43 protein-coding genes (2 of these 43 only partly in view) are annotated in these 57,671 nt (G+C 63.9%); 17 read left to right on the top strand and 26 right to left on the bottom strand.

What is annotated here, in order from left to right:
* The 7 genes from lpdA to L2Y97_RS14280 all read right to left on the bottom strand — a co-directional run.
* Positions 1-1,252, bottom strand: partial view of a dihydrolipoyl dehydrogenase gene (gene lpdA / locus L2Y97_RS14310; protein ID WP_247427783.1) — the 5' portion only. Its footprint begins 176 nt before the window's first position; only the first 1,252 of its 1,428 coding nucleotides appear in the window; it begins with the start codon at positions 1,250-1,252; the stop codon falls past the left edge of the window.
* Between the two features lie 113 nt (positions 1,253-1,365).
* Positions 1,366-2,583: a 2-oxoglutarate dehydrogenase complex dihydrolipoyllysine-residue succinyltransferase gene (gene odhB, locus L2Y97_RS14305; RefSeq protein WP_247427780.1), complete on the bottom strand. Its 1,218-nt coding sequence runs from the start codon at positions 2,581-2,583 to the stop codon at positions 1,366-1,368.
* Positions 2,584-2,590: 7 nt separating this feature from the next.
* Positions 2,591-5,443 (bottom strand): 2-oxoglutarate dehydrogenase E1 component, encoded by a 2,853-nt coding sequence (locus L2Y97_RS14300; RefSeq protein WP_247427778.1) that lies wholly within the window; start codon positions 5,441-5,443, stop codon positions 2,591-2,593.
* 132 nt (positions 5,444-5,575) lie between these two features.
* A complete protein-coding gene (locus L2Y97_RS14295) occupies positions 5,576-6,052 on the bottom strand; it encodes a DUF7931 domain-containing protein (RefSeq protein ID WP_247427776.1) in 477 nt (158 codons plus the stop codon).
* 14 nt (positions 6,053-6,066) lie between these two features.
* On the bottom strand, positions 6,067-7,269 hold the full coding sequence (locus tag L2Y97_RS14290) for a cupin domain-containing protein (RefSeq protein WP_247427774.1): 1,203 nt from the start codon (positions 7,267-7,269) through the stop codon (positions 6,067-6,069).
* A 219-nt stretch (positions 7,270-7,488) separates the two neighbouring features.
* A complete protein-coding gene (gene purB, locus L2Y97_RS14285) occupies positions 7,489-8,856 on the bottom strand; it encodes an adenylosuccinate lyase (protein ID WP_247427773.1) in 1,368 nt (455 codons plus the stop codon).
* Between the two features lie 90 nt (positions 8,857-8,946).
* Positions 8,947-9,867: an IS110 family transposase gene (locus L2Y97_RS14280; protein ID WP_247427771.1), complete on the bottom strand. Its 921-nt coding sequence runs from the start codon at positions 9,865-9,867 to the stop codon at positions 8,947-8,949.
* 374 nt (positions 9,868-10,241) lie between these two features.
* Here L2Y97_RS14280 and L2Y97_RS14275 point away from each other — a divergent pair, with 374 nt between their 5' ends.
* Positions 10,242-11,639: a class II fumarate hydratase gene (locus L2Y97_RS14275; RefSeq protein WP_247427769.1), complete on the top strand. Its 1,398-nt coding sequence runs from the start codon at positions 10,242-10,244 to the stop codon at positions 11,637-11,639.
* On the opposite strand, the gene L2Y97_RS14270 is transcribed toward L2Y97_RS14275, so the two are convergent.
* From L2Y97_RS14270 to L2Y97_RS14235, 8 genes are all read right to left on the bottom strand, one after another.
* Complete coding sequence (locus L2Y97_RS14270; RefSeq protein ID WP_247427767.1) at positions 11,636-15,157, bottom strand: patatin-like phospholipase family protein; 3,522 nt, start codon at positions 15,155-15,157, stop codon at positions 11,636-11,638. The genes L2Y97_RS14275 and L2Y97_RS14270 overlap by 4 nt on opposite strands.
* A gap of 118 nt (positions 15,158-15,275) precedes the next feature.
* Positions 15,276-16,457: a serine hydrolase domain-containing protein gene (locus tag L2Y97_RS14265; RefSeq protein ID WP_247427765.1), complete on the bottom strand. Its 1,182-nt coding sequence runs from the start codon at positions 16,455-16,457 to the stop codon at positions 15,276-15,278.
* 63 nt (positions 16,458-16,520) lie between these two features.
* Positions 16,521-17,483 carry a hypothetical protein gene (locus L2Y97_RS14260; RefSeq protein WP_247427763.1) on the bottom strand — a complete coding sequence of 321 codons (963 nt, stop codon included), beginning with the start codon at positions 17,481-17,483 and terminating at the stop codon, positions 16,521-16,523.
* Positions 17,480-18,337 carry an ABC transporter ATP-binding protein gene (locus L2Y97_RS14255; RefSeq protein WP_247427761.1) on the bottom strand — a complete coding sequence of 286 codons (858 nt, stop codon included), beginning with the start codon at positions 18,335-18,337 and terminating at the stop codon, positions 17,480-17,482. Before L2Y97_RS14255 ends, L2Y97_RS14260 begins: the two co-directional genes overlap by 4 nt.
* Positions 18,334-18,708 (bottom strand): GntR family transcriptional regulator, encoded by a 375-nt coding sequence (locus tag L2Y97_RS14250; protein ID WP_247327251.1) that lies wholly within the window; start codon positions 18,706-18,708, stop codon positions 18,334-18,336. The genes L2Y97_RS14255 and L2Y97_RS14250 overlap by 4 nt, the downstream gene beginning before the upstream one ends.
* 5 nt (positions 18,709-18,713) lie before the next feature.
* Entirely contained in the window at positions 18,714-19,049 is a 336-nt protein-coding gene (locus L2Y97_RS14245) for a hypothetical protein (RefSeq protein WP_247427758.1), read from the bottom strand.
* 44 nt (positions 19,050-19,093) lie between these two features.
* Positions 19,094-19,288 (bottom strand): hypothetical protein, encoded by a 195-nt coding sequence (locus L2Y97_RS14240; protein ID WP_247427755.1) that lies wholly within the window; start codon positions 19,286-19,288, stop codon positions 19,094-19,096.
* A gap of 1,235 nt (positions 19,289-20,523) precedes the next feature.
* Positions 20,524-22,791 (bottom strand): TonB-dependent receptor, encoded by a 2,268-nt coding sequence (locus L2Y97_RS14235; protein WP_247427753.1) that lies wholly within the window; start codon positions 22,789-22,791, stop codon positions 20,524-20,526.
* A gap of 309 nt (positions 22,792-23,100) precedes the next feature.
* Here L2Y97_RS14235 and L2Y97_RS14230 point away from each other — a divergent pair, with 309 nt between their 5' ends.
* Positions 23,101-24,579 carry a porin gene (locus tag L2Y97_RS14230; protein WP_247427750.1) on the top strand — a complete coding sequence of 493 codons (1,479 nt, stop codon included), beginning with the start codon at positions 23,101-23,103 and terminating at the stop codon, positions 24,577-24,579.
* 43 nt (positions 24,580-24,622) lie between these two features.
* Here the strand turns inward: L2Y97_RS14230 and L2Y97_RS14225 are convergent, their stop codons facing one another.
* Positions 24,623-26,353 carry a M28 family metallopeptidase gene (locus tag L2Y97_RS14225; protein ID WP_247427748.1) on the bottom strand — a complete coding sequence of 577 codons (1,731 nt, stop codon included), beginning with the start codon at positions 26,351-26,353 and terminating at the stop codon, positions 24,623-24,625.
* A gap of 123 nt (positions 26,354-26,476) precedes the next feature.
* Between L2Y97_RS14225 and L2Y97_RS14220 the strand changes: the two genes are divergently transcribed.
* From L2Y97_RS14220 to L2Y97_RS14210, 3 genes are all read left to right on the top strand, one after another.
* Positions 26,477-27,868 carry an Hsp70 family protein gene (locus tag L2Y97_RS14220; protein WP_247427745.1) on the top strand — a complete coding sequence of 464 codons (1,392 nt, stop codon included), beginning with the start codon at positions 26,477-26,479 and terminating at the stop codon, positions 27,866-27,868.
* A gap of 232 nt (positions 27,869-28,100) precedes the next feature.
* Positions 28,101-29,075 (top strand): helix-turn-helix domain-containing protein, encoded by a 975-nt coding sequence (locus L2Y97_RS14215; RefSeq protein WP_247427742.1) that lies wholly within the window; start codon positions 28,101-28,103, stop codon positions 29,073-29,075.
* Between the two features lie 330 nt (positions 29,076-29,405).
* The gene (locus L2Y97_RS14210) at positions 29,406-30,350 is read left to right on the top strand and encodes an LD-carboxypeptidase (RefSeq protein WP_247427739.1); all 945 of its coding nucleotides are present in this window, start codon (positions 29,406-29,408) and stop codon (positions 30,348-30,350) included.
* A gap of 16 nt (positions 30,351-30,366) precedes the next feature.
* On the opposite strand, the gene L2Y97_RS14205 is transcribed toward L2Y97_RS14210, so the two are convergent.
* Positions 30,367-30,699, bottom strand: a complete 333-nt coding sequence (locus tag L2Y97_RS14205; protein ID WP_247427736.1) for a hypothetical protein — start codon at positions 30,697-30,699, stop codon at positions 30,367-30,369.
* A gap of 215 nt (positions 30,700-30,914) precedes the next feature.
* Here L2Y97_RS14205 and L2Y97_RS14200 point away from each other — a divergent pair, with 215 nt between their 5' ends.
* Together L2Y97_RS14200 and L2Y97_RS14195 are read left to right on the top strand one after the other, a co-directional pair.
* Positions 30,915-32,162: a sensor histidine kinase gene (locus tag L2Y97_RS14200; RefSeq protein WP_247427733.1), complete on the top strand. Its 1,248-nt coding sequence runs from the start codon at positions 30,915-30,917 to the stop codon at positions 32,160-32,162.
* Positions 32,155-32,922: a LytR/AlgR family response regulator transcription factor gene (locus tag L2Y97_RS14195; RefSeq protein WP_247427730.1), complete on the top strand. Its 768-nt coding sequence runs from the start codon at positions 32,155-32,157 to the stop codon at positions 32,920-32,922. Before L2Y97_RS14200 ends, L2Y97_RS14195 begins: the two co-directional genes overlap by 8 nt.
* Before the next feature lie 166 nt (positions 32,923-33,088).
* On the opposite strand, the gene L2Y97_RS14190 is transcribed toward L2Y97_RS14195, so the two are convergent.
* From L2Y97_RS14190 to L2Y97_RS14180, 3 genes are all read right to left on the bottom strand, one after another.
* Positions 33,089-35,074: a CocE/NonD family hydrolase gene (locus L2Y97_RS14190; protein WP_247427728.1), complete on the bottom strand. Its 1,986-nt coding sequence runs from the start codon at positions 35,072-35,074 to the stop codon at positions 33,089-33,091.
* Between the two features lie 81 nt (positions 35,075-35,155).
* The gene (locus tag L2Y97_RS14185) at positions 35,156-35,374 is read right to left on the bottom strand and encodes a hypothetical protein (RefSeq protein WP_247427725.1); all 219 of its coding nucleotides are present in this window, start codon (positions 35,372-35,374) and stop codon (positions 35,156-35,158) included.
* 71 nt (positions 35,375-35,445) lie between these two features.
* Positions 35,446-35,904 carry a heme-degrading domain-containing protein gene (locus L2Y97_RS14180; protein WP_247427722.1) on the bottom strand — a complete coding sequence of 153 codons (459 nt, stop codon included), beginning with the start codon at positions 35,902-35,904 and terminating at the stop codon, positions 35,446-35,448.
* 51 nt (positions 35,905-35,955) lie between these two features.
* Between L2Y97_RS14180 and L2Y97_RS14175 the strand changes: the two genes are divergently transcribed.
* A complete protein-coding gene (locus L2Y97_RS14175; RefSeq protein ID WP_247427719.1) occupies positions 35,956-37,554 on the top strand; it encodes a Na+/H+ antiporter in 1,599 nt (532 codons plus the stop codon).
* A 4-nt stretch (positions 37,555-37,558) separates the two neighbouring features.
* Here the strand turns inward: L2Y97_RS14175 and L2Y97_RS14170 are convergent, their stop codons facing one another.
* Complete coding sequence (locus tag L2Y97_RS14170) at positions 37,559-37,915, bottom strand: hypothetical protein (protein WP_247427716.1); 357 nt, start codon at positions 37,913-37,915, stop codon at positions 37,559-37,561.
* Between the two features lie 215 nt (positions 37,916-38,130).
* Here L2Y97_RS14170 and L2Y97_RS14165 point away from each other — a divergent pair, with 215 nt between their 5' ends.
* Both L2Y97_RS14165 and yjjJ read left to right on the top strand, forming a co-directional pair.
* Positions 38,131-38,787, top strand: a complete 657-nt coding sequence (locus L2Y97_RS14165) for a hypothetical protein (protein ID WP_247427713.1) — start codon at positions 38,131-38,133, stop codon at positions 38,785-38,787.
* 206 nt (positions 38,788-38,993) lie between these two features.
* Complete coding sequence (gene yjjJ / locus L2Y97_RS14160) at positions 38,994-40,367, top strand: type II toxin-antitoxin system HipA family toxin YjjJ (RefSeq protein WP_247427710.1); 1,374 nt, start codon at positions 38,994-38,996, stop codon at positions 40,365-40,367.
* Between the two features lie 63 nt (positions 40,368-40,430).
* Here the strand turns inward: yjjJ and L2Y97_RS14155 are convergent, their stop codons facing one another.
* The 3 genes from L2Y97_RS14155 to L2Y97_RS14145 form a co-directional block, all read right to left on the bottom strand.
* The gene (locus L2Y97_RS14155) at positions 40,431-43,283 is read right to left on the bottom strand and encodes a glycoside hydrolase family 35 protein (protein ID WP_247427707.1); all 2,853 of its coding nucleotides are present in this window, start codon (positions 43,281-43,283) and stop codon (positions 40,431-40,433) included.
* Positions 43,284-43,398: 115 nt separating this feature from the next.
* Entirely contained in the window at positions 43,399-43,800 is a 402-nt protein-coding gene (locus L2Y97_RS14150; protein ID WP_247427705.1) for a hypothetical protein, read from the bottom strand.
* A gap of 70 nt (positions 43,801-43,870) precedes the next feature.
* Positions 43,871-46,018 (bottom strand): TonB-dependent siderophore receptor, encoded by a 2,148-nt coding sequence (locus tag L2Y97_RS14145; protein ID WP_247427702.1) that lies wholly within the window; start codon positions 46,016-46,018, stop codon positions 43,871-43,873.
* Between the two features lie 152 nt (positions 46,019-46,170).
* Between L2Y97_RS14145 and L2Y97_RS14140 the strand changes: the two genes are divergently transcribed.
* Together L2Y97_RS14140 and L2Y97_RS14135 are read left to right on the top strand one after the other, a co-directional pair.
* Positions 46,171-47,133 carry a quinone oxidoreductase family protein gene (locus tag L2Y97_RS14140; protein WP_247427699.1) on the top strand — a complete coding sequence of 321 codons (963 nt, stop codon included), beginning with the start codon at positions 46,171-46,173 and terminating at the stop codon, positions 47,131-47,133.
* Between the two features lie 119 nt (positions 47,134-47,252).
* Positions 47,253-47,759 (top strand): hypothetical protein, encoded by a 507-nt coding sequence (locus L2Y97_RS14135; RefSeq protein WP_247427696.1) that lies wholly within the window; start codon positions 47,253-47,255, stop codon positions 47,757-47,759.
* Positions 47,760-47,838: 79 nt separating this feature from the next.
* On the opposite strand, the gene kdsA is transcribed toward L2Y97_RS14135, so the two are convergent.
* Positions 47,839-48,684 (bottom strand): 3-deoxy-8-phosphooctulonate synthase, encoded by an 846-nt coding sequence (kdsA, locus tag L2Y97_RS14130; RefSeq protein ID WP_247427693.1) that lies wholly within the window; start codon positions 48,682-48,684, stop codon positions 47,839-47,841.
* 149 nt (positions 48,685-48,833) lie between these two features.
* Between kdsA and L2Y97_RS14125 the strand changes: the two genes are divergently transcribed.
* From L2Y97_RS14125 to L2Y97_RS14115, 3 genes are all read left to right on the top strand, one after another.
* Complete coding sequence (locus tag L2Y97_RS14125; RefSeq protein WP_247427690.1) at positions 48,834-49,208, top strand: nuclear transport factor 2 family protein; 375 nt, start codon at positions 48,834-48,836, stop codon at positions 49,206-49,208.
* Between the two features lie 108 nt (positions 49,209-49,316).
* A complete protein-coding gene (locus tag L2Y97_RS14120; protein WP_247427687.1) occupies positions 49,317-49,481 on the top strand; it encodes a hypothetical protein in 165 nt (54 codons plus the stop codon).
* Between the two features lie 83 nt (positions 49,482-49,564).
* Positions 49,565-51,142 (top strand): asparagine synthase-related protein, encoded by a 1,578-nt coding sequence (locus tag L2Y97_RS14115; protein ID WP_247427684.1) that lies wholly within the window; start codon positions 49,565-49,567, stop codon positions 51,140-51,142.
* A 54-nt stretch (positions 51,143-51,196) separates the two neighbouring features.
* On the opposite strand, the gene L2Y97_RS14110 is transcribed toward L2Y97_RS14115, so the two are convergent.
* Positions 51,197-53,644: a glycosyl hydrolase family 95 catalytic domain-containing protein gene (locus L2Y97_RS14110; RefSeq protein WP_247427682.1), complete on the bottom strand. Its 2,448-nt coding sequence runs from the start codon at positions 53,642-53,644 to the stop codon at positions 51,197-51,199.
* 285 nt (positions 53,645-53,929) lie between these two features.
* Between L2Y97_RS14110 and L2Y97_RS14105 the strand changes: the two genes are divergently transcribed.
* On the top strand, positions 53,930-56,842 hold the full coding sequence (locus L2Y97_RS14105) for a TonB-dependent receptor (RefSeq protein WP_247427679.1): 2,913 nt from the start codon (positions 53,930-53,932) through the stop codon (positions 56,840-56,842).
* A gap of 42 nt (positions 56,843-56,884) precedes the next feature.
* Positions 56,885-57,671 carry the 5' portion of a glycoside hydrolase family 27 protein gene (locus tag L2Y97_RS14100; protein ID WP_247427677.1) on the top strand. 416 nt of this gene lie beyond the right edge of the window, so the window shows 787 of its 1,203 coding nt (coding positions 1-787); the start codon lies at positions 56,885-56,887; its stop codon lies beyond the right edge, outside the window.

The following is a 57,671-nucleotide window of genomic DNA, read 5'->3' as shown; positions in this document are numbered from 1 at the left end:
CGCCGAGGATGCGATCGGTCTCGGCGTGGGCGATCATCTTCACCTGGCCGATGCCTTCGTTCATGGCGACAGCGCGGCCGTTGGCGGCGAAGGGGAAGGCGCCCGTCTTATAGGGGATGCCTTCTTCCTTCAGCTGCTCTTCGGTCTTGCCGACCCAGGCGATTTCCGGCTCGGTGTAGATGACCCACGGCACGGTATCCAGGTTGACGTGGCCCGGCTTGCCGGCGATGAGCTCGGCCACCATGACGCCTTCCTCGGAACCCTTGTGCGCGAGCATCGGGCCGCGCACGGCATCGCCGATCGCCCACACGCCATCGACGCCGGTGTGGTTGTGCTCATCGACCACGATGCGGCCGCGCTCATCCAGCTTCACGCCGGTATCGTCGGCCAGCAGGCCGGCGGTGTAGGCGCGGCGGCCCACGGCCACCAGCAGCTTGTCGACCACGAGCGACTGCGCGTTGCCATCCTTGTCGGTGTAGCCGACATGGACTTCATCGCCCTTCACTTCGGCCGAGGTGACCTTGGCGTTGACCTTGATATCCAGGCCCTGCTTGGCGAACTCGCGCGCGGCCATCTTGGCGATGTCCTGGTCGGCGACCTGCAGGAACTTCGGCAGGGCTTCCAGCACCGTGACCTCGGCGCCAAGGCGCTTCCACACGCTGCCCAGCTCCAGGCCAATCACGCCGGCGCCGATGACGCCCATGCGCTTCGGGACGGCGGTGAGATCCAGCGCGCCCGCGTTATCGATGATGTGCTTGCCATCGAACTTGGCGAACGGCAGCTCGATGGGCACCGAGCCCGAGGCCAGGATGACGTTGGTAGCCGAGATCTTCGACACCGTGCCGTCGTTGCCGGTCACTTCGACTTCGTTGCCCTTCAGCAGCTTGCCCTTGCCGAAGAACGAGGTGATCTTGTTCGCCTTGAACAGCATCGTCACGCCGCCGGTGAACTGCTTGACGATCTTGTCCTTGCGGCCGATGAACGTGTCGATGTCGATCTTCGGGTTATCGACGGTGATGCCGTGATCCTTGAAGTTGTGCGTCAGGTTGTGGAACTGCTTGGACGAATCCAGCAGCGCCTTCGACGGGATGCAACCGACGTTGAGGCAGGTGCCGCCAAGGGCGGCCTTGCCGTCCTTGCCGACGAAGGCGTCGACCACGGCGGTCTTCAGGCCCAGCTGCGCGGCGCGGATCGCGGCCACATAGCCCGCGGGGCCGGCACCGATGACGATGACGTCGAACTTGTCGCTCATAGCTCTTGCTCCGGATGTTGCTGGCGGTAGTTGGCTACCACCCAATATGGGGTCGGAACATGAAAACGGGAGCCTCTCGACTCCCGCCTTCACATCTGGCGTTTAACCGACCATTAGAGGCCGAGCAGCATCCGCTGCGGGTTTTCCAGCTGGTTCTTGATATCGACCAGGAACAGCACGGCGTCGCGGCCATCGATGATGCGGTGATCGTACGAGAGTGCGATGTACATCATCGGTGCGGCGACCACCTGGCCGTTCTCGACGACCGGGCGCTCCTTGATCGTGTGCATGCCCAGGATGGCGCTCTGCGGCGGGTTCACGATCGGGGTGGAGAGCAGCGAACCGAAGGTGCCGCCGTTGGTGATGGTGAAGGTGCCGCCCTGGAGGTCATCCAGGCCGAGCTTGCCGTCACGCGCCTTCTTGGCGTAACCGATGATGCCCTTCTCGACATCGGCGAACGACATGTCCTGCACGTCGCGCAGCACCGGGGTCACGAGGCCCTTGTCGGTGGAGACGGCGATCGAGATGTCCTGGTAGCCGTGGTAGATGATGTCCGAACCATCGACCGAGGCGTTGATCACCGGGTAGCGCTTCAGCGCTTCGGTGGCGGCCTTCACGAAGAAGCTCATGAAGCCCAGCTTCACGCCGTTGGCCTTTTCGAACTGCTCGCCCAGGGCCTTGCGCAGCTTCACCACCTCGGCGAGGTTCACTTCGTTGAACGAGGTGAGCATCGCGATCGAGTTCTTCGACTGCATCAGGCGCTCGGCGATGCGGGTGCGGATGCGGGTCATCGGCACGCGCTCTTCCGGACGCGAACCCGGGGTCGGCTTGGCGGCCGGGGCAGCCGCAGCGGCTGCCGGGGCAGGGGCGCTACCGCCCTTGCTGGCGTTGACCAGGTCTTCCTTGGTCACGCGGCCATCGCGGCCGGTGCCGGCGACCTTGGACGGGTCGATGTTGTCTTCCACGGCCACGCGGCGGCCGGCCGGCGAGAGCTCGTCCACGCCCTTCGGCGCTTCAGTCTTCTCAGCCTTGGGGGCTTCGGCGGCGGCCGGAGCCGGAGCCGCAGCGGCCGGGGCGGGCGCGGCAGCGGCGGCGCCTTCCTCGATCACGGCGATCACCTGGCTCGAGGTAACGGTGGAACCTTCCTCGAATTTGATTTCCTTCAGCACGCCGTCGACCGGTGCCGGGACTTCGAGCACGACCTTGTCGGTTTCGAGGTCCAGCAGGTTTTCGTCGCGCTTGACCGCGTCGCCGGCCTTCTTGTGCCAGGTGGCGATGAGCGCGTCGGAGACCGACTCGGGCAGGACCGGGACTTTGACTTCAATGGACATGCTTGCCTTACTCCGCTGCGTGATCGGTGCCGACGGGCGCGACGAGCGCCTGCTCGACGAGGGCCGCCTGTTCGGCGAGGTAGGTATTGAGATGGCCCGGGGCCGGCGACGGCGAGCGCGAGCGTCCGGCGTAGGACAGGCTCTGCTTCGACCCGATGCAGGCCTGCAGGTGGTGACGGATCTGGAACCACGCACCCTGGTTCATCGGCTCTTCCTGGCACCAGACCACTTCCTTGGCGGAGGGGTACTTTTCCAGTTCGACCGAGACTTCCGGACGCGGGAACGGGTACAGCTGCTCGACGCGCACGATGGCGACGTCGGTGATGCCCTTCTTGTCGGCTTCTTCAAGCAGGTCGTAGTAGACCTTGCCCGAGCACAGCACGACGCGCTTGACCTTCTTGGCCTGCAGGTCGCGGTGCTCGCCGATCACGAGCTGGAACTTGCCATTGGCCAGCTCATCGAGCGAGGACACGGCCAGCTTGTGGCGCAGCAGGGACTTCGGCGTCATCACGATCAGCGGCTTGCGCACCGGGCGCACCTGCTGGCGGCGGATCATGTGGAACGCCTGGGCCGGCGTGGTCGGTACGCAGACCTGCATGTTGTCCAGCGCGCACAGCTGAAGGAAGCGCTCGAGGCGTGCGGAGGAGTGCTCCGGGCCGGCGCCTTCCTGGCCGTGCGGGAGCAGCAGGGTAAGGCCGCACAGGCGGTCCCACTTCGCCTCACCCGAGCTGATGAACTGGTCGATCACGACCTGGGCGCCGTTGGCGAAATCGCCGAACTGGCCTTCCCAGATGGTGAGCTGGTCCGGCGAGGTCGTGGCTTCGCCGTACTCGAAGGCCATGACGGCTTCTTCGGAGAGCAGCGAATCGATCACGTCGACGCGGGCGTCGTCGCGCACCTTGGCCAGCGGCATGTAGGTGTTGTCGCTGTTCTGGTCGTGCAGCACCGCGTGGCGGTGGAAGAACGTGCCGCGGCCGGCATCCTGGCCCACGATGCGCAGGTCGTTGCCTTCGGCGATGAGCGTGCCGTAGGCGAGGTTCTCGGCGAAGCCCCAGTCACCCGGGAGTTCACCGGCGGCCATCTTGCGGCGGTCTTCGTAGATCTTGGCGACACGCGCGTGCAGGGTGACATCGGCCGGCACGTTGAGGATCGTGTCGAGCACCTTGGCCAGCTTGTCGCGGGGCACGCCGGTATCCACGTCCATCGACAGCGAATTGCCGATGAAGCGGGTCCAGTCGACCGGGATATCGCGCTGCGGATTTTCATCGATCGAGATCAGCGAGGCACCCTTCTCGAGGCGGCCGCGGTAATCGTCGAGCATCTTCTGGCCGTCATCCGCAGCGATGGCGTTAGCCTTGACCAGCGACTGCGCATACAGGTCGCGCGTGGTCGGGCGCTTGCGGATGATCTGGTACATGAGCGGCTGGGTGGCTGCCGGCTCGTCGGCCTCGTTGTGGCCGTGGCGGCGGTAGCAGACGAGGTCGATCACCACGTCCTTCTTGAACTGCTTGCGGAACTCGTACGCCAGGCGGGTGACCTGGATGACGGCTTCCGGGTCGTCGCCATTCACGTGGAACACCGGCGCGTTGACCATCTTGGCCAGGTCGGTGCAGTACAGGGTGGAGCGGGAGTCTTCACGCTTGGACGTGGTGAAGCCGACCTGGTTGTTCACCACCATGTGCAGCGTGCCGCCGATGGCGAAGCCACGGGCCTGCGACATCTGCATGAGTTCCATGTTGACGCCCTGGCCTGCGAAGGCGGCATCGCCGTGGATCAGCAGGGCCAGCGATTTCTCCAGCGCGGTATCGCGGCGGCGGCCCTGGCGGGCATGCACGGAGCCGGCGACCACCGGGTTGACGATTTCCAGGTGCGACGGGTTGAAGGCCAGCGCGACGTGCACGCCACCCTTCGGGGTTTTGACATCGGCCGAGAAGCCCATGTGGTACTTCACGTCGCCGGTGTGCATCGGGCTGTCGTCGTGCTCGAACTTGCCTTCGAACTCGTTGAACAGCTGCGACGGGGCCTTGCCCAGGATGTTGACCAGGACGTTCAGGCGGCCGCGGTGGGCCATGCCGATGATGACTTCCTTGACGCCGTTGTCGCCGGCGGCGCGGACCACGTCATCCACCATGGGGATGAGGCTGTCGCCGCCTTCCAGCGAGAAGCGCTTCTGACCGACATACTTGGTGTGCAGGTAGCGCTCCAGGCCTTCGGCCGCGGTGAGCGCCTCGAGCACGCGCACCTTCTCGCCCTTGTCGAGGCCCGGGTTACCGGCGGCCTTTTCCAGGCGCGAGTAGATCCAGCTGCGCTGGTCGTAGTCGGCGATGTACATGAACTCGGCGCCGACGGTGCCGGTGTAGATCGCCTTCAGCTTGGCCAGCAGGTCGCGTAGGAGCATGCGCTGGCCGCCACCGGCGAAGGTGCCGCAATCGAATTCGGTGTTGAGGTCGGCATCGGAGAGGCCGTGGAAGGCGAGGCCGAGGTCCGGCGCGTCGACATCGGGGGCGGTCAGGCCGAGGGGATCGAGCTTGGCGGCCAGGTGGCCACGCGAGCGGTAGGCCGTGAGCAGGCGCAGCACGCCGGCCTGTTTCTGGGCGTAGGCGTTGTCGGCCGGGGCGGCGACAGTGACGGCACCATTGCCGCGGCGCTGTTTCTGCGCGGCTTCGATACGGGCAATGGCACCGGAATGGGCGACATCACCGGCCTCGCGGCCCTTGAACGATTTGAAATACGCATCCCATTCCGCCGGGACGCTGCCCGAATCGGAAAGCCAGGCTTCGTAGATTTGCTCTACGTAATCGGCGTTACCGCCGGCGAGTTGGGAAGTTTCGGAAAACTCGCGAATCAGATTTGCGCTCACGTCACCACCGGCACACACGGAAAGGGCGGGCTGTCGCGGGTTGTGGGGATTACTCGCCCGCGGCAAAGAATTCGTTAAGTATAGCCCCGTGACATTGCGCCGCGCCAAGCTTTTTGCCGTATGTCTGAGATATCAAATACCCAATGGTCTGATTTCCCAGGCCGGCTCCGCGCGCTCCCATACTTCATCGAAATAGGCGGTCAAACGGCCGGTTTCACCCAGGGAATCGAGGGACCCCTCGGCGTCGAAACGCAGGGCCACCGGCCTGAACAGATACGCACTGGTCTCGTCGGTGGTGAAGGCCGAGCCATAGCGCAGGTGGGTCTCGTCGGTGGGGACGCGGATGCTGACCGCTGTCGGCAGGCGCTGGGCGAGGGTGACCAGCCGGTGACCTTCGCGATGGGCCCGGTTCGCGTCGTGCGTGAGGATGCGCACGCGGGCCTGGCGGCCACTGGTGGCCAGCCGGCGCAGTTCCGTGTGCACCAGGTCACTTTCCAGGACGCCGGCATCCATGACCGGCAGATAGATCGAGACCCGGTAGCGGGCCGCCGAAAGCAGGCGGACATGGGCGACGTCCAGACCAGCCCGGTCCTGCGCCACGAGCGCCATGTCCGCCGGGCCGGTCACCGGCGGCGGCCCTTGCGGATGCCGAGGTGGCCGTCGTTGACCAGGGCCAGCAGCACGGCCTTCGCAGCTGTGGGCGGCGCCTTGTCGAAGGTCAGCTCGCGCTGACCGGAGAGGGCTTCGGCCAGGTCGGTCGGGCACTCGTAGGCTCCGCCGCTGACATAAAGCGTGGCCTCCTTCTTTCCGCGGACCCAGGCCACGCGGGCGAACGGATGGCGGACCAAGGTCGAGCCGCCCTCGATCGCCTTATCCAGCGCCGCGGCCGTGGTCGCCTTCGGCGGCGGGGCCGCGTCCTGGGCATTGCGGTAGCGGGTGATGAAGCGGCCGAACCAGTCGGCCAGCAGGTCACGATCCAGGGCGGCGGCGAAGGGCAGGGCCTGGCGCAGGCGGTTCAGTGCGGCCGAGTCGATCTCGCCCGCGCGCTTGGCCGGTGCAAGGTCGGGGTCGGTGTAGCGCAGCTCTTCCGGCATGCGCTCGGCCAGGAAATCGGCCAGGTCGCCGGTAAGCTCGGCCTGCGAGGGGGCGCGCATGCCGACCGAAATGGTCATGCAATCACCCAGGGCCACGCCGTCATGGGGCACGCCGGGCGGCAGGTAAAGCATATCGCCCGGATCGAGCAGCCACTCATGGGTGGGCTCGAAGGTCTTCAGTTGCTTGAGCTCCACGTCATCGCGGAAATCCAGCGGGGCATCCGGATCGGTGCTGATCGCCCAGTGGCGCTGGCCCAGGCCCTGAAGGAGGAACACGTCGTACTGGTCGACATGGGCACCCACGCCGCCGCCGTCCTCGGCGTACGAGATCATGATGTCGTCCAGGCGCCAACTGGGCAGGAAGTTGAAGGTGTCGAGCAGACCCGCCACATCGGCGTCCCATTTGTCGACATCCTGCACCAGCAGGGTCCAGTCGCGCTTCGGGGTTTTGCCGAATTCGGCCTCGGTGAGCGGGCCGTTCTTCACGGTCCACTTGTCGCGTTTTTCGTCGTGAATGATCAGGCGGGCGAGTACACCTTCTTCGCAGGCCAGGCCGGCCAGGTCATTGGGCTCGATCGGCGCCTCGAAATCAGGGAAGGCATTGCGGATAAGTAGCGGACGCTTCTGCCAGTAATCGCGCAGGAACTGCGTGGCACTCATGCCGAGCGGCTGCGAGGCGCTGCCGCGGACTTCAATGGGGAGGGGCTTCTGGGTGGGGGTCTTGATGGCCATGGGCGGGATTGTAATCGGGCCGGGCCCCGCTGCGCTTGCCCATATAACGCCGCATGCCGCTGCCCGGATGCTCCTGTAGGAGCGCGTTTGCGCGCGATGCTTTTCTTATTCCGCTGAAACGAATGAAGCCATGCACGGGGATGTGCATGGCTTCATTCGTTGGATCGTTGCATTGGGGTTCGCGCGCAAGCGCGCTCCCACAGGGCCCGGGCGTTCGGGTCAGATCGACTTGGCGAGCTTGTCGGCCAGGCCGATATACGATGCCGGGGTCAGTTCGGCCAGCGCCTTCTTCGCATCGGCCGGCAGATCCAGGTCGTCGATGAAGGTGCGCATGGAATCCTTCGTGATGCCCTGGCCGCGGGTGAGGGCCTTGAGCTGCTCGTACGGTTCCGGCAGGCCATAGCGGCGCATCACGGTCTGCACGGCTTCTGCCAGCACTTCCCAGCTGTTGTCGAGGTCGGCAGCGATGCGCTCGGCGTTGACGTTGAGCTTGCCCAGGCCCTTCATCAGCGATTCCAGCGCGACCAGCGAATGGCCAAAGGCGGTGCCCAGGGCACGCAGCACGGTGGAATCGGTGAGGTCACGCTGCCAGCGGCTGATCGGCAGCTTTTCGGCAAAGTGGCCGAGCAGGGCGTTGGCGAGGCCGAAGTTGCCTTCGGCGTTTTCAAAGTCGATCGGGTTGACCTTGTGCGGCATGGTCGAGGAGCCGACTTCGCCCGCCTTCAGTGCCTGGCGGAAATAGCCGAGCGAGATGTAGCCCCAGATATCACGAGCCAGGTCGATCAGGATGATGTTGATACGGCGCAGCACATCGGCGAACTCGGCGATGCCGTCGTGCGGTTCGATCTGCGTGGTGTACGGGTTGAAGGTAAGGCCGAGGCCTTCGACAAAGCCCGAGGCCAGCACCGGCCAGTCGACCGCGGGGTACGAGATGACGTGCGCGTTGTAGTTGCCGACGGCACCGTTGATCTTGCCCGGGATCTCGATGGCGACCAGCTGCTTGCGCTGGCGCTCCAGGCGCGCGACGACGTTAGCCAGCTCCTTGCCCATGGTGCTGGGCGAGGCGGTCTGGCCGTGCGTGCGCGAGAGCAGCGACAGGCCGGCGAATTCATGCGACATGCCGCGCAGCTTGGCGATCACCTGGTCGAGCGACGGCAGCAGCACGGTTTCGCGCGCATCGCGCAGCATCAGCGAGTAGGCCAGGTTGTTGATGTCTTCGCTGGTGCAGGCGAAGTGCACGAACTCCTTGGCCTGGGCCAGGGCCGGATCGTTGCCGATCTTTTCCTTGATGAAGTACTCGACGGCCTTTACATCGTGGTTCGTCGTGGCTTCGATCGCCTTGATCCGCTCGCCGTCATCGACCGAGAAGTCGTTGGCGATGGCTTCCAGCCGAGCCACCGAATCGGCCGGGAACGCCGGCAGCTCCACGATGCCCGGGTGGCGGGCCAGGGCCAGCAGCCAGTGGATCTCCACGTGGACGCGGCGGTGCATCAGGCCGAACTCGCTGAAGATGGGGCGCAGCGAGCCCGACTTGGAGGCGTAGCGGCCATCCAGCGGCGAAAGGGCGGTCAGCGTGGCGTGGGACATGGGTGGGGTCCTGGAAGCGAGAAACGGGGCAGCCGCCGATTATACCCGCAAGGGACCAGCGGACCGCCCTGGGTGTAGGAGCAACTGTCTTTAGGCAGTCCTCCACTCGGCCTGATCACGGACCATCGCATTGATGGCCGTGATTAGCTGTCGCATGCAGGCCACGACCGCCACTTTTGCGACTTTCCCACGCGCTCGTAGCGCGTCGTAGCGGAGCTTAAGAGGGCTGTTCGTGGCGTTGATAGCCGCCCAGGTGGCCATGTAGAGCACTCGCCTGACGATCCAGCGGCCGGCGCGTACGCGTCGGGGGCCGTTGCGATGGCCACTTTGATCAACGTACGGCGCGACGCCGACCAGAGCAGCGACCTGCTTGCGGTCCAGCTGGCCCAGCTCCGGTAGGTATGCGATGAGCGTGGCCGCGGTCACCGGTCCGATGCCCGGGACGCTGCACAGGCGGGAGTGCGGATCGACCGCCTGCATGGCTGGCTTGATCGCCTGATCCATGGCCGCGATCTGCGCCTTCGCCGCCTCGATCATCGCTTGGAGAGCGCGTTGCGCGGCGGGTAACGTCGCCTGAGCCAGCCGGCGGCGATTGTCATCGCGCTGGCTCACCAACTGCTGGCGGCAACGTACCAGATCGGCCAGTTGCGCCCGTTCGGGCGGTGTCGGCTGGTAGGGCTCCGGATCGATGGTCTTGGCCATGCGGGCCAACGTTAAGGCATCGATCTTATCGTTCTTGGCGAGGTTTCCAAGCGCTGCGGCATATGCCCTGGACCGGTGCGACGCCAGGCGCGTCACCTGGTAGCCGGCTGCCGCCAAGGCTTCCACGATGGCCCGTTCGTAGCCTCCTGTCGCCTCCAGCACGATGTGCTCAACGGCACTGGGAGACAACACCTTCAGCAGCCTTTCCCGGCCCACCGGCGTATTGGCGAAGCGCTCGTGACGCCTGGTCGATAACCAGACCACATCCAGTGTGGCCTTTCCCACATCAACACCGATATGCATGCCCATGGCGTCTCTCCGGAGTAGGATCGGGAGTGAGAGCACCTCCACCAGCCCCGGCTTGTGAATTCGAGGTAGGACTCGAGCAACTGTTCGGGCTTGGTGAAGGGAGTGCGGCAGCCCTTGCTCCTACACGTGCTCCTGGCACCGGCCATCATCGGCTTGCCGCACTCCGCTCTCACCCATCAGCCTACGCCGCGGCAAAGACACAAGCCCACCCTGTGGGCGACATCTCTCGCGATACCGCGGCAGGGCCTGTGGAATGGTCGCGAGCGGCGTCACCCACCGGGTGGGCGCTTACAGGTGCCGGCTCAGGACGCGATGACGGATTAACGGGAAAAGGTCTATCGTGATTGGGCTCCCACAACCCGGATTCCACCGCAATGACCAAGTTTCGTACCGAACGCGACAGCATGGGCGAGTTGAAGGTGCCCGCCAAAGCCCTCTACGGGGCCCAGACCCAGCGGGCCGTGGATAATTTCCCGGTCTCGGGGCTCACCATGCCGCGTGAGTTCATCCGGGCCCTGGGCCTGGTCAAGGCTGCGGCCGCCGAGGCCAACGTGAAGCTCGGTCAACTCGACAAGGCCACCGCCAAGGCCATCCGCGCCGCCGCCGACAAGGTCGCCGCGGGCGAGGTCGATGAGCACTTCCCGATCGATGTGTTCCAGACCGGCTCAGGCACCAGTTCCAACATGAACGCCAACGAGGTGATCGCTCACCTTGCCGAGGCCGCGGGCGCCAAGGTGCACCCCAACGATCACGTCAACGCGGGGCAGAGCTCGAACGACGTGATCCCCACGGCCATCCTGGTCAGCGCGACCCTCGCCACCAGCGAAAAGCTGCTGCCGGCCTTGAAGCACCTGCGTAAGACCATTGATACGCGGGCCAAGGAGCTCAAGAAGGTCGTAAAGACCGGCCGCACCCATCTGATGGATGCCATGCCGATCACCTTTGGCCAGGAGCTCTCCGGCTGGTCGGCGCAGATCCGCGATGCGGAGGAGCGCATTGGCGACACGCTCAAGCGCACCCGCCGCCTGCCACAAGGCGGCAGTGCCGTTGGCACCGGCATCAACGCGGATCCGAAGTTCGGCCCGGCCGTCGCCACCGAGCTGGGCAAGCTCACCGGTGTGAAGTTCGAATCCTCAGACAACTATTTCTCGGGCATGGCCGCCCAGGATGCGCCGGTCGAGCTCTCCGGCCAGCTCCGCGCGCTCGCCGTGGCGGTGATGAAGATCGCCAACGACCTGCGCTGGATGAACTCCGGCCCGCTAGCGGGCCTTGGTGAAATCGAACTGCCGGCGTTGCAGCCGGGCTCGTCGATCATGCCGGGCAAGGTCAACCCCGTGATCCCGGAAGCCGCCGCCATGGTCGCCGCGCAGGTGATCGGCAACGACGCCACCATTGCCATCGCCGGCCAGTCGGGCAATTTCCAGCTCAACGTCATGCTGCCGGTCATCGCATTCAACCTGCTGCAGTCGATCGAGATTCTCGCCAACGTCACCACCCTGTTGGCGGATAAGGCGATTGCTGGCTTCAAGGTCAACGAAGAGCACGTGCGCGAGGCGCTCGACAAGAACCCGATCCTCGTCACCGCGCTCAACCCGGTGATTGGTTACGAGAAGGGCGCGGCCACCGCCAAGCAGGCCTACAAGGAGAAACGCCCGATCTTGGAGGTGGCACTGGAGACGACCGGTCTTTCGAAGGCGGAGCTGGCGAAGTTGCTGGATCCCGCCGCGCTGACGAAGGGCGGGATCCATGGGGGCGGTGGCGGCGGCGGTTAACGCCGTCGCGGTAGCCACAGTTCCAATGTCGTGGCTTTGCCCGTGCCAGGGGGCAGGGCCACGGCATTGGCCTTGATGTGTTCAAGCTGGGGCAGGGTGTTGTTGGCCCAGGTCACGAGGGCATTCGCACATGCTGCCCCGCCCGATGCGTAAAGCACGGTGGGCGCGCGCCATTCGAACGGGGCGCGTGCGCCGTTTCGTGATGCGGTGGCGCTCACGTTTTCAATGCCGGGAACCACGAGACCCAACGTCTGGACCTGCGCTAGCACGTCGCTCGCCCGGGCACGACTACCTTCGTCATAGATCTGCGTGTAAAGGGTGAACGGTTGTGCGGGCTGGCCACACACGCGCCTTACCTGATCTTCGAGTTCACGGAGCGATGGCATCGCGGGTGCGGTCGTGGCGGTTGGTTCCGCCGATGTCGGGGCTGGGGCCGGCGGCGGTGCTGCCGTCGTCATCGGCTCCTGTGCGCCTGTCGATGGGGGCGTGACTGGCGCACCGGCGGCGACGTCCGGTGGTGGGGGTACGGGTGCGGCTTCGGGCGGCGGCGGTGGAGGCGCCACGGCAGATACATCCGCCATGGGTGGAGGCGGTGCGGGAGCCGGTGATGCGTCGCCCGTGGCGGCGACGCTTTCGCTGAGTACCTGCTTTGGGTCGCGCCAGCGATCGTAATCACGCATGGCAAGGTCCCACGGTGTTTGTGGTACGCGGGTTTGCCATGAAAGCACGTTCGCCGCCTCCTGGCAGTCAGCCTGCAACGGCGGGTCGACCGTTGCGTCACATGCATTGGATAACGGGCCGACAAGTGCGGCGAGGCGGTCGCGCAGGCGGTCCGGCAGTTCGATGGCCGCGAGATCGTCGGTCAGGCTCTTCACCTCATCACCCACGTTCTTCGTGAACGTGGCGCCAGGCTGCAACAAGGTAGTGAGGTGGATGGCCTGTTTGGCAATCTCCTGTGTCTTCTGCTGGGTTACCGCCTGTGCGGCAGCTTCTTGTTTGCGCGCGGCATCGATCGCCTGCCAGCCAGCAATTGCCGCGGTGAAAATGGCGCCCAGGCCGATCGAGGTGCCCACGGTCGTGGCCATCTGCCGGAAGCGGCTCGGCGGTGCCGCCGTGGGCGTCAGTGCCGTCGCCTGGGTACCGACGACATCGCTTTGCCACGCCCATGTCGGCGCGCTGTCGAGCAAATCGGCGGTCAGGGAGCTGCCCAGGCAGACGCCCAGCTGGCAATAGCTTTCCCACTGCGATTCGCTGAAGAACTGTTGTGATGTGCTCTGCTGCGGAAACGTGGATTCACGGTCGGCATATCCCGCGACATCCAGTGGCAGCCCTTCGGGTAGCCGCGGTTTGACGATCAGTAGCGTGCCCTGGCTGCGGTCCGCATAGGTGATGCGAGCCAACAGGAGGTGCGCCGGGCCCGGGTCGGCGGTCATCGTATCGGGCGTGCCAAACAAGGATGATGCCGGGCCCGCCAGGTTGGCCAGCGTGAGCGGATCGACGAACGCGATGCCTGCGTCGTAATCGATGCGCGCCTTGCGTACGAGGTTTTCGACATCGGCGAAGCGGTAATCCGGATCGGCACCGCAATCCACCAGTACGATCAAATTCAGCTGGCGCTTGAGCAGCGCGTAGACACCGGTATTGTCGAAATGGCCGCCATCACTCAAGTACCAGTCGGCATCGCGCAGGCCCGGAAAACGGGCCAGCATTTCGCGGAGCAGTGCCTGGTACTTCGCGACCACGCCACGTCGCGGCGGTGGCTCGCTGGCCAGGTTGCGCTGCCAGTAACCCAGGCGCAACCCGCTAAGGAATAGCAGCGCGGCCGTGCCGGATTGGGTGAGCGACCCCATGCCCGAGCCGACCGCGGCGCCAGAGATGGCCACCCATTCGGCGAGCGTCGTTTTGGCAAGCGTCGACATCGCGGCCGCATTGGGTGAGTGCGTGCCGGTTTCCACGCCGAGCGAGCTCACCGAGAGGCTGACGCCCTTGCGGTCCGCGTTGTATGTGCCGGTCCGGTCATCGACCGTCTGGTTGATGCAGCAATTCACCAGGTGGATGGGGCCGCCAAATCGGTGGGGTGCGTAGTCGGTAAGGGGTACGTCATCACCCGGCAGCAACTCGGTGACTTTGACGACGTTTTCGGTCGTGTCGCGCGTCGTCGCGGCCAGGATGGGCGAAGGAAAGCGCGTACGTGCATCGACGCCAGTCACCGGGGCATTGCCCACGGCAACATACGTGCGGGCCAGGCGTGAGCGATAAAACAGGTGTAGCGAAGATTGGTTGAGCTGGGCCATCGAGCGCCCGTTCATCAAAAGGTATACGGCGACGACCAGCGCGGCGGCGCACCAGCGCAGCCATGCGTGCTGGAACAGGCCGTAGCCTGCCTGGTTGGGTGGGAACACGAGAAACTGGAAGATCGTGGTCCAGAACACCACGATCAGCGCGAGCGTGATGATGCCGAGCACCTGCGCGATGGTGCCTGCGGGTAGCTTGGTTCCCGCTTTGCCGCCGTTGCCGGCAAGGGGCATCACGGCGCGCACGACGGCCAGCAGTACAGTGGCGATACCCGCGCTGGTGAAAAGCCCCACGCCCGGATGCAGGTTGCCCAGCCGCGAGCGGATGTACCAGCTGAACATGTCGATGCCGCCGAGCAGGGCGAGCAGTGCAAAAAGACCGAGGAACCTTGTGAAGGCATGCGCATAGCGCACCCGGTTGGCTTCTTCCGTGCGCAGCGCGGAACTGACCCGCGCCACGATCCACGCGACGGGCGATGGCCCGAAGAAGATGGCGCAGGCGGTCCACAGCCCCTGTTCCACGGCATCCTGGGCGACCCATGCCCGCTGCGCCAGGGCGAGGCATGCAAACCCCGCCGCTATCGCGGTGATGATGCCGGCGACACTGATTCGCCCGAGGAACCAGTAACCGTAGCAAGCGATAGCCGCCAGCGCAGCGGGAACCGGAAGCAGCCACCACCACAGGCTGACAACCACGGGCAGTGACCAGCCATCCTCGGGCAATGCGGTGTAGATCAGGTGGGGCAACGTGATGAGGCAGGCCAGCACGATGGCCAGCACGGCCACCTCCACCTGCGTCGCGATGAATCCGCGCAGTTGTGTCGCCCATGTCTGGAAAAGGTCGCCTGCGCCCGCCGGCGCAAGGAAGCGCCCGTTGTTGCGCAGCCACCACAGGAAGGAGGTGTCGTCGCGGGCGAGGCCATCTTCCACCGCCTTGGCATCGCCGCCGGGCCCGCCATGGAATAGCCGGCCAAAGGCCGACCCTGCATAACCACCGCCCGACACGGTCGAGAGGTAGTCGAAGCGGCGGACCAGGCCGTGCCTTGCCAGTGCCCGCAGGACGCCGAGGCAAAACGTGGCGCTGCGAATGCCGCCGCCAGAAAACGCCAGCCCGGTGGTTGGCCGGTCGTCCGGCAAGCCCGCCTTCCTGCGCCGCTCGTTCAGCGCATCACGCTCGTGCGGTGCGACCGTGGCTTGCGCCGCCGCCCCTGCTGAATCGGTCATGGTGGATCTCCCCGCCAATGATCACCGGATTCCCCCAGCCGCGGCATCCCGCCACGAAGGTTCCGGTTGTACGGGCGCGGGAAGTGCCCTGCAAGTGGCCAAACGGTCTACGGCTCGATCATCGAGGGCAGGCCGGGTGCGCATTCGGCACAACGGGCTGTCCCTTCAACCCGGGTTGGTCATAGGGGATGTACCCCTCCCAGTACCACGGAAAGCAGGTCTTCCCCAGCGTGGCGTCAAGCAGTGCAGGGAAGATCGACTCCGCATGCGAGGAATTGCTCATGATCAGTACGCAATCCTTCGACCGCTCCAGGCACACGAAGACGTTGTTGGTGCCGTCATCGTGGCCTCCCTTGAAGAACGCTGGGCCGCGCGGTGAATCGAACGTCCCCACGCCCATGGCGTAGCCCAGCGAAATTGAATCGTTGTCGTTGCTATCCGGCGCGCCCATGGTCGGGAACTGCTGCACGGAGTGGATGCGAACGACTGGCTTCAGCCAGGTCGCATAGGCCGCCTTCGAGAGGCCGTCACCGCGAACCATGGCGGCCACGAGGTTGGCGTAGTCGTGGATCGTGGTGTCCATCGAGCCCGCGGCTCGCGTCGAGCCGCGTTGCTTGTGCGGGATGGCCTTGCCATCCATGTCATAGCCGATGGTGTTGTTGTCGGCAAAGTCATCGCGCCAGCTCATGCTGGTGCGGGCCATGCCGAACGGCTTGAACAGGCGATCCTGCATCAGCGTCGCCACGTCGATGCCCTTGCCATTCTCCACGACGAACTGGAGCAGGTTGATGCCTTCGCCGGAGTATCCGTATTTCGTGCCGGGCTCCTGGTAGAACTTCAGCGGCGCCTTGTCATCGAAATCCTTGCCCGGTGGCCAGAAGCGGAAGTTGGGAAAGCCGGAACGGTGGCTCAGAAGCAGGGCGGGGGTCAGCTTCTTCCAGCGTTCATCGCCGGCCAGGTCCGCGTACTTCTCGTAATCGGGCAAGGGCTTCGGCAGGTCGGTTGCGATGCTCGCATTCAGGTCTAGCCGCTTGTCGTCAACCAACCCCATCAGCGCATAGGCGAAGGCGGCCTTGGTCAGCGAGGCGGCGTACATCACCGTATCCGTGGTGAGTGGCAGCTTCTTTTCGACGTCGCGGTAACCGTACGCCTTGACCGAAACGACTTTCCCGTTACGGATAACGGCTATTGCAAGGCCCGGTACATCGGCGGCTTTCATGAGGCCAGGCACGGGGTCATCGGCGGCCATGGCGGGGAAGGCGGTGGCCATCGCGGCCGCAAGCAGCATCGAACGCAGCATCACACCTCTCCTTGTAGAGACGGCCTCCGAAGAGGCCGTCGCGTGGGTCCGATCAGGGTCCGATCAGGAATCGTCGCGCCAGCGGCGGAACCATATCGCACCGGCGATCATCAGCACACCGGCGATAGCGCCCACCCATGTCGAGGGATTGGCCAGGGCGCTGTAGTGGTACGCCAGGTCCAGGCTCTGCAGCACCGAGGCCGGATCGTCGTGGCCGTGCATGATCACCAGCTCGTTGTTCTGGCCAACCCAGCCACCCGGCACCAGGCTGCCCAGCAGGCGGCCCACCACGTTCGACCAGAACCAGCTGCTGCCGCGGTTGAACAAGCCCATCAGGCCGAACCAGCTGACGACGATGCCAGCGCCAATCGGGAGGGCAATGGCCCAGAGGAACGGCTTGCTGCGGGCCCAGGCGGAGCAGAGCATCAGCCAGCCCAGGGTGGGCAGGGCCCAGATCGCATACAGCGGGAGCAGGGCGAGCAGGGTGAAGACGACGCGGAACGGATGGGCTTCCATCAGCAGGCGCCAGGCCGGCACGCCGTGGAACGTCGCGAAGATGGAGACCACGATCATCAGGAGCAGGCCGGCGATGACACCGGTGACCACCGCGATGGCCGGAGCCACGACTACCGCGCTCGCCGCCTTGGACAGGACCGTGTTCGTATCCGACAACGGCAGCGACTTCCAGAACAGGATGCTGCGATCGCGGCGGTCGTCATACAGTGCGCCGAGGCAGTAGAAGAACACCACGATCGCCATGACGCCCAGGATCAGGAACGTGACGCCGTACAGGGTCATGTCCAGGACGGCCCCGGCCTGCACCAGGTTGTCGGGCTTGAATGCGCCGTCGAAGTTCGTGTTGAAGTGGTTGTCGGTGCCCGCCCAGCGCTTGCCGAGGACCTCGGCAGTGATCAGGAGCATGACGTTGAGCACCAGGGCGATCAGGCCCGCCACGATGGGTGCGGTGACGAAGCCGCCCTTGTGTTCCCAGAACTCGCGCTTCACCAGCCAGTAGAAGCTTTTCATGCGTAGGTACCCTTCATGGTGGCGACGAACAGGTCGCCGATCGACGGGCGCCGCACCTCGCCCAGGCTTTCAAGCTGCGGGCGGCTGACGTTGTCGAAGAGGAAGATGCTCTTGCCGAACACCTGGCGCTCATCCAGCGGGTTGAGCTGGCGGGCTGCCGCGGCAAGTTCCGCGCTGACCAGTACTTCGGAGAAGCGCTCGCCCAGGCTATCCATGTCGGTATCGAGCACGATCTTGCCGTCGCGTATGAACATCAGGTCGGTGAGGATGTGTTCGATCTCCTCGACCTGGTGGGTGGTGACCAGGATGGTCTTTTCCTCGTCGAAGTAGTCTTCCAGGAGGCTCTGGTAGAACTGCTTGCGATAAAGGATATCCAGGCCCAGCGTCGGCTCATCCAGCACCAGTAGCTTGGCGTCGATCGACATCACCAGTGCCAGGTGCAGCTGCACGATCATGCCCTTGGAAAGCTGCTTCACCTTCTGCTGCGGCTGCAGCTTGGTGCGGGCCAGGAAGGCATCGCACTTGGCGCGGTCGAAGCGGGGGTGGGTGTTGGCGACGAAATCCACGGCATCGCGGACCTTCAGCCAGCGCGGCAGCACCGCCACATCGGCGATGAAGCACACCTGCTCCATCAGCTTATCGCGATCCTTGCGGGGATCCAGGCCCAGTACGCTCAGGTGGCCATCGAAGGTGGTCAGGCCCAGGATCGCCTTCAGTGCGGTGGTCTTGCCGGCGCCGTTCGGGCCGATCAGCCCCACGATGCGGCCGGATTCGATCTGGAACGTGGCGCCATCCAGTGCTACCGAATTCTTGAAGCGCTTGGTCAGGCCATTGGCGGTGACGACCGCTGTCATGACGGATCCTCCGTGGAGCCCGGGGCTTCACGCATTAGGGTTTTCAGGTCGAGGCCCATGCGCTGCAGGCGGGCGAACAAGGCCGGCCACTCTTCGCGCAAAAAGCGCTCCCTTTCACTCTTGAGCAGCGCATCGCGCGCTCCATCGATCACGAACATGCCAAGACCCCTCCGTTTCTCAACCAGTTGTTCGTCGACCAGCTCCTGGTACGCCTTGGAAACGGTCAGCGGGTTGATCTGAAAATCCCCCGCGACCTGGCGCACCGACGGCAGCGGGTCGCCTTCATTCAAGGCGCCGTCCAGGATCATCGCCACCACGCGTTCGCGGAGCTGGCGGTAAATCGGGACGCTGTCGTTCCAGGTGATGGACATGTAATTCATTCCTTCGCCGTGTGGCTCAGTGCATTGCCAAACGAATAGTAGGGCATGGCGAGCTGTGCGCTGATAAGTGCAGCCGCGCGGTCTTCGGCACTACGCCGCAGCGCGGCGGCTGCTGAATCCAGGGTGGCCTCGCTCAGGAGGGCGGCTTCGCGCACATCGGCGTCGGTGGGCCGCACCTCGAGGGCGGGGAGGTCAACAACGCGCACACCGTTGACGAAGTGGGGCGCGGCGACCATATCGGCAGCGCGGTCATCGAAGGAGCGCAGGGCGAACACGCTGGTGCCGGCGATCAGGATAGAAGCGGTCAGTGCGATGAGGTTCGGCGCTTTCATGGGGTTACTCCAACTCCGATGACGTGCTGCGGGGTGCTCGGGGGTTACAGGGAGGCGACGGTGTTGTCGGCGTCGGCGTAGACGACGACCGGGGCCAGGTTGGTGACGTGGGTGCCGTTGATCTCAGTGAGCGGTGCGACCGCGACGGAGGTGCTGTGGAAGCCAGCCAGGGCGGCGACGGCGATGGCGACGGAGGCGGCCAGGGCAACGACGTTCAGGTTGTTGGTTGCGGTTTTCATGGTGCTCTCTCCAGTAGTGGTCTGGGTGACCGGTGTTGTAGTGAACTATAACACCAAATTTTGAGGGGTCAAGGAAAATCTCGTGGATTTCCATATGACTTATGGCCTATGCCGGGCCGAGGGGTGCGCTAGTGCGGTAGCTAGCCGGGCACGTCATCGGATGCACGCATGCGTGAAAAGGTTGCAAGGGGTGGTGATTTAGCGGCGTGCGAGGTTGCCGGAACATTGCCTGGCTGGAGGCTCGCCTTCGGCCTCGCGCTGGTTAACCGGTTCATTCGCTGGCGCGAATGCATGTAGCCAGCGGCTTCGCCGCCTCGTGCTTGAGGGCTTGAGGCCGAGAGCCGCCGGTGCCCACCCTCGCTGCTCAGACAGGTCCTCCGCGTTCGGTGCGGAATGCCGCTGCGCGGCATGTGTACTTATGTGGCCTACGGCCGCTCTCTTGTGCGGAACTCGCCTCGAGGGTGGGCACCGACGGCTCTCTTGACCCATGAGGTTTAGTGGTGGGAGAGCCGCGGCGTTGTCTGCGGGCAGATCGGTGCGTTCGGCATCGGCGGACGGACAGCCGCTTCGTCCGCGCACAGGGGTGATCCGTAGCGTCGGTCGGTGCACGTCGCGTCATGGCAGCGTTTGCCGATCGTCGCGTGGTGATGCGTTATGGCGTCATCGCTGCGTGGGTTGATCGCGTGCAAGCGCGCTCCTACACGAGCCGTGCGTGTTCATTCATTAATTCGTGGCACATCTTGTAGGAGCCCACCCTGTGGGCGACATCTTGTCGCCAGGCGCGCAGGTCCTGCGGCGGTATCGCGAAAGCTGTCGGCCACAGGGTGGCCTCCTACATGGGCATGGCGGCATAAGATGCGAGCTCGCCGGCACGCCACCTCATGGGTGAAGAGAGCCGTCGGTGCCCACCCTCGAGGCGAGTTCCGCACAAGAGAGCGGCCGTAGGCCAGCCTTACATAGGGCTGGCCCATGGCTCGCTAACGGGGCGGCGGTTGTAGGAGCGCACCTTGTGCGCGAATCAAAAGGCACGGCGGCGCAGCCGCAGCATCCGACGCGAGGGTGGGCACCGGCGGCTCTTCGCCTCAAAACCACAAGAGCGAGGCGGCGCAAGCCGCTCAACACACGCATTCGCGAAAGCGGATGAACCGCTTCACTAGCGCGAAGCCGAAGGCGAGCCCGCATAAGAAAAGGCCGCGATTTCTCGCGGCCTTTTCGGGGCGACACAGTGGTTTGAATTACAGCTCGGCGCGGAACTCAACACCAATGATCCGCGGGTCGTTCACGAACGCGGTGCGGTTGTTGAAGTCGATGCCGCCCGTGATCACCTTCTTGTTCGTGATGTTGCGGCCATACAGCGCCACCTCACGCTTGCCGAAGTCCCAGTTGTAGCCCAGGCGCAGGCCGCCTTCCAGGAACGGCTTGCTCTTGAACTCTTCCGAGTCATACAGGAAGAAATTCACTTCGCTGCGGTAGTTCCAGTCCGTGTACACGAAGAACTCGCCGCTCTCGCCGTACGGGATGCCGTAACGAGCCGTCCACGTACCGATCCACTTCGGTGCATTCGGCAGCGGGTTGCCGTTGATCAGCGCGTTGCCCGAAGCATTGAGCGGATCGATCACCGTGCAGCCGCCGCCGCAAGGCGCCACGGCCAGGTTCGCGTCCTTCAGCTCGGTGTGGTTATAGCTGCCGCCGGCCGTCATGTAGAAGTTCGGGGTCAGGTAAGCCTCGAGATCGAATTCGGCGCCGTAGCCTTCCGTCTTCTTCGCGTTGATCAGCTGGGTGACGTTCGTCGCACCGCCCACAGCGGTGAGCTGCTGGTTGTGCATGTTGTACTTGTAGATGTCCGCGTTGAAACGAATCTTGTTGTCATCCGAGGTCGACTTGTAGCCGATTTCGTAGGACGTGATCGTTTCCGGCTTCGCCGTGGAAATGCTGTTGGCGAAATTGATGCGGCCCTGCACGCTCGGTGCGCGGAAGCCATTGGCGATGCGGCCGTACACGTTCGAGTTCTTCGAGAGCTGCCACGTACCGGTCAGGTCGCCGCTCCAGCGCGAGTCGGTCGGGTCGGAGGTGAGCGGGCCCACCGGGCCGGTGAAGCCGAGGAAGCGCTCCGCCTTGAAATCACGCTTGTCGTGCGACCAGCGTGCGCCGGCGCGCACATCGAACGTATCGGTGACGTTGTAGTCGGCCGAACCGAACAGGGCGTACGCCTTCGTGCGCTGGCTCTGATCCACCCAGCCGTTGAGCACGTGGTTGTTCAGCGTGTCGTACGAGAAGTTGGTGATCGCGATGTCTTCGTCGAAGTAGTACGTGCCGACCTGCCACTTCAGGCGCTCCGACGTGTCGTTCGACAGGCGGAATTCCTGAGTGATCTGGCGATCCTTCGGCAGGGCATCGGCCGTTTCCGAATAGAACGGCGTGGTGCGATTGGTGTAGCTCGGCTTGGCCGGCGTCTCGGAGGCATCGTAGCCGCCGTCCACGTCGCCCAGGCTGTACGTGGTCGCGCGCTCCAGGCCCGTGATGGAGGTGAAGTTGAGGTCGCCGAAATGCCAGTTCAGGTGCAGGTTGCTGCCCCAGGTGAACAGGTGCTGCTTGTTATTGCCATCCTGCGAGACCGAGTCACGATCGAAGCCGGGGACGAACTGGTTGCCGCCCAGGGTGATCGAATCCGCGCGGTTCACCATGGCGCTGCCATCGAGCCAGCGCGCGTGTACGTTGATCAGTGCATCAAAATCGTCGGTGGCCTTGTAAAGGGCCTGCAGGCGCACGGCGCGGTCGTTGTAACCGCCCAGGTCATCCTTCTTGCCCTTGTAGTCGTTGTCGATCCAGCCATCGCGGTGCTGGGCGAGTGCCGAGACGCGGCCCGACCAGCTGCTGGAGAGCTTGCCGCCGAGCGCGGCTTCCGCATTGGCGGTGCCGTACGAGCCGTAGGACACGCGGGCGTAGCCCTCGGTCTCCTGGGTCGGCTTGCGCGATTCGAACTTGATCACGCCGGCGGGCGAGTTACGGCCGAACAGGGTGCCCTGCGGGCCGCGCAGCACTTCGACCTGCTCCAGGTCGAAGAGCGGGAAACCCTTCAGGATCGGGTTTTCCTGGACGATGTCGTCGTAGACCATCGAGACCGGCTGCGACGCATTGAGGTCGAAGTCGCTGTTGCCGAGGCCGCGGATGTAGAAGCGCGGGAACTCGCGGCCGTACGAGGTCTCGGCGTAGACGCTGGGCGCGCGCGAGGCGAGCTGCAGGACGCCATCGCCGGCCTGGCCGAAGGATTCGAGCTTCTCGGCCGTCACCACGGTCATCGAGATGGGCACCTTCTGCAGGTCTTCCGTGCGCTTTTCAGCGGTCACGGTGACGGTTTCGAGCGTGGCCGTCTTGGCTTTGTTCGCGGGAGGGGTCGGCTGTGCCGTGTCCTGGGCGAATGCCGAACCGGCCGAAAGGACGGTGGCGATGCTCAGGGCAATGGCGAGGCGACGCGGCATGCGGCGCGTGCTGGCATGGGACATGGGTAGGTTTTCCGCCTGGTGGGGGTACTGGGATGGAAACCGGGCCTCGCCAACGTACGAACCGTTCGTACGGTGCCAAATCCCCTGGCGGGGCCCGAGCTTCGCAAATTATCCCCGTGACGACCTCATGACGGAAGTGTTGCTTGCGCATAACAGCGTCATTCCTTGCGGACTGCGGGGCTGTCATGGAAGTGACATCCAGGCTGGCTAACGTGCCGCTCCGAAACGGCCAATTTGCACGATGCCGGTAGATGACGTCGGTATCGCCGACGTTTGAGTATTTTCTCAAAACATTCGGAGCAGCCTCAGATGAGAAGAATCCCCCTGGCCGCCGCCTTCTGGACGATGTGCGGTACAGCGGCCGCCGAGGGAGCGCCCCAGGCCGCGATCGAGCTGTACGTCGACACGGCAACCCGTCAGATCTTTGCGGAGCCTGGTCCCGGTCGCACCCGGCTCGGCAAGTTTGTGCAGGCCTCGGATGAAGGTCTTGCCGGCGGGCAGGCTCCCGCGAGCGGCAGCGTCGTAGCTACCCGTGCTCCGGTCGGCACCTCCCAGGCTGCCTCGCCTGGCGCGGCGGGTGGGTCGGACGGCGTCACGCCGACGCCTGCTTCCGGTACGGCAGTGGCCGCCACCAAGCCATCGTCATCCTCTTCCAAGGCCTGGTACGACAAGCTTTCCATCCGCGGGTACATCCAGATGCGCTACAACCAGGGCCTGGACGATGGTGCCAAGGACCTGAAGTCGCCGGGCGATCGCTTCATCGGCCGTGACCAGGGTTTTGGTATCCGCCGTGCCCGTGTCGTCATCAGCGGTGATGTCACCGACAAGATGTCGATCTACATCCAGCCCGACCTGGCCAGCACGCCGAGCGGTTCGAGCACCACCAACTTCGCCCAGTTACGCGATGCCTACGCCGACCTGTGGCTGGACAAGGAAAAGACCTGGCGCATTCGCGCGGGTCAGTCGAAGGTGCCATACGGCTGGGAAGACCTGCAATCCAGCCAGAACCGTATCGCCCTGGATCGCGCTGATGCGCTTAACTCAGGCGTTCGCGACGAACGCGACCTTGGCGTGTTCGCTTACTGGTCGCCGGCCGTGGCGAAGGAGCGTTTCAGCTATCTGCAGAAGTCGGGTCTGAAGGGTTCCGGCGACTACGGCATGTTCGGCATCGGTGTGTACAACGGTCAGGGCGCGAACCGGCCCGATCGCAACGACCAGCTGCACACCGTGGTGCACTTCTCGTATCCGTTCAAGTTCGCGAACGGCCAGTACCTGGAAGTGGGTGCCGATGCGTACACCGGCCGCTACGTCGTCACGACCGGCTCCGCGACCATCAACGGGGCAACGTTTACCCCGCGTGTGGATGCGCCGGAGGAGGGCTCAACCGATCGCCGCGTCGCGGCGCATGTCGTGTATTACCCGCAGCCGTTCGGCTTCCAGGCCGAATGGACCGTGGGCAAGGGGCCCGAGCTGGATGTCGCACGCCGCATCATTCGCACCAAGGGCTTGCGTGGCGGTTACGCGCAGGTCATGTACAAGTTCGATGGAGGGTACGGCTCGATGATGCCCTACGCGAAATGGCAGACCTACCGTGGCGCGTCCAAGTTCGATACGAACGCGCCGAAGATGGAGGTAGATGAGCTGGAGGCGGGCGTCGAGTGGCAGCCGAGCAGTGCGGTGGAGCTGGCGGTGGCCTTTGCCAACATGCGCCGCACCGATGTAAGTGCGGCGCCGTACAAGCGGATTGATGGCAAGCTGGTGCGGGCGCAGCTGCAGGTGAATTACTGATTCATCGCCTGCTCGTGTAGGAGCGTGCTTTCGCGCTCCTACATTACTTTTTCAGGGACTTTTCGCGGATGGCCTTGAACTCGCTGCCGTCCTTCCATGTCGGCCATTCATCGCTGTTGGCCAGTTTTTCGCCTACCTTGTAGTAAGCGTTGACGTTCTGCATCACGCCGGTGAAATCCCAGCGCATGTCGTACACGTCGGTCGGCTGGTGGTAACGGTTCTTGTTGTAATCCTCGGCTGCGGCGCGGCCAGCGGCCTTGCCGCCGGTCACCATGTCGATGCCACCGCCAGAGGCCAATGCGGGAACACCCGCCTTCGCAAAGTTGAAGTGATCGGAGCGGAAATAGCCGCCTTTCTCAGGGGTATCGTCACCACTGACCACGCGGCCATCGGCCTTCAATACCTCGGCCAGCGTATCTTCCAACGTGCCCTGGCCCATACCGGTGACCTTCATGTCCCGGGTTGGCCCGATGATCGCAAGCGCATCCATGTTGATGTCGGCGACGGTCTTGTTGAGCGGGAAGGGCGGGTGTGCCACGTAATACTTCGAGCCCAGCAGGCCGGATTCCTCCATGGTCACGGCGGCGAATACGACCGTACGCCTGGGCTTGTCCTGGGCGAATTTGCCGGCGATTTCGAGCAGGGCGGCGATACCTGTGCCGTTGTCGATCGCGCCGTTGTAGATCTGATGGCCTTTAAGGTTAGGGTCGTGACCAAGGTGGTCCCAGTGCGCGGTGTAGACAATGGCCTCGCCGGGCTTTTCGCTGCCCTTGACCATGCCGATCACGTTGTTGCTGAGCGAATGGGTAATGTTGCTATGAAGCTCGATGTTCGCCTTGGCGTCGAGCGGTACGGCCTTGAACCCGCGCACGTCGGCCTGTTTGGCCAGGTCGTCGAAATTCTTGCCGGCCTTCGCGAACAAGCGCTGTGCGGATTCATGGGTAAGCCAGCCGGCGACCGGCAGGCGTGGTGCCGGGTCTTCGCTTTCGGGCAGGTCCAGGCGCGGCGTGGTCCAGCCGCTGCGAACCACGTTCCAGCCGTAGGCGGCCGGCTCGGTCTGGTGCACGATGAAGACGGCGGCCGCGCCCTGGCGGGCGGCTTCTTCGTACTTGTAGGTCCAGCGGCCGTAGTACGTCATCTCGCGGCCTTTGAACAGCTTCGGGTCGTTGCCGCTCCAGCCCGGGTCGTTGACCAGCACGATCAGGGTCTTGCCCTTCACATCCACGCCGTCGAAATCGTTCCACTGAGACTCCGGTGCGTTCACGCCGTAGCCGACGAACACGATGTCGGAATCCTTGAGCGCCACGTCCGCCTTGGCCTGCAGGGTGCCGACGACCATGTCGTTGCCGAAGGCAAACGATTCGGTGCCGCCCCCTTCGGCGACGTCGAGCTTAAGGCTGTCCTGCCCGGTGAGCTCGGTGGAAACCGCCGGTACCGTCTGAACCCATTCGCCCTTGTTGCCCGGCTCCACGCCCATCCGCTTGAACTGCTCGATGATGTAGTTCGTCGTCAGGCGCTCGCCCAACGTGCCTGGCTTGCGGCCGTCGTACTCATCCGAGGAAATGACCCGCAGGTGCGCGGCGAAATCGCCAGCCGTGATCTCGGGGGTGAAATCGTGTTTCTCGTTGGCGACGGCGGGTAGGGGCGGTGGCGGCGCCGTGGAGGGCTTCGCCGGCGCGGTGCTGGCGGCGGCCGGGGCGGTGTTGTCCTGATCGTGGTTCTGGCAGGCGGCCAGGGCCAGGGCGGACAGGCAGGCGAGGGCAATTCGGCGCATCGGTCGGGGATTCCCTATGGCGTTCGTGGCTCGAACCCCGAGTGTAGCCGCAACCGTCCCGCTGTCGCCTGATACGCGGGCAGGTCATAATGGACGGTTTTCCCCGCTCGGAAAGGCCCCGCCATGCGTATCGGCATCGACTTCGGAACCAGCTACTCCGCCGCCGCGGCCGTCGTGGATGGCGAGCTGCAGCTTGTCCGCTTTGGCGAGGAGCGCCAGTTCCGCACCGCCGTGTTCTTCCCCGAGGTGGTGCCCGATTTCGATGACTTCGTGCTGACCCCCGCGCTCGAGGCGCAGGTCGATACCCTCATGCGTGCCACCCGTGCCGATGAGCGCCGCACGGGTCGCTCACCCCGCTCCGACGGCGATGTCCGCCGCGATGCGATCCGCGTGGTGCGCCGCCAGTGGATGGAGGAACGCATTCGCGAAGCGGCCTCGTCCTCGGTCGCGAGCTTCCAGGATGCCTTGTTCGGCGAGGCTGCCGTCGAGGCTTATCTGGAGGAGGGCACCGGCAACCTCATCGAATCGCCCAAGTCCATGTTCGGCTACAAGCTGGATCCGCGGGTCCGCAAGACGATCGTCAGCATCGCTGCGCACATCCTGGAGCACGTGCGCCTGACGGCCACGCGCCAGTTCGGTACGCCGGTGCGCGAGGCGGTGATCGGCCGCCCCGTGGAATTCCGTAGTTCGATGGGGCCTGCGGGCGGTGAGCAGGCCCTGGGCATTCTGCGCGAAGCGGCGGGCATCGCGGGATTCGATGCCGTGTCGTTCCTGGAGGAGCCCGCCGCGGCAGCGATGCATTACCACCTGTCTCTGGCGGATCGGCAGCGTGCGCTCATCGTGGATATTGGCGGTGGCACCACCGACGTTGCGTATGCCGAGCTGGGCGCCGGCGAACGGCCGGTCATGCACCGCAGCTGGGGCCTGCCTCGCGGCGGCACCGACCTGGACGTGGGCATGAGCCTGCATAGCCTCATGCCACACTTCGGCAAGGACATCTCGGGCGTGCCCGTGCACCACTTCGTAGAGGCCGCGAGCGTGCACAACCTGCCCAAGCAGCGCGAGTTCCGCAAGCAGGATTACCGGCGCGTGGATGAGCCCTTTGCGTCGCGCCTGCGTGCGCTACAGGGCACGGGTGCCACCACTCGCCTGAACCAGCAGGCCGAGCGCATGAAAATCGAGCTTTCCAGCACGGACAGGGTCACTGCCGAACTGGATTTCATTGAGCCGGGCCTCGCGATCCACGTGGAGGGTGGCGATTTCCATGCGGCATCGGAGGATTTCCTCGACCGTATGGCGCGACTTCTTGCGGAAGCCCACGGCGATATCGCCGATGCCCCCGCCAGCATCTTCCTCACGGGCGGCACCTCGCGCTCGCCGCAGGTGCGCGACCGGGTGGCATTGAGCTTCCCGGGAATCCCGGTGGTGCACGGCGACCCCTCCCTTGGCGTGGTTTCGGGGCTCGCACAAGCAGCGCTTTTGCCAGTTTCATCAAATGTTTCTGACGACCCCTAAGCGAATTCGGCACTTTCACAAACTGCTGGCATTTTCTCGCATACACAGTTAGTTATAGCGCCGGGGGCTGTCCTTTCGGACGGATAGCCACGGTGCCCAGGGAGTAACGTGCAGGCGCCCGGCCTGCCTGGATCAACGCGGGGGTGCGTATGGGACAGTGGAGTGGATCAACCAATGGCGGCGGCATGAGGGGTGCTGTTCACATCAACCACGCGACGTCGGAGGGGCAGGCATGACGCGGCCGATCGACGTACAAGGACTCGAGGACTTTGATCTCGTCACGCTAGGCGCAGCCATGGGCGTATGCGAGGTTGATCTCTTGACGCTAAGCCCCGCGCGACCGCGCGCTGCGGTCGCGTCGCGAACCCATGACGGTGTTTCGTATTTCACCGCCCACCTGGATTTCGATGTTCGTGGCTCACTCACGGTGCCCGATGACTCCTGCATGCTCATTTACATGCACGAAGCGGGTGAGCGCAGCTGGTGCCAGGGAGTGGGCGTTGAATCGGAAATGGCGGTGACGCTGTTGCGTGGCACGCCCACCGATTTCATGTTTGAACGGGGTACGCGCTTTACGCTGGTCGTCGCACCTTATGCGCGCTTCCGCTCGCGATTCATGGCGTCGGATCACGCCGATGTCGACATGGCGGCACAGCGTCTCCGCCTGTTCGCGGTGAACTCCGAGCCGCTCAAGAGGGCCTGGCGCCAGATCCGCGATCGCGTGCGCGACGGCGAGGACGACGGCTTCGCACCAGTCGAGGATCTGCTCGACGAGCATATCCGCGTCGCGCTGTCTTCCTCATCGGAGGACCGGCCGGTCGCCTCCCGTGGCCGTCGGGCCCACTACCAGGTGATGCGCCGCGCCGAACGCTTCATGCGTGCCAACCTTCGCCGCGATATCTACTCGCAGGAACTCTGCCAGGCGGCAGGGGCCAGCGAGCGTGGCCTGCGTTACGCGTTCGATGACCTGCTGGGTATTCCGCCCAACCGGTACCTTGCCATGTTGCGCCTGTGCACGGCCCACCGCAGTCTCGTTACCGCGGAGGCGGGGCGCCGCTCGGTCAAGTCGGTCGCGCTCAGCTGTGGCATGTGGGATCTGTCGCGTTTTGCTGAGAAATATCGCAGCGTGTTCGGTGAGCAACCGCGCGAGACCTTGACGCGGAGCGTGCCGGACGACCTGGCCATGGAGGAGGTCGACGACATCTGAGGCCGGCAGGGCGTCCATGCCGTTTCAGCGTAGCGTCGTGCCACAATTGAACAGCTAACCGCACGTGTTCCACCTCTAATAAATGCCGAGTGCCGGGATGGGCACGTTGGTCAGGGGTGTAACGGTGAATCGTCAGGTGGTTTCCTCATTTTCACGCGCCGCGCGAGCGGCGCGTTTTTCTTTGCCCAAGCGTGCTGGTGCCTCGTCTGCCACTGGCCTGGGCCGCGGCCGGTGACGGGCGGTGTGGCCGTGAATCGCGGTGCAGCCAACTTACGGTTGCCTTTCTCCGGGCGTAGCGGTATTGGTAATGCAAGTCCAAGCTTGCATCACATGCCGAAACGACTTGATATCCGCCTTATAGCTCCGTCCGGTTACGCCGAGGACCGTGCCGCTTGCCAGCGCGCCATCGAACGATTGCAAGCCGCGGGGCACACCGTGCTCGGCGGGAACGTGGTCGATCGCGTGGCCCTGCGTTTTGCCGGCAGCGATGCCGAGCGGGCCGATGACATCAACCGGCTGGCCGATCCCGATCATCCCCTTCCCGATGTCGCCATGGCGATCTGCGGGGGCTACGGCGCGATCGCGCTCCTGGATCGCCTCGATTACGACGGCCTGAAGGCCCGGTTCGCGGACGGGCAGTGCGTGCTCGTGGGCCACGGCGATTTCACGGTGATCCAGTGCGCCATGTTGGCCCGCTGCGGGGTGGGCAGCCTGCACGGCCCCATGCTGGTCCAGGACTTTGGTGGGGGCTACCTGCGCGAGACGACCTGGCGTGAGTTCTGGCGGGCGCTCGAAGGGCCTGCCATGGATGTTGGCTGGTCGTGCTGCGAGGAGGCGCCGCCGCTGCGTCTTGAAGGCACTTTATGGGGCGGGAACCTGTCCGCCTTGTGTAGCCTGGTGGGCACGCCGTACATGCCGGTCGTCGAAGGCGGGATCCTGTACATCGAGGAAACCGGCGAGCAGGCCTACCGTATCGAGCGCATGCTCTACGAGCTGCTGCTGGGTGGTGTGCTGAAGCATCAGCGAGCCATCCTGCTGGGCGGCCTGGGTGGGCAGCGCGTTAGTGAGTACGACAACGGCTACGATATCGACCACGCGCTGGAGCGCTTTGGCCAGGCGTGCGGCCTGCCGATGTTGCGTGGGCTCGCGTTTGGCCACGGTCCCGACAAGTGGACCCTGCCGTTCGGTGCCCAGGGCGTGCTTGAAATTCGCGATGGGCAGGCCGTGCTATCCGCGCGCGACTACCGCCACCTGTTAGCAGCCGCCGGCGCCTGAGCCGGCGGCTTTCGCATCAAGCCGTGACCTGCGTGGCGCCGATCACGCCAATGAACACGATGGAGAGCATCCAGAAGCGCGCCGGGTCGCGCCAGACGCATACGCCCAGGCAAACGATGCCGAGTGTGCATGAGACGATGCCGGCGGACGTGAGGCCCAGCGTGGCAAGCGACGGATCGCCACCGGAGGCGATGAGCATTGGCCGGAAAATGGCATACCAGGCCAGGACGAGGCAGGCACCACCCACGATGCCCAGTAGCCAGTTGGAAGGATGGTTCTTCGGCAGGAGCTGGATGCCGAGATAGATGGCAAGAACGACGACAGCGAAAACGATGAGCAACAAAGCCATGCATTAACCCCTTGGTCGAGGCTCGCGGTCCCCACCGCTTCGAGCCGTTTCCCGAGCATGGACCATGCGCCGACCTGCGTCATGCTGCGCCGCGCCACCCCTGGGCCGGGCCCGGGCGCCGGTTTCGTCGGCTCTCATGGCGTTTCGTCGGGCTGGGCCCCCTGCGCTGGATGCGCCGTCGTATGCTCGCCGCCATCTTCAAGGGAGTGCCACGCATGGCCAGCATTCGTTTCCTCGCCCGCCTGATCGCCGCATGGATCGCTGCGCTGTGCGTCATGCTGGTGTGCTGGCAGGCCATGGATGTCAGCCGGGATTTCCCAACCATCTTCACACTCATCTGGTTCGCAGGCCTGTTGCTGGCGTTGGGGCGGGGCGTAAGCCATCTCTACCGCGTGCGTACCATTGCCGGCCGCATCGATCCGGAGACCGTGGCCAACCGCCAGCGCCGTCGCGTCGAAGTCCCCTATGGTGCCGATGAAACGCTCGATCTGGTCGAGCAAGTGGTGCGCGCATTGCCGGATATCCAGGATGTGACCGCGGCACGTGGTGGTTTGCAGGTGCGCGGCATCATTCGCCATTCGATCGTCGAACCGCAGGCCCAGCCGGTGCCGCTGCGCAAACGCCGCCCAAGGGATCCGTTTGAGCGCAACACGCGGATCAGTGCCTCGGTGGTGCCAGGCGAAGGGGCCTGCACGGTGCTCTTTGTCTGCGAGCCGGATAGCGGGGCGTGGAGCGACTGGTTCAATCCTGACGGCGGTGTGTCACTCGAACAGGCCGAGACGCTGGTACGTGCGCTGACCCAACGGATCACCGAGCGCCGCAACCGTGAGCGTGCCGACACACGGCAAACCGCCATGGAAAAGGAGCTCACCGCCGCGCAACTCTCGCTGTTGCAGGCGCAGGTGGAGCCGCACTTCCTCTACAACACGCTGGCAAGCGCCCAGGAACTCGTGCGTACCGACCCCGCGCGCGCCGACAAGATGCTGGGCCACCTGATCGATTACCTGCGCCGCTCATTGCCGCGCACCGACGGTTCGCTTTCCACCGTGGGCCAGGAACTCGAGCGCAGCATCGCGTGGCTTGAGATCATGCGCCTGCGCATGGGTGAGCGGCTGGTCGTGAACGTGGATGTGCCCGTCGTATGCCAGGCCTACGCCATGCCGTCGATGATGCTTCAGACCCTGGTGGAGAACGCCATCAAGCATGGCCTCGAGCCGAAGCCCGGTGGTGGTGGGGTGTGGATCCGTGCTGCATGCGATGCCACCGGCCTGTCACTCACCGTGGCCGACGACGGCCTGGGCCTGCGTACCGACAGCACCGGGACCGGAATTGGCCTGAAGAACCTGCGTGAGCGCCTGCGCCTTACCTATGGCAATGCGGCGACCTTTACGATCGGAAACAATTTCCCGAGCGGCGTGGCTGCCACGATCACGCTGCCGATCACGGAGCCGGCGCATGCCTAAGTGCATCATCGCCGAAGATGAAAAGCTGCTTTCCGCAGCACTGCAGCGGGAGCTGGCCAAGGCATGGCCGGACTTGCAGGTGGCGGCGGTGGCGGAGGATGGCGGTGAGGCCCTGGATGCGGTGGTCGAGCACCAGCCTGACATCGCCTTCCTCGATATACGCATGCCGGGCCTCACCGGCATGGAAGTGGCGGCAGCGGCGGCCGATGCCAGCCCGCGCACGCTGGTCGTGTTTATTACAGCGTACGACCAGTACGCCGTGGATGCGTTCGAGCGCGGCGCGGTGGATTACCTGCTGAAGCCGGTAAGTGCGGAGCGGCTGGCGCAGACCGTGGAACGCCTGCGTAGCCGCCTGGCCGATGCCGAGAAACACGCCAGCCGGGCAGGGCGCCTGGCCAAGGATATGCGCGATCAGTTCGATGCCACGCCGGATGTGCCGCTCACGTGGATCACGGCCAGCACCGGCCGGGCGACGCGGCTGATCATGGTCGAAGACGTGATCTATTTCCGTGCGGACAACAAGTACACGCTCGTGGCCACCGCCGATGGCGATGCGCTGCTGAGCAAGCCCATTCGCGAGTTGCTTGAACACCTGGATCCGCGCACGTTCCGGCAGATCCACCGCTCCACCATCGTCAATCTCCGCCAGGTCGCCTCGGTGGAGCGTGATGACGGTGGCCGTGGTTGCCTGCACCTGCGCGGGCGCCCTGAAACCCTCACGGTGAGCCAGCCGTTCATGGCCATCTTCCGCGCCATGTGACGAAGGAGCCTGTCATGAGTCTGTTGCTTGCGATTCTTTACTGCTTCAGTAGCCTGTTTGGCTACCTGCATCCGCTGAACGGTGGCTTTGTCGTGGCGACGGCCAGCTCGGCCTGCGTGGCTGTACCGGCCCAGGGGGCTGCCCCGGGGCCGGCCAACGTCAAGGGTTACTGGCGGGGCACCACCGTGAAGGTGATCTTCGACGGGTGCTCCGCGTCGTGGTGCACGGCGTTGTGCGCGATGACACCCTTGGTTTCGTCGTAGTTGTTGCCGCCCGTGTTGAGGTTGCGGTCAAAGCGCGGGAAGTTGCTGCTGGACACGGCGACGCGCAGCTTGTGGCCCGGGAAGAAGAAGTTGCTGGTGTCGATGGGCTGGAACGTGACCTTGTACACCTCGCCATCCTTCATCCACACCGGGGGCTTGTCGTAGCCCTCGCGGTAGCGCATGCGCTGGATATTTTCGGTGAGGTTGAACGCGCGGCCATCCGGGTAGACGTCCATCACCTTGAAGGTGAAGTCGGTGTCCTTCGCGTCGGAGGAGACGTACAGCGTGACCGTGATCGGGCCGGACACTTCCGTACCTTCCTTGAACGGCTCGGAGTCGTAGACGAGGATGTCGTTACGAGCGAGCTGGGTGTTCTGATCGAACGAACCAAACTTCACCGCGTTGCCCTGGCAGCAGCCGCCACCGCCGAAGGTGGTCACCGGGTTCATCGGGTCGTAGAGGAAAGTATCCGGGTGGTCGGTGCCGCCCGCGGCATCGACAAGCTTGCCATCGCCGTAGAGCGTGTTGGCCTTGCCGCCGCTGGTGAAGTACAGGTCACGGGTCACGGCGCCGACCGGCGGCCAGGTCTGCGTGTTGTGCCACTTGTTCTCGCCCATCACGTAGTACATCACCTTGGGCTGCTTATCGATCACCGGGCTATCCACGCCCTTGAGCCACTTGTCGAACCAGCCGTAGACCAGGCTATCCACGTCGAAGCGGGCATCACCCACGTCCAGGTCGCCGATCATGGTGTGCTCGGTGGCGCGCGAATAACCGCAATGCAGCGAGGGTGAGATCACGGCGTACTGCTGGTCGGCCACATCCTTCGGTGCCGTGGCACGCACATGGTTATAGGCGGCCAGGTTCGGCGACACCGACACATCAAACCAGCTCATGAACCACAGGCCTGGCTTGTTGATCTTCATGTTGTCGTGCCACAGGCCGCCCTTGTACCAGGCCGGGCTGTTCGGCGTGCGCGCGATCATGTTGCCGCCGGTGGGCACATCCATGGCATCGGCGAAGATGCCCTTGGGGCCGCCGGCCTTCTTCATGATGTCCTTCTCGGGCAGCGTCCAGAACGCCTTGTCCCAGTCGATTTCCGGTGGCTGCGAGTCGAGATCGAATAGTTTGGACGCGGCGATCAGGTCGGCCTGCGAGGTGCCAGCGGGGAACGAGGGTCGTACCTGGTTCTGTTCCTTGGTGAGCCAGGCGATGAAGAGCATCTGCACGGCGCCGCCGCGGTACCAGTTGCCCTGCTCGAAGTACGGGCCTACGCGGCCCACGCCGGCGCCGAAACCCTGCACGTTGAACGTGGCCAGGCCCGGGGTGTTCTGCGCCACCACGGCCATTTGCCATTCCGCGGTCGAGGAGCAGCCGGTGGTGCCGACCTTGCCGTTGGACCACGGCTGCGAGGTGATCCAGTTCACCGCATCCACGCCATCGGAAAGCGGTGCACCGAGGATTTCGTAGTTGCCCTCGGAGAAATAGTGCCCGCGCTCGTTCATGTCGATGTACGCGTAGCCGCGCTTCACCGCTTCGAGCTGGCGTGTCATGTCGCGCGGCGCGCCGAGCTTCACATCCCAGAAATTGAAGTTGTATGGGGTACGCACAAAGATTGTCGGCACCTTGCCGGTGGCGTTCTTCGGCCGGTATACATCCGCGGCCATCCGTTTGCCGTCGCGCATCTTCACCATCACCTTGCGGTCGATGACGGCGATGTCTTCCAGCTTCTGCTCGGTATCGTTGCGCTTGGCGATCGCTGCCTTCTGCTCAGGCGTAAGCACGGCCTGGGCAGCAACGGGTGCCGCAAGCATGGCGAGGGCGGTGGCGCCAAGGGCGACCGACAAGGCGGTCCTGGCGAAGTGGAGGGCAGGGCGCGTGGGTCGCATGGGCATGGGCCTTTGGGCTCGGGACGATCGCCCGAGTCTGGCAAAGGCACCATGGCAGGTAAATCGTGACTTCCGGCAGGGTCAGGCTTCGGGAACGGGTATGCCGTAACGCGCGAGCATGGCCGATATCTCGGAGCTCACCCAGTCGAAGTGGTCCGGATCCGCCGCTTCCAGCACGATGTTCGACTGAGTGGCGAAGGTGGGCCAGAAGGCATCCGGGTCAGGATTGTCACGCAGCCCGGTCGCCACCTCGGTGTCGAGGCGGTCGAGCATGGCCTGAAGGTCGTCGCGGTGGCTCATAGTCCAAGCGTAGCGCGCCTATGTGTCCGCAAATCGTGTACGAACGGGCCCTGTTTGGCCAGCCGAGTCCCTCAAACGAACCGCGCGAGCACCCGCGTCACCAGCTGATGATCGTCCACCGATGGCAACCCCGATGCCGTGATGGCCCCAATAACCCCCAGCCCGCGTAGTCGCAAGGGGTAGCCGCCACCATCACTGGCATGATCCGCAGGTGCCAGGCCATAACGTTCTTCGAGCGTCTGGCCGGCCCTGGCCAGCTTCATGCCTACGGCCAGCGTGCTGGTGCCCAGTGCCAGGACGGTATTGCGCTTGCGCCGGATCCAGCTGGCGTGGGAGATGTCGGTGCCTGGCAGGGCCGTGTGGAACAGTGGCCTGTCGCGCAGGCTGATATCGAGAGCTACGGTAGCGCCGCGTTCCAGCGCCGCCGTGCGTAGGGCATCGCCGATCGCCCACGCCATTTCCAGCGTGAAACGATCGAACTGCAGGGCCTGTTCTTCGGCGGCGAGGGTATCGGGCGTATGTTCAATCATGCGGGGATTGTATGACGGTATGCTCCGGGCATCGTCTACTGAAATCCCGCTATGTCATCGACCACGACCTTCGAGTTCGTCCTCATCCTGCTCGTAGCCATCGTGGCGCTGGAGCTTCTTGCCCGGAAGCTGCGCTTGCCCACGGCTGCCGCGCTGCTGGCCGGCGGCGCCGGCATTGCCTTCCTCCCGGGGGTGCCCGCGGTCAGCTTTGACCCGGAGCTGGTGCTTATCGTGTTCCTGCCGCCGCTGCTGATGGATGGGGCGTACTACACGGTGTGGTCCGATTTCCGGCGCTACCTTGGCGGGATCCTTTGGCTGGCCGTGGGGGCTGTGGTGTTCACCACCCTGGTGGTGGGCGCCACCGTGCACTGGATCGTGCCGTCGCTGCCGTGGGCGGCGTGCTTCGCGCTGGGTGCAGTGGTCTCCCCGCCCGATGCGGTCGCCGCAAAGGCCGTGCTGGGCAAGGTCCGTTTACCGCGCCGCCTGATGGTGCTGCTTGAAGGCGAGAGCCTGCTCAACGATGCGACGGGCCTGGTGTTGTTCCGGTTTGCCGTTGCCGCGGCGCTGACAGGGGCATTCAGCGCCAGCGGTGCGCTGATGAGCTTCGCGGGGCTGGCCCTTGGCGGTATTGCCATTGGCGCTGCGGTGGGTGCGCTTGTCGTGCTGGTCCTGCGCCGCATTGATGATGTGTTCCTTGCGGTCACCGCGTCGTGCCTTTCGCCGTGGGCAGCCTATATCGGTGGCGAGGCGTTCCATGTTTCCGGCGTCATGGCGGTGGTCACTACCGGCATTATCTTTGGCTGGTTCCAGCACGAGGTGTTCTCGGCCATCGCGCGCGTTCGTGGCGGCTCGTTCTGGGCGGTGATGATTTTCATCCTGGAGGCCCTGGTCTTCATCCTGATCGGCTTCTCCCTGCGTGGTGTCATTGAGCGCCTGGGTGGTATCGGCAACACGTTGGACCAGTTGAGCGTGCCTATCCTGGGCGTGCTCGCCGCCGTGATCGTGTCGCGCTTCGTCTGGGTTTATGCCACCGATTACCTGCGCGTGCCGGTACTCCGCGCGTTCGGTAAGCAACCTTCACCGCCATCGCCCAAATCGACGTTTCTACTTGGCTGGGCGGGCATGCGTGGCGTGGTGACCCTGGCTATCGCGCTCTCCCTGCCGGAGAACATGCCCGGTCGCGACCTGACGCTGGCCGCGGCGTTTGCGACCATCCTGGTCACCGTGGTGGTGCAGGGTGGCACCATCGGCCCGGTGATTCGCTGGCTGGGCCTCGATCGCAACATTCATGTCGAGGGTAACCACCTCAACGAAATGCAGGCGTACCTGCACGTGGATGCGGCCCAGCTGGAGGCGGTCAAGGCGCACGCCTATGACGCCAGCGGGAAGCTGATCCATCCGCGCCTGTTGGAGCAATACACCTACCGCGCCGATATCGCGCGTCGCGTGGTCGAAGAGCGGCGTTCAATCACCGATGACCGCGAGGCCCACTACGACGTGGTGCTGGCGGCCATCGCTGCCGGGCGCGTGGAGCTGCTGCGCCTGCACCGGGCAGGGCACATTCACGATGAGCTGCTGCATTACCTCGAGCGCGACCTCGACTTCCAACAGGTGGCCGCTGAAAACGACCGGAAGGGCCCGGGCGAGTAGCGGCCTACGCCACCTTGTTCGGGCCGCGGACCGGAGGTTCGTTGATGGATTCGACGAACTGCGCGGCACGGCCCAGTGCCTGCGCCATCAGCTGGAGGCGGCCCATGGGCACGGAAACGACGGCAAGCTCTTCCCGCTGCGGGTGGATGTGCGGCTCGGCACGCCCCCAGGCGAACTCCACTTCGTTCGGCGCCGGCGAGCGTGATGGCACGTCATCGTGCGTGATGCGCTGGGTTTCCCGGAAAAAGTGCAGATGGACGAAGCCATCATCCGTCGGCCCGGTGATCGCGATGCCCGTGGCCACGCCCGACGTAAAGTTCGGCGGCCGCACGTGCAGGATGTTCTTCTTTTTTTCGTCCATGGACTCCCCCTTGGGGCCGGAGCATACGCGGCGGCGCCGGGGCGGTCTATCGGGAAAATGGGTGGGTCGCGGGCTTTGTGCGCGGGTTGGCGAATAGAGGGCCTGCGCACCGCATGGCCTGTGACTGATGGCACCCGGTGACCTCTGGGGCATGAGCCGTCCTGGGTCTGCGGATAGTGTCTCCGGGTCTGAAAGCGTCATGGGGAGAAGTGGCCATGTTAAGACGGATTCGCTGTGTGGGGCTGGCGGCACTTGGGTTGGCATCGGCGGCTTCAGCCAACGATGCGCTACTGGCCGAGGCCCTCGGGCGCCCGGCGGTTCCCGTGGCCGAGGTAAACGGCGTGGTGCGGACGACCTCGCAGGTCAAGGGTGGCGATGAACCCGAGACCGAGACAGAGGTGGTCGATCCACGCAAGGAGCCGTCGAAGGCGCTGCCTTCCTATGCGGTATTGAAATCGGTGGTCGGTAACGACGCCAGGCGCGCTGCCGGTGATCCCGATCGCATGATTTACACGTTCACGACGCGCACCGTGCCGAAGGGCTCCATGGGCACGGGCAAGGCGCACGTCACCTCCGATGGTGATGACCAGGAAAGCTACGACGGAACGGCCGAGGTCATCATGGATGCCTCGGGGCATCCGTATATAAGCCACATTGCCTTGCGCCTGCAGAAGCCCGTGGGTGGCTTCTTTGCGAACGTGAAGGTCATCGATTTCGATTACGACTTTGCGCCCACCCCCGCGGCCGGCTTTGTGGCTACAGGGATGAAAGCGCACGTGGACGTCCGCGCTCTGCTGTTTGTCCACCGTGATGTGCACGTGGAATCGGTCCTTGTGCCCGCCATCGCCGGCGTGCCGTCGAAAGATGGCTAGTCTCGTGGCATCGCTGCTACAAGCAGCGATGCCGGGTCGCTCACCGGGACTTTGCTCGTCCGCCGACTAGTTCCGGTTTGAAATCTCGATGCCGCCACTTGGATAATCTATTCAAAATCTATTCGATATGCTCATCAAGTGTGAGAATAGGTTACTGATAAATATGAATATTGACTTGAATTATGTATTCAAGTATCTATTCAGTCATGGCCTCAAGCACCCGCCAGTCTGCCGCGATCATGGACTTCCTGCGCCTGCAAGGGGCGTCCAGTGCTGCCGAGTTGGCGGCGGTCATAGGCGTGAGTCAGCCCTCCATGTCCCGTCTCCTCGGTACGTTGGAAGGCCAGGTGGTGCGTATCGGCAAGGCACGGCGCTCCCAGTATGCCGTCGTGCGCGACGTACATGGCCTCGGTTCTGCGTGGCCTTTGTATCGCATCGATGCTCAAGGACGTCCGCATGCGCTTGGTGACCTCGTCGCGCTTTATGGCGGAGGAAGCGTCCTCATGGCGGAGCATCGTCCCGACTGGCTCAGGGGCGAATTTATCGATGGCCATTTCCCAGGTGTTCCCTGGTTTCTCGACGACCAGCGGCCGCAGGGCTTTCTTGGACGCCAATTTGCCCAGCAGTGGGCTCGTGAGTTGGGGCTTCCCAACGATATCCTTCGTTGGAACGACGATGCGGTGCTCGCTGCACTATTGCGCCATGGCGAAGACAGTCCCGGGAATTTTGTCCTGGGTACGAGCGGTCTTGACCGTGCATTGCGCCCGGCGGCAGCGGCCATTCCTTCGGCCACGCGCACGGTAGAGTATTCGCGTCGGGCCGATAGTGCCCTGGCGGGCGAACCTGTGGGGTCATCCGCTGCAGGTGAGCAACCCAAGTTCACAGCGCGAGTAATGGACGACGACGGGTCGATCCGCCATGTGATCGTCAAGTTCAGCGAAAATGTGGATGATCCGGCCGGCCGGCGCTGGGCAGATCTCTTGATATGCGAACACCTCGCGGGCGAGGTGTTGGCGGAGAATGAGCACCCGAGTGCCCGCAGCGAATTGATCTGGTCCGGCGGCAGGCTTTGCCTCGAAGTCACGCGGTTCGATCGCATAGGCGCATATGGCCGCCGGGGCTTTGTGACGCTGGCCGCCTGGAGTGATGCGCACGATGGCGAGCGGGATACTTGGGCGGGTGCCGCATCACGGATGTTCAAGGGCGACTGGGTGGATGCGTCAACCGAAGCCGGCGTAAGGCAGCGTTGGTGGTTTGGCCGCATGATCGCCAATGCCGATATGCACTTCGGCAATCTTGGTTTCTTCCTGGACGATGCCTTGCCGCTTACGCTTGCGCCAAGCTATGACATGCTTCCCATGTTGTATCGCCCCGCGGGCAATGGTGCGGTGGTGCCCAGGGAGTTTCAGCCCGCGACGCCCGTACCTGCTGACATGGGCTACTGGCAGCGGGCTGCATCGTGGGCAGCGACGTTCTGGGAGCGCGTCGCAAACCACGACGATGTCAGCGTTGCGTTTCGCGAGATCGCACATCGCAATGCTGAAGCCGTGGGCGTATTGAGGCGCAGGTTTTCCGAATGAATCGCCTGCGACAGCCGTCCAGTCATTTCGCTGGCGATCGGGTGCGCGCGCCTGCAACTCGGATCACCTTAGGCCGGTGGTGTAATTGCCTTGCATCACAAGCGTGACCTCACCCAGCCCACCATCCTGCGCCGTGCTCCACGAGGCGATGGCGATCGTGTTCTCGCCATGCCGGTTGAGCAGGCCAGGCGGTAGCTCGAAATCCGTCTGTGGGCCCACGTCGCTGATGTAACGGCCGATTTGCCACCCGTTGATGAAGACGATGGCGCGATAGTGAAGAGGCACGGCATCGTGGATACGGATGGCGATGGGGGCGTCCTGGCCGTCGGGGATATCCAGTTTGAACGTCGTGCGATACCAATCCATGCCGGGCTTGTCGGTGGTCCGGGGAAGCGTGGCTTTGGCCCAGTCGCTGTCCTTGAAGCCCGGCAGGTGCCAGCCGTTGCGCTCACCATAGAGGCCGCCGATGTTGAAGGGGCCACGCATCGGATCGACCAGGTCTTCACCGCCCGTGTTGCCCTGGATCTTCCAGCGGATCACCGCCTGCGAGCCTTCAAGCCTCGCCGACAGGAGCCCGCGTGGCTCGCGGAACGCGCCGTTGTGTTCTTCCTGCAGGTGCCCGGTATTTTCCACCAGCACGGAAACGACGTTGTCACCGCCCTTTTTCAGCCAAGCTGGATCGATCGGAAACTGCTGGGAGCCGCTGGGGTTGTTGCCGAGGAAGTGTCCGTTGATCCACGCGGTGAAGATGCCATGGTTGCCCAGGTGTACGCCGAGGTTCGCGGAGAGCTGGATCGCCGTTTCCTTGCCAGTAGCGGTGAAGTGCCCGCGGTACCACACGTGGCCATGGTGGAAGCCGTAGTCGTCGCTGTCGAGGATGGGTAGCTTGTGATCCCAATAGTCGTTCGGCGTGCTGGTGCGGTCGGTTGCTTGCCAGGCGCGGTCATCGAACGTGGTAGCGATTTCAGGTGCGCCGTCGGTGACGTGCCATGCGTCGAGTGCGGGGAGGGCGACGGGTGAAGGCCCATCGATACGGCTGAGCAGGCTGCCGGACGCCGAGGCGGTCGTCTGCAGCGATTTGCCGTTCCAGGTCACCTGGCGTGTGCCGGTCGGTGCGAAGACCTCGAGCTCGCCAGCGCGGTCGGCATCGCCTGTGAGTGCGAGTACACCACCGTGCCGTTCCGCCGTGCGTGCGAGATAAGGGCCGCGAAGCAGCACGGGCTCGTCTGTCGCCCCGAGCTGCCAGAATCGCGTCGCGGCGGCGTTGTCGCCCAGCAAGAGCAGTAGCGGCGCCTTGCCCCCATTGATTTCCACCTTGGCGAGCCCGTCATGGCGGTAGTTGAGGCGGAGCGTGTGGGCGGCCGCGTCCCATCGCGTTTCGACCTTGCCGTCGAGGACGCGGACCGTGGGGCGATCGTCGTAGCGGAGCACAGTTTCGCCATCTTCACCCGGCCGGCCGTAGAGCACGGCGATATCGCGATCGCCGGTATGCAGTTGGGTCAGTAGCTCTGAGGTTGAATACACGAGGTCTTGCTGGCCGAACTTGAAGTTCGCCAACAGAACTTTCGAGTCCCTGCCGTTGATATGGATGGCCGTGCCGGGTGCCAGCGGGATGGTTGTGTCGCCGTTCTTGCCCAGCGCGATTTTCAGGTGCGTGGCATCGTCGGTCGTATCCGCCGCATCGGCATGGCGCAGGATATAGAAACGCGTGCCATCGTCAGGGTTTACCCGGGCGGTCACGCGCAGACGGGGGTTGTCAGGTACCCAGGTACCCACGGCATCGGTGCGCGCGAGTGGCGCTGCTGCGCGGGTCATGTAACCGATCAGCTTTTGCTGATCGTACTTGGGCGTGAGCTGTCGGCTGGTGGTAATGGCCGCGCCGTAGTCGTACGACGTGTACACGCCGGGAGACGAGAGCCATCCCCAGTTCATTCCGCCATAGGTCATGTAGAAGTTCTGCATGGTCGAGCCCGAAGCCATGGTGGCTTCGTAGAACACGCGCTCGAACGCCGGGCCGGTGAGCTTGCGGCAGGCTTCGTAACCCGGACCACCCCATACATCGAATGCGCCGCCCTGGTACTCAGGAAAGAACAGCGGCGTATCCTTCAGGCCGCGCCGTTCGCTGGCGAAGTCGTAGACGGCGTTCCACCGGTCCGGCCGGGTGCAGTCGAAATCCATGGGGTACGAGTCGTACCCCGGCATGTCGAGCTTGCCGACGCCTTCGAAGAAGTTGGTGTTGTGGTTGCCGAACAGCGGCACGGTGATGCCATCGGCCCTCGCCTTGTCTTCCAGGGCCTGCATGTAGGCCCTTCCATCGGGGGAGTCGTTATAGAACTCGTTCTCGACCTGGTAGAGCAGGACGGTTCCGCGACCGTCGGTTATCTGGTGCCTGGCGATGATCCGGTCGATCTGGGTCATCCATTCCTGGTAGGCCGCCGTGTACTCAGGGGCCGTGGAACGGGGTTTGCCCGCGGTGCTGACCAGCCACCCGGGGAAGCCGCCGGCATCGGTTTCGGCATTGATGTACGGGCCGGGGCGTGCGATGACATAGATCCCCACATCGCGGGCCATGTCGAGCAGGCGGTCCACGTCGCGGATGCCGGTGAAGTCGTACACGCCACGCTTGGGCGAGTGGTAACCCCAGTCGAAGTAGATCTCGACCGCGTTGAAGCCCGCGGCCTTCATCTTCTGCAGGACGTCCTTCCACGATTCCGGGCTCGGTAGCCGCCAGTAGTGGAACGAGCCCGACCAGATATAGGTCGGCTTTCCATCGATGATCAGGGAGTGTCGGTCGAAGGTAACCGTATGCGCGGTTGACGGCGCGGGTGTCGCTGCGTTGGCTGCAGTGGCAAGCAACATGGCGAGGCCGGCCCAGCAAGCCGCACGACGGCCTGACGGCCACTTGGAACACGACATCCCCATCTCCCATCGTTCATCGGTAGGCGGCATGCGCCGCCTACCCAAGGTTGGGGCAAGTTGGGGATATTTGCAAATGTGTGTATTTGTGGCGTTGCTGCCTGCGTCTCCGCTATCAGTGATCTTTTGCGGGCAGCTTGTACGGGATGAACGGGCCGAGCACAGCAAAGCCACGGCGCCCACCGCCATACCGGTCCACCATGTCCACCGTATCCATTTCGCACAGTTGCGAGCCAAACGTCTTCGTCACCATCAGGTCGTCGGAGTTAAGTGCTTTGGCCCCCGACTTCAGCTGGTTGACGTAATAGGTCGGCCCGATCCGGTAGGCAATCGTCGTCTTGTCGATGATCTGGGTGCCGTACACCTGGGGCAGGTCGATGCAGCGCTGCGGCTTCCCGGCGATACGGCCGTTGGTGATCTTCGCCAGCTCGGCGGCGGGGTCGTCTTTGTAGGCAAGGGCCGGGGCGGCGATGCAGGCGGCCGCCAGGACGATGAGGGGGCGGATTGAGAGCGTCATGGCGGCCTCCAGGGGGCGGTTCGACGCCCCCTATTGTAGGCCGATGTGGCGCAACCGGAGCGGCGCCGTCTTAGAAGTGCCGCTCCACTTCCAGCATCACGCTGCGCGGTGAGCCCCATGCCGTGCGATCGCTGGAAGCCGTCACGAAGTACTTCCTGTCGAACACATTGCGTACGTTGACCTGCGCATCCCATGGTCCATGGGTGTAGTAAACCGCCGCATCGAACAGTGTGTAGGCTTTCATGACAAACGGGCGCCCATAGACCGGATCCACGGGTTCGTAGTTGCTTGCCAGGCGTTCGCTTTGGTAGTTGATGCCACCACCCACGCCCCATCCGGCAAGTGCCCCACCTTGCACCATGTACTTTGCCCACAGATTGGCGTTATGGCGAGGGATGCCCGCCAGGCGTACACCGGTCGGTAACGTGTGGTCCTTGGTGATCTCGGCCTTGGTCCATGCATACGCCAGTGTGATATCCAGGCCGGCGACAGGCTTGATGCCCCCTTCCAGCTCCAGGCCACGGCTGCGCTGTTCGCCCGTCACCACGTAGAAGTTCGGGTGATCGAGGTCCTCCGTGGCCACGTTCTGGCGGGTCAGCTGGAAAGCGGTGACCATGCCATGCAGGCGTCCGTCGGTGGACTGCACCTTGAAGCCCGTCTCGATATCGCGCCCGCGCTCCGGTGGCACAGTGCCACCATCCCAGCGCGGGTAGCCGCCCTGTGGATTGAATGACTTGGACCAGTTGGCGTACCACGCGGCGCTGTCACTGATGGCATAGGTAAGGCCTACCCGCGGGCTGATCGCCGTGTCGTGGGTGGTGTCTTCGCCCGTTCCGGTGCGAGCCTTGTCGATGCGGGCGCCAAAGGTGGCCGACCACTTGCCCCACACGGCGTGATCCTGCACGTACCAGCCCAGCTGTTTTGTGTCGCCGCGCGAGCGTGTGATGTCCAGGTTCACCGGGCCGGGCACGGTGCCGTACTGCGGCGCGTAGACATCGAACGGGTAGGGGCCGTAATCGAAGTTGTTGGTCCAGCTGTTCATGCGTCGGGCAAAATCGATGCCGACCAACAGCTCGTGATCGATGGCGCCCGTGCTGCCCGTGATCGTCACATTGTTGTCGACGCGAAGAGAGTGGCCGTGCTCGTTATAAGGGCCGTAGTAGAAGCGGTCGAGCGTGCGCATGTCGTCTTCGTGCAAGCCGCTGGCGAAAAGCCAGTGATCCCACGAGTTATGGAAATCCTCGTAGCGCACCCCCTGGTGGAACGAAAGCCAATCCGTGATGCGCTGGTCGAGCTGCCAGCCGATGGCCTTGGCATCGCGCGTCTGCTCGGCGGGGAATTGCGTGTCGTTCACCGCGCGGTCGCGGGGGAGCCGGCCGTTCGGGTTGTAAAGGATGGTGCCGTAGGCCGTTGTCGGCGACCACGGATGAAGCTTGTCGTGCTGGTAGGTGCCGAGGAAGGTCCACGTCGTGTCGCTGGTCGGTGCCCACGTCAGTGCGGGCGCAATGTAGGTGCGTTTTGCGTCCGACGCGTCCACGAAGTAATCCTGTTCGCGGCGGATGATATTGAGGCGACCCAGCCATTGGCCATCCTTCGAAAGCGGTGTGTTGGCATCCACCCCAATCTCGCGGAAATCATCGGTTCCGACGGCCGCCCGTACATCCACGAACGCATCATTGCGCGGACGCTTGCTCATCAGGTTAACCAGCCCCGAGAGCGGGCCCTGGCCGTACAGGCCGGAGGCCGGTCCTTTCACCACTTCAATGCGCTCCAGTCCGCCCAGCTCCGTGCTGGCCATCTCATTGGTAAGTGCCAATCCGTCCAGGTAAGTCGCACCTGACGAGGCATCGAAGCCGCGGATGTTGAAGCCATCGAAGAAGCCATATACGTCACTGCGCGATACGCCAGCGACGTTTCGTAGCGCATCGGGCAGGCGGCGCACACCCTGGTCATCGATCAGCTGGCGCGGGATCACCGAGATGGCCTGCGCCGTTTCCAGGTTGGGGATGTCGATCTTGCTGCCCGCCGAGGTCGCATCGGTGGTGGTGGCTTCGACGGCCACCTTGTCCAGCTCGGTGGCGTTCGAGCGTTTTTTCTTGGGGTCTGCGTCGGCGTTGTTGTCAGCGGCCACGGCCGCGTGGGTGAACGCGAGCGACAGGGCGAAGCAAAGGGCAGAAATGCGAGGCGCAAGCGAGCGCCTGGACAGGCGAGGGTCCATGGGTAGGGGGCCTTGGTATGGGGCCGGCTACCCAGGGCGGGATGGCTTGGCGTGAGATATGAGTCTGAGATTATCCTGAGAATGAGAGCGATTCGCAAATTGGTACGAGTTAATATGCACGGCTCGGTCGCCCCGATTTTCAGGATTCCCCTATGCAAGCCCTTATCTTTCGCGAATTTGGCAGTGCTGATGTTCTTAAGTGGGAGACTGTGGCGAATCCATCGCTGAAGCCCGGCCAGGTGCTTGTACGCACCCGGGCCGTCGGGCTCAATTTTGCCGATGTGTACCGCCGAAATGGCACCTATCACCTCGCGGGCGACGCGCCCTGGGTCCTTGGTTATGAAGGCGCTGGTGACATCATTTCGGACGATGGGCCGTTTCCGAAGGGCACGCGCGTCGGCTTTGCCGATATGCCCTTCGCCAACGCCGAGCTTGTTGCCGTGGATGCTGACAAGTTGATTCCGCTGCCGGACGATATTTCATATGAAACGGCGGCCGCTGTTCTGCTTCAGGGACTGACGGCACAGTATCTCGTCACCGACAGCTCCCATCCGAAGGCCGGGCAGGTGGCCCTGGTGCACGCGGCAGCCGGCGGCGTGGGGTTGCTGCTGGTGCAGATGCTTCGGGCGAAGGGTGTTCGCGTCATCGGCGTCGCGTCATCCGATGAGAAGCGCCAGGCGGCACGCGACGCGGGCGCCAACGAGGTGTTCGGCTACGACGATCTGGTCGCGCGTGTGCTGGCGGCTACCGACGGCGAAGGCGTCCACGTGGCCTACGATTCGGTCGGGCGTACGTTGGGAGATAGCCTTGCGGCGACACGAACCGGGGGAACGGTCGTGTTTTACGGGATGGCGGCAGGCGATCCTGATCTCGTCGATCCGCGACTGCTCATGGATCGGTCACTGACGCTTACTGGCGGTGATCTGTGGAATGTCCTCACGAGTGCGAGTGAGCGGCGCGAGCGTGCCGCAGCGCTTTTCGCGCAGATTCGAAGTGGCGAACTCCGTCCGAAGATCGCGGCAACTTACGCGCTTCGTGACGGAGCCCAGGCACACCGGTTTCTGGAGAGTCGTGGAGCGATTGGCAAGGTTGTGATGGTCGTGGACGACGCCTGATCACGTCGCACCTACATGTTTGTCAGATTTAGGCTAATAACTTTGAGCGTTCGCCTACATACGCGGGATTGATCAGGGCAGTAACCTCCATTGCGCTATCAATACAAAGGAGGTGAAGCATGAGCGTTCGCGCAACAAAACGGGGTTGTGGGCGGGCTCAGGTCAATAAGCCAAGGTCATATGCAGGTAGCCTCGCGTATCACGAAGTGCACGTCGAGATCATGAGCATCCTTGCGCGCCATGATCAGCGTTTCGATTCCCACGACAAGCAATTCGAGGCCGTCGACAAGCGTTTCGAAGCTATCGACAAGCGCTTCGAAGCTATCGACAAGCGTTTCGAAGCCATCGACAAGCGTTTCGATGACGTCGATAAACGGTTCGAAGCGGTTGATCGGCGATTCGAAGCAGTCGACAGGCGATTTGATGCTGTCGATAAGCGCTTCGATGCGGTGGAATCGGCGATCAAGGCCCTCGCTTCTACCGTCAATGACCTTGCCTTGGAGGTCAGAAGGCTTGCGACGTGGGAACACCGGATCTGGGGAATGGTGAAACTCGGGAGTTGGGGCGCCGTGGGCGCGGGAGCGCTTTGGGCGGCGCTCGGTAACCATATTCACTGGGTCGGCTAGTAGGCCGGGGCTGGCCCATGGCACAAAGGCCTGGACAGTCGTTGCCCAGGCCGTCTGTGCTGCCGGTGGGGTGCACTAACTAACGAATATCGAGCGGTGCGAAGCCCTTCACCAGATCATCGATGGCCTTGATCTGCGCGAGGAACGGTTCGAGCGCTGTCAGCGGTAGCGCGCTGGGGCCATCGCAGCGGGCGTGGTCCGGATCGGCATGGGCCTCGAGGAAGAGACCGCCGATGCCCACCGCCATGCCAGCGCGAGCCAGTTCCACGACCTGGCGACGGCGCCCTCCGCTGGCTTCGCTGCCGGCATCGCGGCGCTGCAAACTGTGGGTCACGTCGAAAATGGCTGGATAGCCGCCGGTCGATTCCACCATTTCGCGGAAACCGAGCATATCGACCACCAGGTTGTCGTACCCGAATTGTGCGCCGCGCTCGCAAAGGATGATGCGCTCGTTGCCGGCTTCCTTGATCTTGCTGGTCACGTGCTTCATCTGCGTGGGGCTCATGAACTGCGGCTTCTTGATGTTTACCGCGCGCCCCGTCTTCGCAATGGCCACGACCAGATCGGTCTGGCGGGCGAGGAAGGCCGGGATCTGCAGGACATCGACCACTTCGGCGACGATCGGCGCCTGAAAGATTTCGTGCACATCGGTGATGACCGGGATGCCGAACTCGCCCTTCACGCGCTCAAAGATGCGCATGCCTTCTTCGAGGCCCACGCCACGATAGGAATGGATGGAGGATCGGTTGGCCTTGTCGAAGCTCGCCTTGAACACGTAGGGAATGCCCAGCTTGCGGGTCACGTCGACGTAGTGAGCGGCCGCGTGCAGGGTGGAATCCATGTCCTCGAGCACGTTAATGCCGCCGAAGAGCACGAAGGGCAGGCGGTTACCGACTTCTACGCCAGGGGCGACGGAAACGTTCATGGGGGTTCCTGATGGGGTGGGGCAGACTGCTAATGGTACAGCCAATGCCTGGGGTGTCGCGCATGGCTTGCCCGTTGCGCCCAACAGGCGGACTATCCAGCATGGTGCCGGCCCTGCGTGGCGGCGTGCTGTCAACCAGGGAATGAGCCATGACCAACGACGAGCAACTCATCCACCGCCTCTATGATGGGTTTAACCGCCGGGATATCGAAGCCGTGCTGGGGGCCATGGCGGATGACGTCGCGTGGGCCAATGGGATGGAAGGAACGCATGTGCACGGCCGCGATGCGGTCAGGGCGTACTGGACCTATCAATGGTCCGTGATCGATCCCACCGTTACGCCGTTAAGCACCGTGACAGCGGCGGACGGGGCCGTCGTGGTGGAGGTACATCAGCTCGTTCGTGATCTCGAAGGGAACGTGCTCCTCGATGAGCCTGTCACACACGCTTTCCATCTGCGCGATGGCCTGGTGGCGCGCTTCGATATTCTTGGCCCATCCCGGCTCAAGGATCTGGCCCACTAGCGGGACCGACGTTCCGATAATGCATAGTCCTCGGCGCTCTCGCGTTGCCACCCCTATGCTACGGTCGATGAGCCGCGTAGGGCGGCCAACAACCTTCGGAGCGTTAACATGGAAAAGCGCGACCAGCCGATGCACGACGTCAACCTCTTCGGAATCCAGATGGATGGCCCGATGCAGCCTGCAGCCACGTCAATGAAGTGGGCACCGAAGATCGATGATGTCGGCGATATTGGCCGCATCGGCTCCACGCACAGTGGCGGCGACTGGGGCTGAGTCCCGGGCATCGTTCCTAGCCGCTGTACGAAAGCGAAGCCGCCTCATTACAGGGGCGGCTTTTTCGTCGAGGGAGTCCGTGGGTGATCAAGGCCGAAGTGGCGTTAGCCGACCTGTCATTTGAGCCGGTGTGGCGCGAAGGTTCGTTGTGGTTAGGGACTAGCCGTATGACGCCGTACGCGCATCCCATGCTCGAGACTGTGTTGGTGCGTGCGCCAGGTCGATGGTTCATGGTGGTCAGGGAGCGTCAGGCCGATTCAGGCGGGCATGCGAACGTCCACGGTCCCATCGTCGATGCACGTGATGAAGCGACGTATCACGCCATTCACCAGGCGTGCCTGCTGTGGCCGCTCGATTATGTGATGGTCGAAGTGGCGCAAGCCGGACGGCGCGTGCGCGTTCGTGCCGGCATGCTCGGCACCGCGCCGGTCTATTGTGCGGTCGGGGATGACCGGGTCACCCTCTCGTGGGATTCGGCTGACTTTGCTCGCTACCCCGCGCTGCTTGATACGGAAGTGGCGAGCCATCAGCTGGCGTTGCGCACCACGTACGCGGCGCGGCAGCTGTACGCCGGTGTGGTGCTGCTCACCGAGCGAGCATCGCTGCACGTCGAGCCGGGGCGGGCACGCTACCGCTACCCCGAAGCGATGGAGGAGGGCGGTCCACCCGCAGAGGATGGCGAGGACCGGTTGCCCGGGTTTTCGGAAGCACTGCAGCGCGCGGTGTCACTGCGGCCATGGCCCGACGGTGCGGCGTCGCTGGAACTCAGTGGCGGCATGGATTCGGCGACCGTCGCGGTGGCGCTCGCCCAGCGCCATCGCGACATCGATAGCAAAGGCATCCTGCTTGATGGCGAGGTGCGTGCGCCGCAGGCGCACCGCCGCCAACGTATCGCCGAACGCCTCGGCCTTGCCGACCATACGGTGGACATCACCGCGTTTCCGCCGGGGTTGGATCTGGCGCTGCCCGCCGAGCCCTACGGCTTTTGCCGCGAGTTCTATCTGGAAGCCTGCTCGGCCTTGTGGGCTTCCGCGCGCGATAACGGGCGCCACACGCTGTTCACTGGCGTGGGCGGTGATGAGCTCTTCCCTGCGTACCTCAATGAAGTTTCCGAAGAGACCGCCAGGGGGCCGTTGTGGGGCCGTGACGCACGCAGCTATGCGGAAGCCTTGCTGACCCCGACGGCACTTGCCGCTGCGCACGGCCGGCCCCTGTTCGATGCGCCGCTCAGCCCGGTGCCAGTCACCTCGCTGCTCGCCAACGCGTGCCGGGCGCCGGACTTACTCAAGCATGGGCAGTGGCCAGTGCACCCGCTGAGTGATCCGCGGCTGGCCTACTTCTGCCATCGGCTGCCCCGAAGTAGCCGTGAGGGGCGGGAGGTGATGCGGAGGTATCTTGAAAGCCACCTGGGCGGCGATGTGTTCCCCAAGGGCTATCTCAAGGAAACCTTTGCGAACGTGCTGCCGCCGCTCCTTGCGCGGCACGCGGGCCGCCTCGCGGCGCAACTGGGCGAATGCGCGTTGGCTGATCTCGGATTGGTGAAACGGGAAGCCGTGCTCGCGTTGCTACAGACCATCGCGGAGACGCACTCGCACCCCGCGGCCTCGGCGTTTGCTTCGTTTCTTTGGCTCGAGCGTGTTGCAAGGCAGGCCAGTGCATGAGGGTGATGGGCGCAGCCATGTTGGCGTCAGCCGCACCGCGCGGCAGCCCACTCGCTATGCAGATTCGTTCGGGGACAGCGTCACCGCCCCACCGCGCGGCAGCGTGATGTCCTTTACCCACGATCCGTGCATCAATCGGGTCGTCTTCCCACCGACGCTGCGCACCGTCACTGACGTGACCTTCCCCTGTTTCCACGCCAGGTCGACCTGGAAGCCGCCGCGTGCGCCGATGCCGGTCACGCTCCCCGACGCAGCCCACGCCGTGGGCAAGGCAGGCAGGAGGCGGATCACCCCTGGCCGCGATGAGACAAGCATCTCCAGCATGGCCGTTGGCGTGCCGTAGTTCGCATCGATCTGGAAGGCATCGTGGTCGGCGTCCAACTGGTACATATCGAACAGGTTGAGCGCGGTGCCGTTGCTTCGTTGTACGGAAGGCTTGAGGTTGTTGAGGACGAGCTGGTAGGCCTTTTCCGCTTGGCCTAGGCGCGCCCAGCACATGGCGCGCCATGCACTGGCCCAGCCGTAGCCCCCGGTGCCACGCGCCTCAAGCAGCTTCGTCACGCCCTCGATCAATGCGGGCGGGCTGTTGTCCGTACGGATCCTGTCCCCGGGAAAAAAGCCGACCAGCGGGGAGAGGTGCCGGTGTTGGGGTTCGCCCAGGTCATCCGGTGACATCCATTCCTCGAGCCAGCCTGTTCTGGGGCTTACCTGTGGAAGATAGAGCCGCGCCTGTAGTTGAGCTACGGTGGCGGCGTAGTCCGCATCCTTGCCCAGCAACGCGCTGGCCTGACGATAGTTTTCAAACAGATCCCACACCCATTCCTGTGAATACGTGTTGCCCTTCGCATCGGTGGGGCCGTGTTCCGGCGACCAGTCGGCATCGTCGATAAGGACCTCGCGCATATGGCCCGATGCGGGATCTTTCACGCTTACCGTCAGCAGTCGCGCCTCCCAAAACTCACAGGCGCCCTTCAAGAGCGGATAGATCTGCGCAAGGTAGGTGGGGTCGGGGCGGTACTGGTAGTGCTGCCACAGGTTGTTACACAGCCAGGCGTTGCCGGCCGGGTGCCAGCGCCACCCACCACCACCGTAGATATTGGTGGAGATGCCCACGGTCCAGCCGGCGAGCTTCCCCGAGCTGTTCCGGTAGTTGTTCCGCGGATCGTTGAAGTGTTTGCGGGTGGCTTCGGTCCACGCGCCCACCTGGCTAAGGCAGTACCGGGTGAAGGGATCGAAGCAGGATGGCAGGGCGGCCCGGTCAGGCAGCCAGTAGTTCATCTGGATGTTGATGTCGTTGTGATAATCGGCCATCCACGGTGATTCGTTGCTGTCGAGCCATAAGCCTTGCAGGCCGGTCGGCAAGCTATCCCTTGAGCCAGCGATCGTGAGGTACCGGCCGTACTGAAGGTACGTCGCCTCGAATTCCGGATCGGCGGACGAACCGGTCTCGGCGCGGGCCTTGAGGCGCGCCCACGTGTCCATGGCGCGCTGCGTCGTGGTCGATGCGCCCAGGTCGACATGCATGGCGTCGAACAGGGAGCGGTAATCGGCGACATGGGTATGGAGCAGGGTGACAGGGTCCTGCCGTGCAGCGGTGCTGGCCTTGCGGGTGGCAAGGACCAGTGGATTCAGCGTGGCATCCATGTACTCCGCTGCTACGTCCGGTGTGTAGTTGGTGCCGCCGCATACGATGATGGAAAGTGTGCTGCAGTTCGCAAAATGAACGGCTTCGCCGTTAGTGTCGAGACGTCCCGACGATGCCGACGCGAGGGCATGCGCGGCGTACCGCAGGCCGTTGGCCAGCGTGCCGTCGAACTGACAAGCCGCCATCCCGTCACCGTTCACGGATACAGCGCGAGTTACATCGCCGTGCATGCCATGACACGTCAGCGAGCCACTGAACGTGCCCCCGGCGGTCTGCGAGACCTGGATGGCGATGACATCATCGGGGTGGCTGGCAAATATGTTCCAGTTGTAACCGATACCGTCCTTTCGATAGGAAATCCGCAGGTAGCCCTGGTCCAGGTCGAGCTCTCGCCGGTAGTGGCTGATGTGCGCGGCATCGTGCCCGTCGATCGACAGGTACAGCCTGGCAAGCATGACCAGGCTGCCAAAAGACTGGGTCGAATAATCGAACTGGCCATCCTGACCCAGCGCCACATCGCGCTTGCCCAGCCACATGGAGGCGTCCGTGAGGTACAGGCATGTGGATGCCGGGTCACCACCCACAAGCGCGCCGATGCGGCCGTTGCCAACCGGTAAGCCTTCGCGCAGCAGGTTTGCTTCGGCCGCAGGCGTGTCGTACCAGAGGGCATGGCGCGCTGCGGTCGCGGGGAGAGGGCCTGCGGGGCGTTGCACGGGCTTGCCTTCCGTAAAGCGGGGCAACGCAAGCCAGGGAAGCAGGGTGGCCATGGTGCCGCTCACCTTCAGGAACTGGCGCCGATCCATCCGGTTGGCCTGTCGTTCGCCGTTGCCTGCCTTTGAATCGGACTCGCTCGTCATCGGCGCTGCCAGGCCCTATGAGTTGATTTGTAAGACAAATAAATCTAAACCGCCCCCGAAGGCCTTGTCATGCTGCGGCGCAGCTTGTTGAGAGGGCCGAATTTGAGCAACGATCAATAAGTACTACAAATGAGCGGTAGCTGCTGAAGGCTCTGTCTGACGTTTGCGGTGACGGGGAAAAACGAGGCTTTGTGGTGCCGCCCTAGGGAGCGGCACCGGTAAGCATCGGGTAGCAAGCCGTGTTTGCTTATCGGGGTTTAGTCCACAAAGTCGGGGAGGGTAACCATGCAGCTAACGAAGTTGGCGGTCGCCGTGCGGCGGTCGCTCGTGGTCACGGGTGTCGCTATGGTGGTGGGCTACGGCGCACCTTTGTTTGCGCAGACCGCAACCGGTCCGGATGCGACGCCTGCGGTGACGCCTTCAGCCACGCCAGCGGCGCAGGCGGCCAAGCCCGCGAAGGCCGCCAAGCCGGCCGCGGATAACACCGACGAGAAGAAAGTCACCGAGTTGGGCGCCGTGGCCGTCACGGGCCAGTTGGCCGCGCTGCAGCGCGCGCAGGCGATCAAGCAGGATGCGGTCAACGTCGTCGACTCCATCTCCGCCGAGGAGGCGGGCAAGTTCCCCGATCCCAACGTGGCGGACGCACTCCAGCGCGTGCCCGGCGTATCGGTGAACCGCAGCGGCGGCGAATCCAGCCAGATCGCCGTGCGTGGCTTCGGCCCGGACTTCGTGGCCGTCACGGTGAATGGCCGGCCCATGGCCACGGCCTCCGGATCGCGCGCCTTCAACTTCGATGTGCTGCCATCGGAAATCATCAGCGTGGCCCAGGTCAACAAGACCTCCTCGGCTGACATTTCCGAAGTGGATATCGGTGGCGTGGTGGATATCCAGACCGCACGGCCTCTCGACTTCAGCGGTTACCACGGCGCGTGGAGCGGGGCTGGCGTCAACAGCAACCTGACGGGCTCCTGGGAGGGCAAGACCACGCCGAAGGCTTCCGGCCTGCTGGGCTGGACGAATGCGGATCACACGTTCGGCTGGATGGCCAACGCCACGTACTACAAGCGGAAGGATACCCAGCTCAATACCCAGGCCAACTCCTGGTATGCCGGGCAGAACATCTCGGTTGACCCGAACCAGACCACGCCGACGTATGCCAACGTTGCCGTGCCGGAGACCCTGGCGACCAACGTGCTGGACGAAACGCGTACCCGCAAGGGTGTCAGCGGTGCCATTGACTGGAAGCCGATCGACCAGCTGACGGTGCAGTTCGATACCTTGTTCTCGAGCTACAAGGTGGACGGGCTCGAGCATGAGTTCGGTGAGTACGGCAACACCGGCGATATCCAGTCGATGACGGTGGACCCGAACGGCACCGCACTCAACTTCGTGCGCAAGAGCCAGGGCCCCAACGTCATGGCGAACGACTACGTCATGTCCTACGCGCCGAGCTACGAAAAGAGCTACCAGAACGGCCTGAACCTCGGTTTCGATATCGACCAGGACACCAAGCTGAGCCTGGATGTCTCCAGCTCCAAGGCGTGGAACAAGGAAAGCCCGAACGGCTACTTCCTGGTGATTGGTGCAAAGAACTTCGGCACCAACCCCACCTGGACCAATGGTGGCAACAGCGAGCCGCCGAGCTATTCCAACATCCTGTCGACCACCGACATGTCGAACCTTTCGGCGCACTGCTGTAATGCGGGTTCGGGCAACAACGTGACCAACAAGGTCAACAACTACCAGCTCAAGCTCGATAAGGCCTTCAACGACGGCGTGCTCACCCGGCTGCAAGCGGGCGTCCAGTACACCAAGCAGTGGGTGAAGTCGGATAGCTGGGGTACGCCTAACGGCATCCTCTGCAACGCCTACTGCGGTTACTCCCTCAACGTGCCGCCGGAAGCCGTCGGTGCCTACGTCTACGAGGCGCCGTCGAAGATCCACGGCGTGTCGTCGCCCGGCGCGCCGTCCGAGTGGATCCAGTACGACCCGCGTGCCTACCTGGCCTGGCTGGCGTCGCCGGCCGCGTACAACCAGCTCCCGGACGACAAGCGCAACGCCTTGCTTGCCGGCCTGGCAGCGAACGGCGGGACCCTGGATGCTGCCCCCAACCCCGGTAGCTACAACAACGTGGGCGAGAACCAGAAGGCGTTCTTCACCAGGGCGATCTTCGAAGGCAACGCGTGGAACATGCCCTGGGCGCTCGATGTGGGTGTTCGGTATCTCAACGTCGTCTCGACGTCCACCGCAGTGAACCAGCCGCCGGTGACGTACTACGTCGACCCGAACGACACCAGCAATGCCCAGGTATCCTACGGCCCGCTGGCTCCGCAGTCGGCCCAGGGCGGTTACCACAAGTGGCTGCCGTCGATGAACTTCAAGTGGACCCTGCTGGATAACCTGGTCTACCGCTTCTCGCTCTCGAAGACCCTGACCCCGCCGCAGCTCAGCAACCTCTACTACAACACGAGCTACGGCGTGCGCCCGAACTCGCTGACCATCTCGCGCGGTAACCCACAGCTCCAGCCGTATTCCTCGCGGAACTACGACATGGGCCTGGAGTGGTACATCGACGACGCCAGCTACCTCGCGCTGGAAGGCTTCTACAAGAAGGTCAGCAACTTCAGCACGCTGGTGAGCACGCCGGTGCAGTTCCTGACCGACCAGAACAGCGGGCAGCCCCTGACCTGGTCGCTTACCCAGCCGGTCAACCTGAACTCGTCGAACATCTACGGCGAAGAGCTGACCTTCAACTATCAGTTCAAGAACCTGCTGCCCGATCCGTTCGATGGCCTGGGCATGGCGCTGAACTACACGCATGTGAAGAGCAGCACCTCGCTGAGCCCGGGCCTCATCTCGACAGCGGGCAAGTTCGCGGTTCCCGGTATCGGCGATTCGGCCAACGCCAGCCTGTACTACGAGAAGGGCCCCGTGCAGGTCCGCGTCGCGTACAACTGGCGTGGCAAGTACCTGGAGAGCATTTCCTACGGCGGCGGTGCCCAGCCGGCCACGCGCAGCGCCTACGGCCAGGTGGACCTGAGCGCGAGCTATGCGATCAACAAGCATCTCTCGGCCTTTGTGTCGGGTACCAACCTGACCCACGAGCACCTGTACGACTACTCGGTCTACCGCAACCGCTTCCTGTACGCCGAAGCGGATGGCACGGTGTACACGGTGGGCTTGCGGGGTACGTTCTGATGATGGGCTCGAACTTTCTCACGACCAGCACGAGGTATAGCGATGCGGGATAACCTGGCAACCATCCTCCGGGGCGCCATTGTTGGCACGCTCATGTGCGCGGCAGGCATCGCTACCGCGCCTGCGCAGGCAGCCGAGACAGCCGACCTGCTGCCGCAGATGGGCTTCAACAACTGGAATTCCACGCATTGCCGTGCCGAGTTCGATGAAGCCATGATCCGTGGCATCGCCGACAAGTTCATCAGCCTGGGGCTGAAGGATGCCGGCTACCGCTACGTGAACGTGGATGACTGCTGGGCCAACTGGCAGCGCGACAAGGATGGGCACCTGACGCCCAACCCGAAGCGCTTTCCGAGCGGGATTGCGGCGCTTGCCGATTACATCCACGAGCGTGGGCTGAAATTTGGCGTGTACTCCAGCGCGGGTACCTCCACCTGCGAGCCGCTGCAGGAAGATCGCGGCTTCCCGGGTGGCCTGGGCCATGAGAAGGACGATGCGAAGACCATCGCTTCCTGGCACGTGGATTACCTGAAGTACGACAACTGCAACAACCAGAAGATCGACGCGAAAAAGCGCTACACCGACATGGCCAACGCCCTTCGCAACAGCGGCCGGCCGATTTTCTTCAGCATGTGCGAGTGGGGCGAGAACAAGCCCTGGCTGTGGGCGAGCAAGGCGCCGGTCAGTGCCGGGTCGTGGCGCACCACGGGCGACATCACCGACACCTATGCGTCGATGCTGAAGATCTTCAAGGAAAACGTGGTGCTCGATAAGTACGCCAGCCTTGGGCACTGGAACGATCCGGACATGCTCGAAGTGGGCAATGGCG

This window comes from Luteibacter aegosomatissinici, assembly GCF_023078495.1.
Classification (GTDB): domain Bacteria; phylum Pseudomonadota; class Gammaproteobacteria; order Xanthomonadales; family Rhodanobacteraceae; genus Luteibacter; species Luteibacter aegosomatissinici.
This window is presented reverse-complemented; position numbering and strand designations above follow the sequence as displayed.

Coding starts and splice junctions, on each gene's coding strand:
- L2Y97_RS14145 (WP_247427702.1), bottom strand. CDS start 46,018: ATGGACCCTCGCCTGTCCAGGCGCTCGCTTGCGCCTCGCATTTCTGCC.
- L2Y97_RS14215 (WP_247427742.1), top strand. CDS start 28,101: ATGACGCGGCCGATCGACGTACAAGGACTCGAGGACTTTGATCTCGTC.
- L2Y97_RS14185 (WP_247427725.1), bottom strand. CDS start 35,374: ATGAGCCACCGCGACGACCTTCAGGCCATGCTCGACCGCCTCGACACC.
- L2Y97_RS14180 (WP_247427722.1), bottom strand. CDS start 35,904: ATGATTGAACATACGCCCGATACCCTCGCCGCCGAAGAACAGGCCCTG.
- L2Y97_RS14240 (WP_247427755.1), bottom strand. CDS start 19,288: ATGAAAACCGCAACCAACAACCTGAACGTCGTTGCCCTGGCCGCCTCC.
- L2Y97_RS14210 (WP_247427739.1), top strand. CDS start 29,406: ATGCCGAAACGACTTGATATCCGCCTTATAGCTCCGTCCGGTTACGCC.
- L2Y97_RS14155 (WP_247427707.1), bottom strand. CDS start 43,283: ATGTCGTGTTCCAAGTGGCCGTCAGGCCGTCGTGCGGCTTGCTGGGCC.
- yjjJ (WP_247427710.1), top strand. CDS start 38,994: ATGGCCTCAAGCACCCGCCAGTCTGCCGCGATCATGGACTTCCTGCGC.
- L2Y97_RS14110 (WP_247427682.1), bottom strand. CDS start 53,644: ATGACGAGCGAGTCCGATTCAAAGGCAGGCAACGGCGAACGACAGGCC.
- L2Y97_RS14135 (WP_247427696.1), top strand. CDS start 47,253: ATGAGCGTTCGCGCAACAAAACGGGGTTGTGGGCGGGCTCAGGTCAAT.
- L2Y97_RS14150 (WP_247427705.1), bottom strand. CDS start 43,800: ATGACGCTCTCAATCCGCCCCCTCATCGTCCTGGCGGCCGCCTGCATC.
- L2Y97_RS14245 (WP_247427758.1), bottom strand. CDS start 19,049: ATGAAAGCGCCGAACCTCATCGCACTGACCGCTTCTATCCTGATCGCC.
- L2Y97_RS14225 (WP_247427748.1), bottom strand. CDS start 26,353: ATGCGCCGAATTGCCCTCGCCTGCCTGTCCGCCCTGGCCCTGGCCGCC.
- L2Y97_RS14140 (WP_247427699.1), top strand. CDS start 46,171: ATGCAAGCCCTTATCTTTCGCGAATTTGGCAGTGCTGATGTTCTTAAG.
- L2Y97_RS14200 (WP_247427733.1), top strand. CDS start 30,915: ATGGCCAGCATTCGTTTCCTCGCCCGCCTGATCGCCGCATGGATCGCT.
- odhB (WP_247427780.1), bottom strand. CDS start 2,583: ATGTCCATTGAAGTCAAAGTCCCGGTCCTGCCCGAGTCGGTCTCCGAC.
- L2Y97_RS14260 (WP_247427763.1), bottom strand. CDS start 17,483: ATGAAAAGCTTCTACTGGCTGGTGAAGCGCGAGTTCTGGGAACACAAG.
- L2Y97_RS14220 (WP_247427745.1), top strand. CDS start 26,477: ATGCGTATCGGCATCGACTTCGGAACCAGCTACTCCGCCGCCGCGGCC.
- L2Y97_RS14280 (WP_247427771.1), bottom strand. CDS start 9,867: ATGGGCATGCATATCGGTGTTGATGTGGGAAAGGCCACACTGGATGTG.
- L2Y97_RS14265 (WP_247427765.1), bottom strand. CDS start 16,457: ATGCTGCGTTCGATGCTGCTTGCGGCCGCGATGGCCACCGCCTTCCCC.
- L2Y97_RS14195 (WP_247427730.1), top strand. CDS start 32,155: ATGCCTAAGTGCATCATCGCCGAAGATGAAAAGCTGCTTTCCGCAGCA.
- L2Y97_RS14120 (WP_247427687.1), top strand. CDS start 49,317: ATGGAAAAGCGCGACCAGCCGATGCACGACGTCAACCTCTTCGGAATC.
- L2Y97_RS14105 (WP_247427679.1), top strand. CDS start 53,930: ATGCAGCTAACGAAGTTGGCGGTCGCCGTGCGGCGGTCGCTCGTGGTC.
- L2Y97_RS14170 (WP_247427716.1), bottom strand. CDS start 37,915: ATGGACGAAAAAAAGAAGAACATCCTGCACGTGCGGCCGCCGAACTTT.
- L2Y97_RS14255 (WP_247427761.1), bottom strand. CDS start 18,337: ATGACAGCGGTCGTCACCGCCAATGGCCTGACCAAGCGCTTCAAGAAT.
- L2Y97_RS14230 (WP_247427750.1), top strand. CDS start 23,101: ATGAGAAGAATCCCCCTGGCCGCCGCCTTCTGGACGATGTGCGGTACA.
- L2Y97_RS14175 (WP_247427719.1), top strand. CDS start 35,956: ATGTCATCGACCACGACCTTCGAGTTCGTCCTCATCCTGCTCGTAGCC.
- L2Y97_RS14275 (WP_247427769.1), top strand. CDS start 10,242: ATGACCAAGTTTCGTACCGAACGCGACAGCATGGGCGAGTTGAAGGTG.
- L2Y97_RS14250 (WP_247327251.1), bottom strand. CDS start 18,708: ATGTCCATCACCTGGAACGACAGCGTCCCGATTTACCGCCAGCTCCGC.
- L2Y97_RS14165 (WP_247427713.1), top strand. CDS start 38,131: ATGTTAAGACGGATTCGCTGTGTGGGGCTGGCGGCACTTGGGTTGGCA.
- kdsA (WP_247427693.1), bottom strand. CDS start 48,684: ATGAACGTTTCCGTCGCCCCTGGCGTAGAAGTCGGTAACCGCCTGCCC.
- purB (WP_247427773.1), bottom strand. CDS start 8,856: ATGTCCCACGCCACGCTGACCGCCCTTTCGCCGCTGGATGGCCGCTAC.
- L2Y97_RS14125 (WP_247427690.1), top strand. CDS start 48,834: ATGACCAACGACGAGCAACTCATCCACCGCCTCTATGATGGGTTTAAC.
- L2Y97_RS14235 (WP_247427753.1), bottom strand. CDS start 22,791: ATGTCCCATGCCAGCACGCGCCGCATGCCGCGTCGCCTCGCCATTGCC.
- L2Y97_RS14190 (WP_247427728.1), bottom strand. CDS start 35,074: ATGCGACCCACGCGCCCTGCCCTCCACTTCGCCAGGACCGCCTTGTCG.
- L2Y97_RS14290 (WP_247427774.1), bottom strand. CDS start 7,269: ATGGCCATCAAGACCCCCACCCAGAAGCCCCTCCCCATTGAAGTCCGC.
- L2Y97_RS14295 (WP_247427776.1), bottom strand. CDS start 6,052: ATGGCGCTCGTGGCGCAGGACCGGGCTGGTCTGGACGTCGCCCATGTC.
- L2Y97_RS14205 (WP_247427736.1), bottom strand. CDS start 30,699: ATGGCTTTGTTGCTCATCGTTTTCGCTGTCGTCGTTCTTGCCATCTAT.
- L2Y97_RS14270 (WP_247427767.1), bottom strand. CDS start 15,157: ATGACCGATTCAGCAGGGGCGGCGGCGCAAGCCACGGTCGCACCGCAC.